The organism is Aggregatilinea sp. (assembly GCF_036822615.1).
Taxonomy (GTDB): Bacteria; Chloroflexota; Anaerolineae; order Aggregatilineales; family Aggregatilineaceae; genus Aggregatilinea.
In genome coordinates, this window is record NZ_DAISHJ010000002.1 from 1 (window position 1) to 57,671 (window position 57,671).

The 57,671-nt window shown below is 61.3% G+C and carries 45 protein-coding genes (1 of these 45 running past the window's edge); 29 read left to right on the forward strand and 16 right to left on the reverse strand.

All coding sequences use genetic code 11. The features are described 5' to 3' along the window. A partial coding sequence (nifJ, locus tag V7116_RS01110) for a pyruvate:ferredoxin (flavodoxin) oxidoreductase (RefSeq protein ID WP_324389530.1) occupies positions 1 to 1,831 on the reverse strand: 1,831 nt, incomplete at its 3' end. 124 nt (positions 1,832 to 1,955) lie between these two features. Between nifJ and V7116_RS01115 the strand changes: the two genes are divergently transcribed. The 4 genes from V7116_RS01115 (at position 1,956) to V7116_RS01130 (ending at position 9,404) form a co-directional block, all read left to right on the forward strand. Then, positions 1,956 to 5,114 carry a BTAD domain-containing putative transcriptional regulator gene (locus V7116_RS01115; RefSeq protein WP_324389532.1) on the forward strand — a complete coding sequence of 1,053 codons (3,159 nt, stop codon included), beginning with the start codon at positions 1,956 to 1,958 and terminating at the stop codon, positions 5,112 to 5,114. A 169-nt stretch (positions 5,115 to 5,283) separates the two neighbouring features. Beyond that, a complete protein-coding gene (locus V7116_RS01120; protein ID WP_324389534.1) occupies positions 5,284 to 6,396 on the forward strand; it encodes an ABC transporter substrate-binding protein in 1,113 nt (370 codons plus the stop codon). A gap of 176 nt (positions 6,397 to 6,572) precedes the next feature. Further along, entirely contained in the window at positions 6,573 to 8,309 is a 1,737-nt protein-coding gene (locus tag V7116_RS01125; RefSeq protein ID WP_324389536.1) for an ABC transporter permease, read from the forward strand. A 3-nt stretch (positions 8,310 to 8,312) separates the two neighbouring features. Continuing rightward, positions 8,313 to 9,404, forward strand: coding sequence for an ABC transporter ATP-binding protein (locus V7116_RS01130; RefSeq protein ID WP_442891732.1), 1,092 nt, complete (start codon positions 8,313 to 8,315; stop codon positions 9,402 to 9,404). A gap of 163 nt (positions 9,405 to 9,567) precedes the next feature. Here the strand turns inward: V7116_RS01130 and V7116_RS01135 are convergent, their stop codons facing one another. The 3 genes from V7116_RS01135 to V7116_RS01145 form a co-directional block, all read right to left on the reverse strand. After that, complete coding sequence (locus tag V7116_RS01135; protein WP_324389540.1) at positions 9,568 to 10,413, reverse strand: ABC transporter permease; 846 nt, start codon at positions 10,411 to 10,413, stop codon at positions 9,568 to 9,570. After that, the gene (locus tag V7116_RS01140; RefSeq protein WP_324389542.1) at positions 10,406 to 11,386 is read right to left on the reverse strand and encodes an ATP-binding cassette domain-containing protein; all 981 of its coding nucleotides are present in this window, start codon (positions 11,384 to 11,386) and stop codon (positions 10,406 to 10,408) included. The genes V7116_RS01135 and V7116_RS01140 overlap by 8 nt, the downstream gene beginning before the upstream one ends. A gap of 154 nt (positions 11,387 to 11,540) precedes the next feature. After that, the gene (locus V7116_RS01145; RefSeq protein ID WP_324389545.1) at positions 11,541 to 13,109 is read right to left on the reverse strand and encodes a M23 family metallopeptidase; all 1,569 of its coding nucleotides are present in this window, start codon (positions 13,107 to 13,109) and stop codon (positions 11,541 to 11,543) included. Between the two features lie 192 nt (positions 13,110 to 13,301). On the opposite strand from V7116_RS01145, the gene V7116_RS01150 reads away from it, so the two are divergent. The 8 genes from V7116_RS01150 (at position 13,302) to V7116_RS01185 (ending at position 23,189) form a co-directional block, all read left to right on the forward strand. Beyond that, a complete protein-coding gene (locus tag V7116_RS01150; RefSeq protein ID WP_324389547.1) occupies positions 13,302 to 15,542 on the forward strand; it encodes a WD40 repeat domain-containing protein in 2,241 nt (746 codons plus the stop codon). A gap of 129 nt (positions 15,543 to 15,671) precedes the next feature. After that, positions 15,672 to 16,502, forward strand: coding sequence for a DsbA family protein (locus V7116_RS01155; RefSeq protein ID WP_324389549.1), 831 nt, complete (start codon positions 15,672 to 15,674; stop codon positions 16,500 to 16,502). 333 nt (positions 16,503 to 16,835) lie between these two features. Further along, positions 16,836 to 17,801 carry an ArsR/SmtB family transcription factor gene (locus tag V7116_RS01160; protein ID WP_324389551.1) on the forward strand — a complete coding sequence of 322 codons (966 nt, stop codon included), beginning with the start codon at positions 16,836 to 16,838 and terminating at the stop codon, positions 17,799 to 17,801. A gap of 119 nt (positions 17,802 to 17,920) precedes the next feature. Further along, positions 17,921 to 19,171: an ABC transporter substrate-binding protein gene (locus tag V7116_RS01165; protein WP_324389553.1), complete on the forward strand. Its 1,251-nt coding sequence runs from the start codon at positions 17,921 to 17,923 to the stop codon at positions 19,169 to 19,171. 108 nt (positions 19,172 to 19,279) lie between these two features. After that, entirely contained in the window at positions 19,280 to 20,236 is a 957-nt protein-coding gene (locus tag V7116_RS01170) for a carbohydrate ABC transporter permease (RefSeq protein ID WP_324389555.1), read from the forward strand. A gap of 13 nt (positions 20,237 to 20,249) precedes the next feature. Further along, on the forward strand, positions 20,250 to 21,107 hold the full coding sequence (locus V7116_RS01175) for a carbohydrate ABC transporter permease (protein WP_324389557.1): 858 nt from the start codon (positions 20,250 to 20,252) through the stop codon (positions 21,105 to 21,107). A gap of 55 nt (positions 21,108 to 21,162) precedes the next feature. Then, complete coding sequence (locus V7116_RS01180; RefSeq protein ID WP_324389559.1) at positions 21,163 to 22,146, forward strand: glycoside hydrolase family 43 protein; 984 nt, start codon at positions 21,163 to 21,165, stop codon at positions 22,144 to 22,146. Then, positions 22,143 to 23,189: a beta-galactosidase gene (locus V7116_RS01185; RefSeq protein WP_324389561.1), complete on the forward strand. Its 1,047-nt coding sequence runs from the start codon at positions 22,143 to 22,145 to the stop codon at positions 23,187 to 23,189. Before V7116_RS01180 ends, V7116_RS01185 begins: the two co-directional genes overlap by 4 nt. Before the next feature lie 191 nt (positions 23,190 to 23,380). On the opposite strand, the gene V7116_RS01190 is transcribed toward V7116_RS01185, so the two are convergent. Together V7116_RS01190 and V7116_RS01195 are read right to left on the reverse strand one after the other, a co-directional pair. After that, entirely contained in the window at positions 23,381 to 24,439 is a 1,059-nt protein-coding gene (locus V7116_RS01190; RefSeq protein WP_324389563.1) for a LacI family DNA-binding transcriptional regulator, read from the reverse strand. A 16-nt stretch (positions 24,440 to 24,455) separates the two neighbouring features. Then, positions 24,456 to 26,636 (reverse strand): glycoside hydrolase family 2 TIM barrel-domain containing protein, encoded by a 2,181-nt coding sequence (locus V7116_RS01195; RefSeq protein ID WP_324389565.1) that lies wholly within the window; start codon positions 26,634 to 26,636, stop codon positions 24,456 to 24,458. Between the two features lie 204 nt (positions 26,637 to 26,840). Between V7116_RS01195 and V7116_RS01200 the strand changes: the two genes are divergently transcribed. From V7116_RS01200 to V7116_RS01210, 3 genes are all read left to right on the forward strand, one after another. Then, complete coding sequence (locus tag V7116_RS01200; RefSeq protein ID WP_324389567.1) at positions 26,841 to 28,139, forward strand: ABC transporter substrate-binding protein; 1,299 nt, start codon at positions 26,841 to 26,843, stop codon at positions 28,137 to 28,139. Positions 28,140 to 28,299: 160 nt separating this feature from the next. Next, positions 28,300 to 29,259, forward strand: a complete 960-nt coding sequence (locus tag V7116_RS01205; protein ID WP_324389569.1) for a carbohydrate ABC transporter permease — start codon at positions 28,300 to 28,302, stop codon at positions 29,257 to 29,259. A gap of 48 nt (positions 29,260 to 29,307) precedes the next feature. Further along, positions 29,308 to 30,141, forward strand: a complete 834-nt coding sequence (locus V7116_RS01210) for a carbohydrate ABC transporter permease (protein WP_324389571.1) — start codon at positions 29,308 to 29,310, stop codon at positions 30,139 to 30,141. Positions 30,142 to 30,256: 115 nt separating this feature from the next. On the opposite strand, the gene V7116_RS01215 is transcribed toward V7116_RS01210, so the two are convergent. Then, the gene (locus tag V7116_RS01215) at positions 30,257 to 32,503 is read right to left on the reverse strand and encodes an excinuclease ABC subunit UvrA (RefSeq protein WP_324389573.1); all 2,247 of its coding nucleotides are present in this window, start codon (positions 32,501 to 32,503) and stop codon (positions 30,257 to 30,259) included. A 115-nt stretch (positions 32,504 to 32,618) separates the two neighbouring features. On the opposite strand from V7116_RS01215, the gene V7116_RS25695 reads away from it, so the two are divergent. Continuing rightward, positions 32,619 to 33,368 (forward strand): MerR family transcriptional regulator, encoded by a 750-nt coding sequence (locus V7116_RS25695; protein ID WP_442891725.1) that lies wholly within the window; start codon positions 32,619 to 32,621, stop codon positions 33,366 to 33,368. A 198-nt stretch (positions 33,369 to 33,566) separates the two neighbouring features. On the opposite strand, the gene V7116_RS01230 is transcribed toward V7116_RS25695, so the two are convergent. The 3 genes from V7116_RS01230 to V7116_RS01240 form a co-directional block, all read right to left on the reverse strand. Then, positions 33,567 to 34,184 (reverse strand): hypothetical protein, encoded by a 618-nt coding sequence (locus V7116_RS01230; RefSeq protein ID WP_324389575.1) that lies wholly within the window; start codon positions 34,182 to 34,184, stop codon positions 33,567 to 33,569. Positions 34,185 to 34,358: 174 nt separating this feature from the next. Next, positions 34,359 to 35,525, reverse strand: coding sequence for a sensor histidine kinase (locus V7116_RS01235; protein WP_324389577.1), 1,167 nt, complete (start codon positions 35,523 to 35,525; stop codon positions 34,359 to 34,361). 15 nt (positions 35,526 to 35,540) lie between these two features. After that, the gene (locus V7116_RS01240; RefSeq protein WP_324389579.1) at positions 35,541 to 36,230 is read right to left on the reverse strand and encodes a response regulator transcription factor; all 690 of its coding nucleotides are present in this window, start codon (positions 36,228 to 36,230) and stop codon (positions 35,541 to 35,543) included. 358 nt (positions 36,231 to 36,588) lie between these two features. On the opposite strand from V7116_RS01240, the gene V7116_RS01245 reads away from it, so the two are divergent. From V7116_RS01245 to V7116_RS01280, 8 genes are all read left to right on the forward strand, one after another. Next, positions 36,589 to 37,293 (forward strand): ABC transporter ATP-binding protein, encoded by a 705-nt coding sequence (locus tag V7116_RS01245; RefSeq protein WP_324389581.1) that lies wholly within the window; start codon positions 36,589 to 36,591, stop codon positions 37,291 to 37,293. Between the two features lie 13 nt (positions 37,294 to 37,306). Beyond that, positions 37,307 to 39,769, forward strand: a complete 2,463-nt coding sequence (locus V7116_RS01250; RefSeq protein WP_324389583.1) for an ABC transporter permease — start codon at positions 37,307 to 37,309, stop codon at positions 39,767 to 39,769. A 150-nt stretch (positions 39,770 to 39,919) separates the two neighbouring features. Next, positions 39,920 to 40,948, forward strand: a complete 1,029-nt coding sequence (locus V7116_RS01255; RefSeq protein ID WP_324389585.1) for a LacI family DNA-binding transcriptional regulator — start codon at positions 39,920 to 39,922, stop codon at positions 40,946 to 40,948. 118 nt (positions 40,949 to 41,066) lie between these two features. Then, on the forward strand, positions 41,067 to 42,305 hold the full coding sequence (locus V7116_RS01260; RefSeq protein ID WP_324389587.1) for an extracellular solute-binding protein: 1,239 nt from the start codon (positions 41,067 to 41,069) through the stop codon (positions 42,303 to 42,305). Between the two features lie 76 nt (positions 42,306 to 42,381). Next, the gene (locus tag V7116_RS01265; RefSeq protein WP_324389589.1) at positions 42,382 to 43,272 is read left to right on the forward strand and encodes a carbohydrate ABC transporter permease; all 891 of its coding nucleotides are present in this window, start codon (positions 42,382 to 42,384) and stop codon (positions 43,270 to 43,272) included. Then, positions 43,269 to 44,099 (forward strand): carbohydrate ABC transporter permease, encoded by an 831-nt coding sequence (locus V7116_RS01270; RefSeq protein ID WP_324389591.1) that lies wholly within the window; start codon positions 43,269 to 43,271, stop codon positions 44,097 to 44,099. Before V7116_RS01265 ends, V7116_RS01270 begins: the two co-directional genes overlap by 4 nt. Further along, positions 44,096 to 45,577 (forward strand): glycoside hydrolase family 66 protein, encoded by a 1,482-nt coding sequence (locus V7116_RS01275; RefSeq protein WP_324389593.1) that lies wholly within the window; start codon positions 44,096 to 44,098, stop codon positions 45,575 to 45,577. The genes V7116_RS01270 and V7116_RS01275 overlap by 4 nt, the downstream gene beginning before the upstream one ends. A 3-nt stretch (positions 45,578 to 45,580) precedes the next feature. After that, positions 45,581 to 47,182, forward strand: a complete 1,602-nt coding sequence (locus tag V7116_RS01280) for an alpha-amylase family glycosyl hydrolase (protein ID WP_324389595.1) — start codon at positions 45,581 to 45,583, stop codon at positions 47,180 to 47,182. 126 nt (positions 47,183 to 47,308) lie between these two features. Here the strand turns inward: V7116_RS01280 and V7116_RS01285 are convergent, their stop codons facing one another. From V7116_RS01285 to V7116_RS01300, 4 genes are read right to left on the reverse strand one after another with little or no spacing between them, the layout of a single operon-like run. After that, positions 47,309 to 48,589 carry an MFS transporter gene (locus V7116_RS01285; RefSeq protein WP_324389597.1) on the reverse strand — a complete coding sequence of 427 codons (1,281 nt, stop codon included), beginning with the start codon at positions 48,587 to 48,589 and terminating at the stop codon, positions 47,309 to 47,311. 18 nt (positions 48,590 to 48,607) lie between these two features. After that, positions 48,608 to 50,203, reverse strand: coding sequence for a xylulokinase (locus tag V7116_RS01290; protein WP_324389599.1), 1,596 nt, complete (start codon positions 50,201 to 50,203; stop codon positions 48,608 to 48,610). Further along, a complete protein-coding gene (locus V7116_RS01295; protein WP_324389601.1) occupies positions 50,200 to 51,684 on the reverse strand; it encodes an aspartate aminotransferase family protein in 1,485 nt (494 codons plus the stop codon). Before V7116_RS01295 ends, V7116_RS01290 begins: the two co-directional genes overlap by 4 nt. A gap of 3 nt (positions 51,685 to 51,687) precedes the next feature. Beyond that, entirely contained in the window at positions 51,688 to 52,380 is a 693-nt protein-coding gene (locus V7116_RS01300) for a class II aldolase/adducin family protein (protein ID WP_324389603.1), read from the reverse strand. Positions 52,381 to 52,467: 87 nt separating this feature from the next. Here V7116_RS01300 and V7116_RS01305 point away from each other — a divergent pair, with 87 nt between their 5' ends. From V7116_RS01305 to V7116_RS01325, 5 genes are all read left to right on the forward strand, one after another. Continuing rightward, positions 52,468 to 53,073 (forward strand): TetR/AcrR family transcriptional regulator, encoded by a 606-nt coding sequence (locus tag V7116_RS01305; RefSeq protein ID WP_324389605.1) that lies wholly within the window; start codon positions 52,468 to 52,470, stop codon positions 53,071 to 53,073. A gap of 77 nt (positions 53,074 to 53,150) precedes the next feature. After that, positions 53,151 to 53,834: a Crp/Fnr family transcriptional regulator gene (locus V7116_RS01310; protein WP_324389607.1), complete on the forward strand. Its 684-nt coding sequence runs from the start codon at positions 53,151 to 53,153 to the stop codon at positions 53,832 to 53,834. Between the two features lie 105 nt (positions 53,835 to 53,939). Continuing rightward, positions 53,940 to 54,197, forward strand: coding sequence for an ATP-binding protein (locus V7116_RS01315; RefSeq protein ID WP_324389608.1), 258 nt, complete (start codon positions 53,940 to 53,942; stop codon positions 54,195 to 54,197). A gap of 13 nt (positions 54,198 to 54,210) precedes the next feature. Beyond that, positions 54,211 to 55,623, forward strand: coding sequence for a copper-containing nitrite reductase (gene nirK, locus V7116_RS01320; RefSeq protein ID WP_324389610.1), 1,413 nt, complete (start codon positions 54,211 to 54,213; stop codon positions 55,621 to 55,623). Positions 55,624 to 55,743: 120 nt separating this feature from the next. Continuing rightward, a complete protein-coding gene (locus V7116_RS01325) occupies positions 55,744 to 55,989 on the forward strand; it encodes a DUF2249 domain-containing protein (protein WP_324389612.1) in 246 nt (81 codons plus the stop codon). A 65-nt stretch (positions 55,990 to 56,054) separates the two neighbouring features. On the opposite strand, the gene V7116_RS01330 is transcribed toward V7116_RS01325, so the two are convergent. Both V7116_RS01330 and V7116_RS01335 read right to left on the reverse strand, forming a co-directional pair. Further along, positions 56,055 to 56,963 carry a hypothetical protein gene (locus tag V7116_RS01330; protein ID WP_324389614.1) on the reverse strand — a complete coding sequence of 303 codons (909 nt, stop codon included), beginning with the start codon at positions 56,961 to 56,963 and terminating at the stop codon, positions 56,055 to 56,057. A gap of 2 nt (positions 56,964 to 56,965) precedes the next feature. Next, positions 56,966 to 57,671: the 3' end of a multiheme c-type cytochrome gene (locus V7116_RS01335; protein WP_324389616.1), read on the reverse strand. The gene runs 785 nt beyond the window's last position; the window shows 706 of its 1,491 coding nt (coding positions 786–1,491); its start codon lies beyond the right edge, outside the window; its stop codon occupies positions 56,966 to 56,968.

Consider the following 57,671-nt stretch of genomic DNA (forward strand, 5'->3'; position numbering starts at 1 on the left):
GGACGTTCATCTCGACCACCTTAGAGCCCCGGAACCCGTACGTATCTTCAACCGCCGCCTCGATCATGTGCATGGCCTGATCGTCGGGCAGCACGCCGGAAATCTTGAAGAAGGCGGCCTGCATGATGATGTTGATCCGCCGCCCCAGGCCCACCTTTTGCGCGATGCTGGAGGCGTCGATTACGTACAGCGCCGCGTCCCGATCCAGGATCTGCTGCTGCGCCTCGCGCGGGAGGTGATCCCACACCTCGTCCGCGCCGTAAGGGCTGTTCAGCAACACGACGCCGCCCGGCTTCAGTGCGCCGAGCACGTCATAGCGCTCCAAAAAACTGAAGTCGTGGCAGGCGACGAAGCCCGCGTGCTGGACCGCGTACGGACTGCGGATCGGGTTCGGGCTGAAGCGCAGGTGCGAGATCGTGTACGTGCCGGAGCGCTTGGAGTCGTAGTAAAAATAGCCCTGGGCGTAGTTGTCGGTGGCCTTGCCGATGATCTTAATCGAGTTTTTGTTCGCGCCGACCGTGCCATCCGATGCGAGGCCCCAGAATAACATGCTGTGCCCGGCGGGATCTTCGGTCGAAAAGCGGTCGTCCCAGGCGAGGCTGGTAAAGGTCACGTCGTCGTGAATGCCCACAGTGAAGTGATTCTTGGGCGCGGGCGCAGCCAGATTATCGAACACGGCCTTGACCATGCCCGGCGTGAATTCCTTCGAGCTGAGGCCGTAGCGCCCGCCAACGATCACCGGCAGCGCGCCGATCTCACCCGCGCCGACCGCCTCGGCAAAGGCCATTAGCACGTCCTGGTGCAGCGGCTCGCCTGCCGCGCCCGGCTCCTTCGTCCGGTCGAGCACGGCGATCCGGCGCACGGATCGCGGCAGCGCGGCGATCAGCGCCTTGCCATCGAACGGGCGGAACAAGCGCACCTTGAGCACGCCGACCTTCTCGCCCCGCGCGGTGAGGTAATCGACCACCTCGTGCGCCGTCTCCGCGCCGGACCCCATCAGCACGATCGCGCGCTCGGCGTCCGGCGCGCCCACGTAATCGAACAGGTGGTAGCGCCGCCCGACGACCTGCGAGAAACGGTCCATGACGGCCTGCACCCCCTGCGGCGCGCGGAGGTAGTACGGGTTGGCGGCCTCGCGCCCCTGGAAGTATACGTCCGGGTTCTGGGCCGTGCCGCGCAGCACGGGGCGATCGGGCGACATGCCGCGCAGCCGGTGCGCCAGCACGGAGTCCTCATCGATGATGGCGCGCATCTCCTCGCGTGTGAGCTGCTCGATCTTCTGAATCTCGTGCGAGGTGCGGAAGCCGTCGAAGAAGTGGACGAACGGCACGCGTGATTCCAACGCCGCCGCCGTGCCGATCAGCGCGAAATCGTGCGCTTCCTGCACGCTGCCCGACGACAGGAATCCGAAGCCCGTCGTACGCGCAGCCATCACGTCCGAATGGTCGCCGTAAATGGAAAGCGCGTGCGCCGCCAACGCGCGTGCCGCGACGTGAAAACACGTCGGCAGCAGTTCCCCGGCGATCTTGTACATGTTGGGGATCATCAGCAGCAGGCCCTGCGACGCGGTGAAGGTCGTGGTCAGCGCGCCAGTCGTCAGCGCACCGTGTACCGCGCCCGCCGCGCCGCCTTCGGACTGCATCTCCGCGATGTGTGGGACCGAGCCCCACAGGTTGGTCTTGCCCGCCGTCGAAAGCTCGTCGGCCAGCTCGCCCATTGGGGAGGAAGGCGTAATCGGATAAATCGCAATGACCTCGTTGAGCGCATGCGCCACCTGGGCCGCTGCCGTGTTGCCGTCAATCGTCACCCGCTCGTGGGGTTCAGTTGTCATCGGAAACTCCTGGTTCATCTGCGACAGAACACTGTACATGCAGTCTACGAGCCGGGGCGTTGAAAAAACGTTACAAGAAGGCGCACGTCCTGTACAATGAGGGGGAAACAGGAGGTTTTGCAGTATGGCTGGCCTGGACCTACGCTGGCTCGGCTATCCAGTCGTGACGCTGGATGCCGCCCCCGTCAAGCTCGAAACGCGCAAGGCGACGGCGCTACTGGCGCTGTTGAGCGTCGAGCCGAAAGCGCATGCGCGCGAGGCAGCGGCGGCGATGTTCTGGCCGGAGCATTCCCAACAGCGCGCCCTGCGCAACCTGCGGCGGCTCCTGTTTTCGCTCAACCGCAGCCTGCCCGATTGCCTGATTATCGATCACGATGCGGTCATGCTTGCGCCGGGATTCCGGGTGGATGTGGCCGAGTTCCGCGCGGCGGTCGAGGCGGCGCAGCGCATCCCCCTTGAAGACCTGGAAGACGCGGTAAACCGGTATGGCGGCGACTTTTTGCAGAGCTTCAACCTGCCCGACTGCCCCGCCTTCGACGAATGGCAGTATTTCCAGCGCGAACAGCTCCGGCGCGACCTCGGCGCGGCGCTGGGCACGCTGGCGCAAACGTACGCCGCGCGGGGCATGATCGAACAGGCCGTTCAGACCGCCTGCCACCGGGTGAGCCTCGATCCGCTGGACGACCGCGCCCAGCACGACCTGATGGCGCTCTACGCGGGGACCGGGCAGCGCAGCGCTGCGCTGCGGCAGTTCGAGGTGTACGCGGCACTGCTCAACACCGAACTTCACCAACAGCCCGACGGCGCGATCGCCAGCCTGCACCGCCGCATCGCGGGGGAAGCCGGATCGTCCACCGCGCCGCACGAACCGCTGTTCAGCGCCAAGCTGACGATCCCCATGCTGCGCAGCGGCCACGTCACCCGCCCGCGCCTGACGCAGTGCATCGCGGAGGGGGCACAGCGCGCGCTGACGCTGGTCTCAGCGCCCCCCGGATCGGGCAAAACAACCACCGTCGCGGATTGGGCCACCCACACGGCGTTTCCGGTCGCGTGGCTGTCGCTCGATCCGCAGGACAACGACGCCTACCGGTTCCTGCGCTATTTCATCGCCGCGCTGCAAAGCGCCCTGCCCGACTGGCCCGCGATCCAGCCGCCGCCCCACCCTAGAGCGCTCACCAGCTTTCTGGCCGATCTCGCACATAAGCTGGCGGCCAAAGGCCCCGCCGCCGCGCTGGTGCTGGACGACTATCACGTCATCACCGCGCCGAAGATTCACGAGGCGGTCGCGTTTCTGCTCCAGCACCTCAGCACGCGTTTGCACTTCATCCTGATCACGCGGGCCGATCCGCCGCTGCCGCTCGGGCGGCTGCGCGCCTGCGATCAACTGCGCGAACTGCGTGCGGCGGATCTGACCTTCACTGCCGAAGAAACGCAAACCTTCCTGGCCCCGATCGCGGGGCTTTCGGACCAGGACATCACGCAGCTTGCGGCGGGTACTGAGGGCTGGATCGCCGGGCTGCAGTTGGCCGCACTGTCGCTGCGAGACCGGAACGAGCACCAGATCGCCGCCGCGATTCACTCGCTGGCAGGCACGCACCGGCACATTTTGGACTATCTGGCTGAGGAAGTCTTCAACCGCCAGACCACCGAGATGCGCGCCTTTCTGATGCGGACCTCGATCCCGGAGCAGTTGAACGCCGCCCTCAGCGATGCCCTTACGGGATGCGGCGATGGGCAAGCGATGCTCGAACAGCTCGAAAGCGCGAACCTGTTCCTGATTCCGCTGGACGACGAGCGCCAGTGGTACCGCTATCACCACCTGTTCCGGGATTTCCTGCAAAAGATGCTGGACCGCGAGCAGCCGGACCTGCGGGTAGCGCTGAACCGGTGCGCAGGCGAGTGGTATCGCGCCAACGGCTACACCAGCGAGGCGGTCAGCCATCTGCTGGCGGCGAACGATTTCGAGCAGGCCGCCGCGCTGATCGAAGGCAGCGCCCAGCGTATGCTGGCGACGCGGCACCTAACCACCCTGCTGGCCTGGATTGGGGCGCTGCCCGCCGAGGCGCGGCATCACCGCGTATGGCTCACGATCTATCAGGCGTGGGCGTACTTCTTTCTGGAAGATCTACCCGCCGCCGAAGCGTTTCTACAGGATCTTGAAGCGCAGGTGGGTGCAGCCGCCTTTGAACCGGCGGAGGTCCGCACCATCCAGGCCAACGCCGCCATCATCCGGTCGAATATGGCGTATCTGTATGGCGACCACCAGCGCACGCTCGATCTCGCCGCGCAGGCGCAGGATCTGCTCGACGACGCACCACACTGGCTGCGCAACCGGCTCTACTTCCCGGTGGGTCAGGCCTATTTCCTGCTGGGCGATCTCGACCGGGCGGAGCGCGCCTGGACGGAAGCCGTGCGGCTCAACCGGCACGCAGGCGATACGCTCGCCAATGTGGATACGTTGTGTTTCCTGGCGGCGCTCGAAAAGTTCCGGGGGCGGCTGCACGGCGCGGCGCGGCTGTACGACGAAGCGCGCGCCATCATGTGCGCGTGTGAAAATCCCGACTTTCCCGTGTTCGGGTCGCTGTACGTGGGCATGGGCGATCTGCTGTACGAATGGAACGACATGGACCACGCCGCCGAGCAGATCGTCACCGGGCTGGAACACAACCGGCATCGCGGCGATCCGCTGGCGCTGGCGCTGAGCTACGTGGCGCTGGCCCGGGTGCGCCGGGCGCAGGGGGATATGGCGGGCGCGGCGGACGCCTTCTCGAACGCGACCGGGCTGACGACGCGCCGCACGACGCCGCTGCACATCATCGACGCTCAAATCCAGGCGGCAGCGGTCCAGTTCCGGCTGGAAAACGGCGATCTATCCGGCGCACGGCACGGGCTGCACGCCATCTACTCCGCGCCCGACTGCCCGATTCGCTTTGCGACCGTGCCGCTGCATCTGGCACAGGTGCGTCTGTTCATCGCGCAGGGCGAATGGCCGCTCGCGCACGCGCTGCTGGCGCGGCTGGCAGAGGTCGCGCAGCGCAGCGGACACTTCGGCTCGTTGATCAAGATCCTGGTCTTGCAGGCGCTAGTACATGACGGGCAGCGCGACACAGAAAACGCCCTGCGCTGCTTGCAGGCCAGCTTCACGCTGGCCGAGCCGGAGGGATACACTCGCGTCTACCTGGACGAAGGCGCACCCATCGCGCGGCTGCTGCACGAGGCCGCCGGGCGCGACATCATGCCTACCTACTGCGCCCGGCTGCTCGGTCAGTTTTCTCCGGCCTGATTCCGGCGGCGCAGCAATGCGCGGAAATTATTCCTTATATTTGCCTGGCTCGTACAATATCACCAATCCGGAAATGGTTAACTTTACTTAACAAATGAATCAGGTACAATAAGGTCCTCTTGCATCCACAGCAGAACCTGTCTAGTTATGCTTACAAGAGGATGAATTCATGAAAAAGAGTTCTGTTTGGTTCACCTGTTTTGCGCTGGCTTTACTCGTACTCTCCGCGGTGGCCCCGGCCACATCCGGCATCGTCCAGGCGCAGGGCGATGACACGCTGACTGTGCTCTGCACGCCCCAGGAAGACTGGTGCGTGGCGATGACACAGGCCTTCCAGGAAGAAACCGGCATCGAAACGTCGTACGTCCGCATGTCCTCCGGCGAGTCGCTGGCACGCATCCGCGCGACGGCGGACGATCCTGAGTTCTCGGTCTGGTGGGGCGGCCCGGCGGATGCCTTCATCGCTGCGTACGACGAGGGTCTGCTGGAGCCGTACGAGCCCGAACTGGCGTCCGTCCTGCCCGAAGTCGCCGTGGGTGAAGATCACTCGTGGCACGGCGTTTACATCGGCGCGCTGGGCTTCTGCTCGAACGTCGAGCTGCTCGACGAGCTGGGCATCGAAGCGCCGACCTCGTGGGAAGACCTGCTCGATCCGGCCCTGAAGGGCAACGTCGCCATGGCGCACCCCGCGACCTCCGGCACGGCGTTCACGGCCTTCTGGACCATGGTCACGCTGAAGGCGGATGAGCTGGAAGCGGAAGAAGAAGGCACCGGCTACGATGAAGACGGCGCGCCGACCGAAGCCGCGATCGATGCCGCATTCGAGTACTTTGGCGAGCTGCACCAGAATATTTTGCAGTACACACGCTCCGGCTCTGCGCCGGGCCAGATGGCCGGGAACAGCGAAATCGCCGTGGCGATCATCTTCTCGCACGACTGCGTGAAGCTGCAGCAGGAAGGCTTCCAGGACGTGCTGGTCAACACCTTCCCCGAAGAAGGGACCGGCTACGAAGTAGGCGGCATGGCGCTGCTCAAAAACGCGCCGGAGCCGGACGCAGCCAAGCAGTGGATCGAATGGGCACTCACGCCTGAGGCTCAGGCCGTCGCCCAGACCGTGAACTCGCTCCAACTGCCGACCAACCCCGACACCCCCGTGTCGGAACTGTCGGTCAACCTGAGCGAAGTCAACCTCGTGGACTATAACTTCATCGCGGCAGGCGCAATGCGTAACGAAATCGCTGAGCGTTTCGACGCCGAAATCGCGCCGCAGCCGACCGAATAGGACCGGCGGGCACGTGAAAACCTTGCCTTCTGGCTGCAACGCCGGGAAGTGAGGAGGATCGTTCCAGTCATTTGCGCGGGCGGGGAGTGATCCTCGCCCGCCTGACCGTATCCCTCGCGCGCTCGACCGGCGCAGCCTGGGCCGTCGGGGGGCGTACCAGTACGGGAGAATACCCTGTGGTCAGATTGGCCCGCAGCCGCCATGTGGCTGAGTTTCGTCGTATCTTTCAAGATCCTGTTCTATTCATCGGCCTGCTGCTGGTGGTGATCTTTATCGCCCTGGCCATCCTTGCGCCTATCTGGGCCATGGTGAAAGAAAGCTGGACCGAAGACGGACAGGACCTCTTCAGCCGGTATCTTGGCTCCCCTGTTTACCGCACGATCATCCGCAACACGCTGGAGATGGGCCTGCTGGTCGCTACGCTGGGGACCGTGCTGGGCTTTGTGCTGGCATACATTCAGGTCAAGGTAGCGGTCCCATTCAAGCGGCTGTTTCACCTGATCGCGCTTGTGCCGGTGATCTCGCCGCCTTTCGCCGTGGCGACGGCGGTGCTGCTGCTCTTTGGACGCAACGGCATGATCTCCAAGGGCATCTTCAACGAGCGCTACGACATCTACGGCCTGGACGGGCTGACGCTGGTGCTCACGCTGTCGTATTTCACGATCGCGTACCTCAACATGCACGGCATGATGATGGCGCTCGACCCCGCGCTGGACGAAGCCGCGACTAACCTGGGCGCAAGCAAGTGGCGCATCTTCCGCACCGTCACCGTGCCGATGCTCATTCCCGGCATTGCAGGATCGTTCCTGCTGCTGTTCGTTGAAGCGATCGCGGACCTGGGCAACCCGCTGGTGATGGGCGGCAACTTCGAGGTGCTGTCCACGCGCATTTACGTCTCGATCGTGGGGCTGTACAACACCACGGCGGCGGCGGTGCTGTCCGTGATCCTGCTCGTGCCGTCGCTGCTGGTGTTCGTCGTGCAGCGCTACTGGATCAGCCGCACGTCGGTCGTATCCGTGACGGGCAAGCCGAGCGGCACGCCACGCCAGATCACGCACCCGCTGGTGCGCTGGCCGCTGTTCGCATTCGCAATGGCGATCACCGGGCTGGTGTTCCTGATCTATGGCACGATTTTTGTCGGGGCGTTCACGCAGATCATCAACGTCAACAACACCTTCACGCTGGAGCACTTCGACTTCGTGATCAACGGGTACGGTTCCGAAGCGATGAAGGACACCACGCAGCTCGCCGCCATCGCCACGCCGATCGCGGGCGTGCTGGGGATGCTGGTCGCGTTCCTGGTGGCGCGCAAGAAGTTCCTGGGGCGCAACGCGCTCGACTTCGCCACGATGCTCGGCATCGCCGTGCCCGGCACGATTTTGGGCATCGGCTACCTGCTGGTGTTCAACAGCGCGATCGAGGTGACGCTGCCCGTCGTCGGCACGTTCACGCTGATCCCCAAAATGACCGGCGGGCGAGCGGTATTCGGAGGCGCGGCGGCGATCGTGATCGTGTTCATCGTGCGCAGCGTCCCGGCGGCGCTGCGGTCGGGCGTGGCGGCGCTGTCGCAGATCGACCCGGCCATCGAGGAAGCGTCGATCAGCCTGGGGGCGGATAACTTCGGCACGTTCCGGCGGGTCACACTGCCGCTGGTGCGTCCGGCGTTCCTGTCCGGCCTCATTTACGCATTCGCTCGTTCGATGACGACCATTTCCGCGATCATCTTCCTGACGACGCCCAAGACGAAGATCATGACGCACCAGATCCTCAACGAAGTCGAAAACGGGCGCTATGGCAACGCGTTTGCGTATTGTGTGATTCTGATTTTGATCGTGCTGGCGGCTATCACCATCCTCTCGGTTGCGATTGGCACGTCCTCCGGCGCGGAGAAAACAATAGAGGGGGGCGCGTAAATGATCGCACCACAGGCGGGGACGCTGGTCCTCGAAGAAGTTTCAAAGACGTTTCCGCAGCGCGATGGCGGGGGCGAAGTCCGCGCGGTGGATCGCGTCTCGCTCAGCATCGGCGTGGGTGAGTTTGTGACACTGCTCGGCCCATCCGGCTGCGGCAAGACCACAACGCTGCGCTTGATTTCGGGCTTCGAGTTTCCGTCGTCGGGGCGCATCCTGCTCGACGGCAAAGATATCTCCAACCGCCCGCCAAACAAGCGCGACATGGCGATGGTGTTCCAGAGCTATGCGCTGTTCCCGCACATGACGGTAGCGAACAACGTGGCGTACGGCCTGCGCGTGCGGCACGTGGGGCAGCAAGAACTGAAGCAGCGCGTCGCGCACGTACTGGACCTGATGGGGTTGGCCGGGCTGGCCGAACGCCGCCCGCATGAGATGTCCGGCGGGCAGCAGCAGCGTGTGGCGCTGGCTCGCTCGCTGGTGGTGGAGCCGCGCGTGCTGTTGTTCGACGAGCCGCTCTCGAACCTGGACGCCAAGCTGCGCGTGCAGATGCGCAGCGAGATCCGCAACATCCAGCGGCGGTTGAACATCACCAGCGTGTACGTGACGCACGATCAAGTCGAGGCGATGGCGCTCTCCGACCGGATCGTGGTGATGAACGATGGGCACATTGAGCAGATGGGCACGCCGGAAGAAATCTACCGCCGCCCGGTGTCGCGCTTCGTAGCGGACTTCATCGGACGCGCAAACTTCGTCGAGGGCACGATCCACGACGTCAGCGGCGAGCGTGCGACGGTGTCGCTGCTGGGCCAGACGGTCACGGTCAGCGCGGGATTCCAGCCGCACCCCGGCGACACGGTCACGGTCGTGCTGCGCCCCGAATCGCTCGTGCTGCGCAGCGATCCCGGCCTGGAACAGGTGCGCGTCGAGCAGATGATGTACCTGGGATCGTCGGTGGAATATCTGCTGGCACGCGGCGACCAACGCCTGATCGCGGTGGACACCGATCCGCGATCCGACCGGCTTTTCCGCGAGGGAGATCTAGCAGGGCTGACGTTCGAGCCGGAGACAGTGCACATCCTGCCTGCTAGGGCGTAGGCACACGCAAGAGACCTCACCCCCTGCCCCCTCTCCAATCGGATTGGAGAGGGGAAACGAACACCAGCGACTCGGGGTGAGAATTTTTCTTCGGTGATCCAAAAACGGTCCGCAGTGGGAACACTGGCGGGCCGTTTTGCATGGTAAAGGGTGCATCAGGTTACTACTGAACCGAATGCCGCCGGAACAGCCACGCCGTGATCGGAATCGATATGGCGATGATGGCGACCGACCAGACCATCGACAGCCACGCGGAATCCCCCAGCGGTGTACCGACCAGCCACGCCCGGATCGCGTTGATGGTGTGCGTCAGCGGCTGGTTTTCCGCAAAGGTGCGAATCACGCCCGGCATCGTTTCGGTGGGCACGAACGCGCTCGACACAAACGTCAACGGGAAAATCAGCATGAAGCCGACCCACTGCGCCGCTTCGAGACTCTTGACCATCAGGCCGAGAATGGCCGACAGCCAGGAGATCGCCAGCGTGAACAAGATGGACAGTCCGATCACCAGTAGCCAATCGGTAACGCTGGCATTCGGGCGAAATCCGACCGCAAAACCGGCCAGGATGATGATGATGCCCGAAATGATGTTGCGCACGAGGTCAGCGGCGATGTGTCCGACGACCAGCGCGCTGCTGGACATCGGCAGAGAGCGGAAGCGGTCAACCACGCCTTCCTTCATATCCACCGCGAGATTGATCGTCGTGTAGTTGGCCCCGAAAGCCAGGGTCTGGATCAGGATCCCGGCAAACAGGTAGTTCGCGTAGCTCACGTCGCCGGTGTTGATCGCGCCGCCAAGCACGTAGCGGTTCAGCAGCATGAACATGATCGGGAAGAGGATCAGCGACAGCACCTGATCGAGACTGCGCACGATGTGCATGATGCTGCGCTTCGCCATGATCCACGAGTCGGAGAGCAGCCAGAAGATGGACGAGCGGCACTCGGCCAGCGGCGGCGACAGGAACGCATTTTCAACCAGTCGCGGGGACGGAAGCGTATTCTCAGCCATGGATGCCCTCTCCATCGTTGTGTGCGCCATTGCCGGTCAGGAAGAGAAACACATCATCGAGCGTCGGGCGGCGCATGGAAACACTCTCGACTTCGATCTGCGCGTCTTCCAGACGCTGTAAAATCTGCTTGAGCGAGGTCGCGCCGTTGTTGGCCGCGATGGTCAGAATCCGCTGATCGGCAATCGCCTGAAGCTGCTCGCCGTCCACGGCCTGCTGCGCCAGCGCGAAATCGCTCCGGCTGGAAATGGTCAAATCGACATGATCGGACCCGACGCGGGCCTTGAGTGAGTTCGCGTCACCTTCCGCGATCACCCTTCCTTCGTCGATGACGACAATCCAGTCCGCGAGCTGATCGGCCTCGTCCATATACTGCGTCGTCAGCAGGATCGTCGCGCCGTTGTCGGCCAGATTCTTGATCGCGGCCCACATGCTCAGGCGACTGCGCGGGTCCAGCCCGGTGGTCGGCTCGTCCAGAAAGATCACCGGGGGCGCGGCAATGAGGCTCATCGCCAGGTCGAGGCGGCGCTTCATGCCGCCGGAATACGTCTTGACCGGACGCCGCGCCGCATCCACCAAATCGAACTGCTCGAGCAGCTCCTGCGTGCGGCGCTTCGTATCGGCGCTGCTCAGGTGATACAAGCGGCCCAGCATGAGCAGGTTTTCTTCGCCGGTCAGATAGATATCAACCGCCGCGAACTGCCCCGTCAGGCCGATGCTGCTGCGCACTTCGCACGCCTGCTGCACGACATCGAAGCCGTTCACGTGAACCTGACCGCCGTCCGGCGGCAGCAGCGTGCTGAGGATGCGGATGGTGGTGGTTTTGCCCGCGCCGTTTGGACCCAGCAACGCCAGGATCGAGCCGCGCCGGACGGTGAAGTCAATGCCGTGCAGAACCTTGAGATCCTTGAACGACTTTTGGAGATTCCTCACTACAATGGCATTGTCTGCGATGTGGGGCGATCTTGGTTCCATAGAGTGGCCTCCGCAAATTTACAATATAATTATTATACATCTGTTCTATATTTGAACAAAGCATGGATCACACAAATGTTCTATTTTTTAGAGGTTTTTATCAGTTCGGGGAAAGCATAAAATTCCGGCATGTTCGATAGAATGCGAGGCACTGTTACGGGCAGATCAGCAGGCCAGACCACAGCCAGCCTTCCCCGCCATCGAACCGCACGTGATACCACTTGCCGGGTGCGTCGCCGTCCGCTACCACGGTCGTTTCAAGCACGTGATACGTCACGTCTTGCGCAGTCTTGCCCACGATCGTAGAGGTGAGTCCCGGCCCGCTGCGAATGTTGTTTCCGGCGGCGCTCGTGCAGGCCGGAAGATCCTGGGAAGCCGAGGCTGTGGCATCAGCGCTTACCAGTGCGTCGGGTTCTATGCCGCCCACCCAAAGCGCCTGCCCGCTTCGATCGTCCCAAGGATTCACCCACCGGTCAGTAGTGCGTACTTCAAAGTGGAGATGCGGGCCGCCGTCCCCGGTCGCGCCGGACAGCGCCAGAGGCACCGTCAAATCGTCGAGATAGGCGCCCTCTTCCACCAGGACAGTCTGGAGGTGCCCATAGCCGGTATACCACACCTGCGTTTCCCCCTCGACGACGAGGATGTGTTCGAGGGTCACGGTATTGCCGTAGGCGTGATTGCACGAGGGGTTATCGGTCGAGCAGTCGCTAAATGCCGCTACCACGACACCGGGCGCGCTGGGATAAACCGGCGTACCGAGCGGCAGTCCATCAGGCGCGCCGCCAATGTCGGTCCCCTGGTGCCCGGAATAGTCGCGCGGGGAGGAAAGTCCCGGGCAGGTGACGCCAAAACTGGCCTCGGTCCAATCAGAGTCGGGATAGCAAGTGATACTGCGTTGGTCATCCGCGAGCGGCCAGTGCAAAAAAGGCTGAGGCGCTGCCAGAACCTCAGGCGCGGGGTCCGTTTGAAGCTGCGTGGCGACCACGGCCAGATCGTCGGCGCTGAGCGAGCCAAACACCTGCAAGGGGTAATATTCAAAGCCGTGCGCAGGCGGCAGAATCTCACCCAACAGCGCCGAAAATGTGCGCGTCTGCCCGTTCGTCAGGTCGAGCCAATAGCCCGCTTGCTGATCGACGTTGTAGCCCAGAAAGATCGTGACGCCGTCCGGCAGCAGCGCAGTACGCCCGCTGAGCCGTTCCACCGGCACGAAGCTGTGATAGTTCAAGGTCCGCGTCGCAGGATCGAGTCGCCAGAGGTTGACCGCGCGCAGATGGTTGAGCAGCATACGATCCAGCAGCACGATCTCACCGTTCGGCATCCAGCCAACCGGGTCCAGGTATCCCCGCGCCGCGCTCAACTGATCCTCAAGCAGCAGTTGGCTGCTCCCATCATCCGACTGCACCAACACCCGGTAACGCGGCGGGGCAATCTCCACGTACGCCAGCCGGGTGCGATCGGGCGACCATACACCGTGATGAAAGCCATAGCCATCGGGCGGTGCTTCGGTCAGGTGCGCCGCCTCCAACGAATAGACATCATACCCCGGCAGCACCGCCGCAAAATCCGCAGAAACGGTACCCAATGGGGTGACTTCGCCCGTTTGAATTGAATTCGCATACAGGATGCCGTTCCGGGCAAACAGGATGAACTCGTCGACGCCGGAAAATGGGACGGGCAGCAGCGCGTTTGTGAGTGTTATGAGTGCGACCAGCAGATGGACCATGCACACCTCGACATTTTCCCCCAGTTTATAGCCCTCGTGAAAAATGCGGCGGTAGCGTCAGGCAAGCAGTGGAAGTTGGTGGGGTAAAAGCGAGAACTCGCTACCGGAGGGGAATAGGCGTGTAAGAGTTGAGGTAAACATGCGCCAAACGAGTTCAATAGAGTTGGCCTATCATTGTTCAAGGGGATAGCAATGGGAAAGACGATTCGGGTTCTCATGCTTTTAGCCTTGCTCATGGTATACGTCCTGCCTACCTCGGCGCAAGAAGCGCCCCACCGCCCAGCCATCACGCCGCAGAACGCATCCCAACTCTCACAACTGGCCGTGCTGGGGCGCGGCAAAATTACCCATCTGCTGTGGTCACCTAATGGAGATTGGCTGGTTGTCGTCAGCACCAGGGGGCTTTGGATCTATGACGCCGGGGATTTCGAGGCAGAACCGACTTTTGCAGCTGCCTACCGGGTAAACGCGACCGTTTTCAACGCAGACAGTACCGAGCTTGCCTTTGCGACCAAAGATGGGATTGTCCACCTATGGAACCTGGAGCAAAACCGGGAAACGAGCCGCGTCATCGGGTTTAACCCGTTGTTTGATCCGGCCAACACACTCCTGGTGTTTCGAAGCAGCGAAGGCCAGGTCGAGTGCCGGAACACAAATACCGGGCAAGCGCTGTTCCGCGTGGCGATGAACGAGCCGACCGACCTCATCACAGCATCCCCCGCAACCCAAACTGCCGTAGCAATAGCGGAAAAAGACAAACAATCGGCTCGAGAGACGTTCACGGTCTGGGATCTGGTAACCGGACAGATGATGTGGGCCTATGGGAATGCAGACATGTCCGTTGACGGCCTCGTCTTCAGCCCGGACGGCTCGCGGTTAGCCGTCAGTTACAGGGAAGGCTCCGCTTTCAAGAGCAGTTTATGGAACGGCAAAACCGGCTCGTTGATCGCACGCTACGATCAATGCGGCCACCGTGAGGGATGTTTGCCCGTATTCAGCCCCGACAGCGCCACGCTAAAACTAAGTTTTCAGGGCACAGTTAAGAACACAAATATCAGCCAGACAACGATTGAAATCGTCAGCGCTCAAACCGGCATCCTGCAGAGTGAACCTGTTGTATATGATTCGACCTATCCTTACAGTTACTCCGTAGACTTCCATCCCGTCTTGCTCAGCGATTCGGTGCTCGCAATACCGACAACGGATATTCTGGGGTACTTCACCATCAACCTGTGGGCGTTCTCAGCCCAGGAAGCCACCCTGAGCAAGACCCTGGGAGAGCGCGGCGCAGTGATTGCAGAGCTTGCCTATAATCCGGCCAGGCACCTGTTGGCATCGTGGACTTTCGATCAAATCGTCCACATATGGGACATCGACTCGAGCGAGGCAGAGGTCGCCAGCCTGTTCTACCACGAAGCGCCGTCAGAATCCGGCTCAAGGGCACTGACATTCAGCCCAGACGGGCAGCAACTCGGCATTGTAAGCAGCTGGAACAATGCATCCATATGGGACGTTTCGAGCGGAACCGAACTGCACCGCCAGTACTTTCCAGAGCTAAGGCTTTACGGTCTGGCCTTTACAACGCTGGGACCCCTCGCCTTTTCAGGGACATCATTTAATTACTTTGATATTTTCATAGTCTACGTGGACAGAGTCGACACAGCGTGGTTCCGGCCTATCTGTATGCATAACGGCAGCATTTTGAGTCCCAGTGAGGAACTGGTGGCTATCGGAGGAGAACACTGCGATGTAGGAATCTGGCGCTGGAAGGAAGATACGCAGGTCGCCAGCCTCGAGCTCAGTCATGAAGGCTGCGGGGCCGGAACCGGAGATGCGTGTTACTCCAGCCCGATCGCCTTCAACGCTTCCGAGAGCCGCCTCGCAACAAGCTGGACTCTCGCCAGTAAATTCTCCTACATTGCGCTGTGGGATACAGAATCAGGGCAAAATCTCGCTATAGTCGATGATGCTCAAACAGCGGCGTTCAGTCCCGATGGGGCACGGCTGGTGATTAGCGGAGTGTTGGGGCTCCTTGTTCTGGATGCAGAAACAGGCGAACAAATCACGTCAACAGAGGAACAATTCTTCAGGCTGGCATACAGCCCTGATGGTCGCCTCATCGCAGCAAGTGACCGAGGTGGACCTGTGCGCCTTCTGGATGCCGACAACCTAACGGAGGCAGGCACATTGAGCAGTTCCACTGCCGAACGCAGCCCGATAGTTTTCAGCCCCAATTCACAGCTGCTTGCCACGATATCAGCCGATACGTCCCAACTCCAATTATGGGACGTATCGACACAGAAAATGGTATTTGCGCTCGACGACCCAAACCTGCATGCCTTAAACATTGCTTTTAGTCCCGATGGCACCATATTGGCGGCGTCATTCGACGATCGAACGGTCCGCTTGTGGGGCGTGGATGCCGTGCAGTAGCGGATGATTCGCGCAAGCAAATTACAAAAATAAGCCTAACGCTTACAGATCTGTGATGTCCAGAACGCGCCAAGAGAGGGATACTTAACAGAGTGGAGCGGCACATGTAGCGAGAGGGATTTTTTGACGATGAATGGTGCAGCAGCAAAAAAACGGTGGTGGTTCGTGGCCCTGGGAGGAATCGTCATCCTGGCCGGGCTTCTCGTTTTCCTCGGCGGTCGTGACGCCGATTCAGGACTCGCAGCCGGTGCAACCGCCGAACCAACGCCGCTCACCCGCACCGCCACACCGACCGCAAACGTTCAGCGTGCAACCGCAACACCAGCGGACTCGTCGCCGGAATCGCGCACCTTCGCGTCCATCGAGGACCTCATGATATTCCTGGCGGACGACGATCCGTACCTGGGGCCGGAAGACGCCCCGGTCGTAATCGTGGAATTTTCCGACTACGCGTGCCCCTTCTGTGGCAAGTTCTACCTGGACACTCTGCCGCTCATCCTTGAGGCCTACCCCGACGACGTGAAGTACATTCACCGCGACTACCCCATCTTTGGGGACGTATCGTTCAAGTTGGCGGACTCGGTGGACTGTGCGCTGGAACAGGGTAAGTTCTGGGAGATGCACCGGGCCTATCTCGAAGTGTTCAGCGATTTCGATCCGGCGAGTATCGAGCACGACAAACCCCAGAATCCGGACGAACGCGACGAACGGTTCGACTACTATACGGACGAGCAAATCCTGGAGCTGGCCGAGTCGGCGGGGGTTGAGCCGGACGCTTTCTCCAGTTGCCTGAGCGAAGCGCGCTACCAGGACGAAGTGGCGTACGACTACCAGATCGGCAGGGAAATCGGGATTCAGGGCGTGCCGTTTTTCATCATCAACGGGCAGGTCGTGAACGGCGCGCAGTCGTTCGAGGTGTTCCAGCAGGTAATCGAGGACAGCCTCGCCGCCGCGTCGTGACCTCGTAGGATCGCACCGCGTAGTCTCCAGCATCAGCGGGCGGCTGCTCGATAACCGCCCGCGCCCGTCATCCCCGGCGCAAGAGAACCTTCAAGAACAAGCCTCCGGCGCAGCGAGCAGCCGCACAAATCTATCCCAGGAATCGAATTGGGCTGGCGAAAGCATTGACAGGGCCTCCTTATAGGAGTACCCTTATCTGCAATGCAGCATATTTTTATGTTTCACTTTGCGATTTACGTCACAAAAGCTGCAAAATAAGGCGTCACAGCGCCAATTAAAACATAATATCATACCGGACAAACTTTCCAGCAAACAGTGTGGATAAAAATAACTATGGCCGCACAGGACGATTCCCACCGCACCAAGCCAGGACGCGTGCTTGTTATCGATATGGACGACGAGTCGATGCAGGTCAGCCAGATCATCAAGGGGCTGGCCTCCGATCCGCGCATCGCGATCCTGCGCCATCTCGGCGGGCACAGTTCGAGCATCAACGAGATCGCGGAAGCGCTCGACATGCCGACCTCGACCGTGACGATGCACATCCGCGTGCTGGAAGACGCCGGGCTGGTGCGAACCGACCTGAAACCAGCCAGCCGGGGTCTGCAAAAGATCTGCGTGCGGCTTTACGACCGGGTACTGATCACCCTGCCCGTTGGCGAACTGCCCAACGACAACATCATCGACATCACCATGCCGATCGGGGCTTACGTGGACTGCGTGGCCGTGCCGACGTGCGGCCTGACCAGCGAACACGGCATCATCGGGGAGCTGGATGACCCGGCGACGTTCTACGATCCCGAGCGCATGAACGCGCAGCTTATCTGGTTCAAGCAGGGTTCCCTGGAATATCGCTTCCCCAACCGCCTGCCCCCCAAGGCGCACCTCAAAAGCCTGCAAATCAGCCTGGAACTGTGCTCCGAAGCACCGCTCCACAACGACGACTGGCCCTCGGACATCACCATGTGGATCAACGGCGTGGAGATCGGCACGTGGACCAGCCCCGGCGATTTCGGCGGGACGCGCGGCGCACTGACACCCGGCTGGTGGGAGGAATGGAATTCCCAGTACGGGCTGCTGAAGATGTGGAAAGCCACCAAAGACGGAACATTCGTCGACGGCAACAAGGTGTCCAACGTATCCCTGGCCGACCTCGCCGTTACGGAAGACAACTACATCTCCGTGCGGATCGGCATCAAAAACGATGCAGCTAACATCGGCGGGCTGAATATCTTCGGGCGCGCCTTTGGTAACTACCCCCAAGATATCGTCATGCGAATGATATTCGATCAGTTTTAGTCCCGGCATGACACGCTGACAAACACGATCGAAGGAGGTGTTTGGAGAAAACTTCGCGGCTTCAGATCAGAGTGTACGGAAACAAAACAGGTTTTTTCTCATAAGCTGGAGGCAAGCACATGAAAAACACTTTCCGGAACCTGCTCCTGGTTCTCATCATGGTGGTGACCATCGCCGTGCCGCTCTACGGGTCGCAACAGGCGAGCGCGCAGGATAAGGTGACTATCACCTTCTGGAATGGCTTCACCGGATCCGACCGCCCCGCCGTGGAAGAACTGGTCAAGCAGTTCAACGAAAGCCAGGATGCAATCGAAGTCGAAATGACCATCTCGCCGTGGGACAGCCTGATGCAGAATTTGATCGGGGCGATGCCTGCCGGTGAGGGGCCAGATGTAGCCGGAATCCATTTCCAGTACATCCCGCAGTATGCTGCCAGCGGTCTGCTGATGGATCTCACTGATACTTTCGCGGAGTATAGTGAGCTAGATCCGTCCAACTGGCCCCCTGCACTGGTGGACCTTATGCAGTACGACGGCAAATTCTACGCGGCCCCGGTCAACTACGCAACCTTGATGATGTACTACAACAAGGACCTGCTCGAAGCGGCAGGACTCGATCCTGAGACGCCTCCGGCGGACTGGGACATGTGGATTGAAGCGATCAAAGCGACCACGACCGGCAACCAGTACGGCCTCGCCCTCGGTGAGCGTGAAACCATCGCCATGTGGCCGATCCTGATCTGGGGCAACGGCGGCGACATCATCGAAGATGGCGCGTCGGCCCTGGCGAAGCCCGAAACGATCGAAGCGCTGCAACTGTGGGGCGATCTGGTGGCGAACGACGGCATCAGCCCCTTCGGTCTGACCGGCGCGGAAGCGGACCAGTTGTTCCAGAGCGGACGCGCGGCGATGGAAATCAACGGCCCGTGGATGGTCAACGGTAATATCGACGCGGGGCTGAACTTCGACGTCGCGCCGGTTCCTGAGGGTCCGGCAGGCCGCGTCACCCTGGCCGATACGGTAGTGTTCGTGGTCAGCGAGTCTTCGGAGCACAAGGACGCCGCGCTGGAATTCATCAACTTCTGGAACTCCAAGGAAGCGCAGTTGTACTTCTCCACGCAGACCGGGTTCCCGCCCGTGCGTCTGGACATGGTCGACGATCCTGACCTCACGGAAGCCAGCCCCTGGGCGGCCAAGTTCGCGGCGTCTGCCCCCTACTCCCGCTTCTACCTGGGTGGGCAGGAAAAGTTTGTCGAGATCGACAACGACATCTTCATCCCCATGATCCAGAGCATCACCCAGGGCATCAGCAGCCCCGAAGAAGCCGCGCAACAGGCTGACGAGCAGCTTTCTGCCCTTCTGAGCGACTAGCATTCGCACGGGACATCGTTTCTGCAAACAGGGGCTGGTTTTCGGGCCAGCCCTTGTTTCGAAGCACCTACCGACAGCCGCTCAAAACGACTTTTTGTGGAGACAGACGTGACACAACATCCGCTCACCGTGGAAAACCGGACCGTACCGGACCGGCTGCGGCTGGCCGCCAACGGGATCGTACATGCGGTCAAACGACGCGAAACACGTTATGGCTACCTGTTCATGCTGCCCAGCATGATCACGCTCAGCGTGTTCGTCTTCTGGCCGATCGTGCAGTCGTTCATCCTGAGCCTGCAAAAGTGGCAGCTCAATGGGAAAGAAACGGTCTGGGTCGGGTTCGACAATTACCGGCGGCTGTTCGAGGACGTGCGGGTACAGGGCGCGTTCACCAACACGCTGCAATATACGGCGGTCGTCGTCCCGGCCAGCCTGATCATCGCGCTGCTGCTGGCGCTGGCCCTGAACGAACGCGTGCCGGGCCGCACGATCTTCCGCGCCGCCTTCTTTCTGCCGGTGATCGCCTCGTTCGCCATCATCGCCATTGTGTGGCGCTTCCTGCTGAATCCCGATATCGGCCTGCTGGCGTACTGGTCCTCTCAGGCGGGCATCCCCACACGCGCATGGCTGCGCGACGTTCGTTACGCCATGCCTGCGGTGATGATTATCAGCATATGGAAAAACCTCGGCTTCAACATGGTGATCCTGCTGGCCGGATTGCAGGGCATCCCCGACGTGTATTACGAGGCCGCGAAGGTCGATGGCGCGAGCCGCTGGGCACGCTTCCGCCACGTCACGATGCCGATGCTGCGCCCCACCTGGACTTTCGTGCTCATCATCTCGATCATTTCCTCGTTCCAGGTCTTCGATCAGGTGTGGGTGCTGACGCCGCGCGGCGGCCCGCTGCACAGCACGGAAACGATCGTGACCTACATTTATTACCAGGGCATCGAGCTGCTCGACATCAGCTACGCGGCCAGCATCGGCGTGATCCTGTTCGCCATCGTGCTCGTGCTGACGCTGGTGCAGTTACGGCTGTTTCGGTTCCGCGAAGTGGATTTGTAAAGGATAACCGACAATGGAATCGACAGGCGTGCGGCACCTTTCTTTGCCGTTCAAGCTCAGCGCGCTCCAGGTGATCCTGATCCTGGTCCTCACCGTGGCGGCGATCGTGGTGGTTTTCCCTTTCGTGTGGATGGTCTTTACGTCGTTCAAGTATGAAAGCGATGTGTTCTCCTGGCCGCCGCGCCTGGTACCGACGCAGTGGACCACCGACGCCTATCGCAACATTTGGAGTCAGATCCCGTTCGAGTTGTTTTTCCGCAACAGCCTCATCTTTGCAGGCGGCGTCACGCTGATTTCGCTGTTTCTGGATTCGCTCGCGGCCTATTCCTTCAGCCGCTTCGACTATCCGGGCCGCGACGCGTTTTTCATCCTGGTGCTGATCGCGCTCATGCTGCCCTTCCAGGTCACGTTCATTCCGCTGTACATCACAGTGCAAAAACTGGGGCTGCTCAATACCTTTGGCGGCCTGATCATCCCACGCGCGACCAACGCCTTCGGCATTTTTATGCTGCGCCAGTTCTTCAGCGGTATCCCGCGCGAGCTGGATGATGCGGCCCGCATCGATGGAGCCAGCGAGTTTTACATCTACGCGCGCATCATCATGCCGCTGTCCGGCCCGGCGCTGGCGACCCTGGGCATCTTCCATTTCATGTACAACTGGAACGACTTCCTGTGGCCGATGCTCATCACTAAGACGACCGAGATGCGCACCCTTCCGGCAGGTCTCGCACTGTTCATGGGCGAGCACGTCATCGACAACGCCCTGCTGATGGCAGGCGCAACGCTGGCGCTGCTGCCGCTGTTCATCGCTTTCCTGTTCGCGCAGAAGTATTTCGTCCAGAGCATCGTGATGACCGGGCTCAAGGAATAAGACGGTGATCGCCACCCCTATGCCCAGCGCCGGGAACCCACATAAGGAGCCTGACTTGGAGTCGTACACCAATCCCGTCTACCATAAATACATGGCCGACCCCTTTGTGCTGCACCACGAAGGCTCCTATTACGCGTATGGCACCTCGCCCCATGCGCCCGCAGGCTGGAGCTTTCCCATCCTGGTTTCGACCGATCTGGTTCACTGGCGGCGGGAAGGCTACGCGCTCAGGCTGCCGGAAGGCGCGAGCGAAGGATGGGCCCCCGAAGTCGCGTTCCGCGACGGCGTGTTTTACCTCTACTACTCGGCCAACGGGTCCAACGGGCAGAATCACCAGCTTCGCGTGGCGACCAGTTCCACCCCTACCGGTCCATTCGAGGACAGCGGGCGCAGCCTGATCCCCGACGACGCATTTACCATTGACGCGCACCCGTTCAAAGACCGGGACGGCCAGTGGTACCTGTTCTATGCGCGCGACTTCTTAACTCGTGACGGCGATCTGCAGGCCGGAACGGGCATCGTCGTGGATCGGCTGCTCGATATGTTTACGGTGGCCGAGGAACCGCGTGTCGTCGTGCGGCCTTATACCGAATGGCAGCTATTCCAGATGCAGCGGCCCATTTATGGCGGCATCTACGACTGGTACACGGTGGAAGGTCCCGCGCTGCGCGTGCACGATGGCCGGTATTACTGCTTCTACAGCGGCGGCGCGTGGGAACAGGCCAATTACGGCGTGTCGTATGTCGTGGCGGATCACCCGCTCGGCCCGTACCGCCGCCCAAATCACCTGGAGGGGCCGCTGCTGAAGTCCGTGCCCGATCGGGTGATCGGGCCAGGGCACAATTCGTTCACAGATTCGCCGGACGGATCGCAGGACTACATCGTCTACCACGGCTGGGACCCGGCCATGTCGGCCCGGCTCATGCGCATCGACCGGCTGGAATGGCAGGGAGCGATCCCGGTCATTCCGGGGCCCACGTCCACGCCACAACCTGTACCTGCACCCTCGCGGATCGACCATGGGAAAACTGAGCCATGACCGAAACACCGCTGCATCTGTGGGCGTTCGTCGAAAACTCGGATTTTCAGCGCGAAACAAACGGAGCGCTCTACCGCCAGGATGAAATCGCGCTGACACAGCACGACACGCGTTTGGCCGACGATTACCGGCTGCTCACCAGCATCGGGTGCGCGGGCGTGCGCGACGCCGCGCGCTGGTACGTCACCCATCCCGGACCCGGCCAGTTCGACTGGTCCTGGCTCGACCGGGTGATCGCCGCCGCCGAGGAGGCCGGAATCACGCTGTACCTGGATCTCTGGCACTACGGTTATCCCGACTGGCTGGACTTGATGAGCGCCGACGCTCCGGCCCATTTCGCGGAGTTCGCGCGCCAGATCGCGCTGCGCTACCCCGGCCTGGACTACTACTGCATCTGCAACGAGCCAACGCTGCTGGTCGAATGCAGCGGCCAGACCGGGCGCTGGCGGCCCTTCTTAAAACAGGACGATCCCACCGCGTTCCGCCAGCAGATCTGCCGCATGATCATCGCCGCTTCGCGCGCCGTGCTCGACGTCCGCCCGGACGCACGGCTCGTGCTGCCGGAACCCTGGCACGCCACCGACCGCCGCAGCGAAGACAATCAGGCGGCGGTGCTGGATACGGTGATGGGCCTGCGCGATGCGCACCTGGGCGGCAGTTCGGAGTACGTGCAGGTCGTCGGCCTGAACCACTACCGCGACTCGACCCTGCCGCCCTTCCACCGCCTGATCCTGAACGCGCAGGCGCGCTGGCCGGGCAAAGAGCTGTGGGTGACGGAGACGTCCGGCCCGCCGATCGGCTGGCAGCAGGCGGAATGGTTCTGGTGGATGCTGGCCGAAACGCGGCTGGCGAACCTCTCGGGCGCGAACGTCCCGGTGTTCACCTGGGCACCAGTCTTCTCGATGCTGGATTGGGACGACGAGACGCTGCGGCTGGATAACGGGGTGTGGCGGCTCACGGCAGACGGCAGCCGTCTTCCGAACGACTATATGCTGGACGCCATCCGGCTGGCGCAGGACTACGGTTATCTGACGGGCGGCTGAGCGCAATTGGGCCACAGCGTTTTACACGGCACGCAGGCTCAGGGCGTGTTTTGCACCGCGACCCTAACCGCTTCCCTCTGCGTGCGTGAGGGAAGCGGAAAAACGGTCGGAGTACGCCCTACCCATTCGGATCGCGGGATGATGAACGCGTGAGAAACCCGTTCTCCCGCTCAAAACGCGTATAACTGTCTTTAGGACGAACGCTTCGCGCCACACGATCCCCGCACGATCAGCTCGATCGGCATCACCATCGAGGCGGGCATCGGCATGGAAAAATCGCGCCGGGAGATCAGGAACTGCACGGCATAAATTCCCATGTCGTACTTCGGGATATTGACCGTAGTCAGCGCCGGGCGGACCATGCTCGCCAACTCGATATTGTCGATCGAGGCCACTGCAACGTCGTCGGGAACGCGCAGCCCATTGTCTTGCAGCGCGGCCATCGCGGCGATGGCCGCTTCGTCGTTGGCGGCAAAAATGGCCGTCGGCAGATCTGGCAGACGCAGCAGGTCCACCGTCAGCTCGTAGGCGGAGATCGATGCACGAGCCGGATCGAAGGCATGCACCAGCGACGTATCGTACGGCAGGCCGTGCTCAAGCAGCGTCTGCCGGTACCCGGTGAGGCGGGCATCCTCGATCGCCAGAAATGCGATACGCCGGTGCCCCAGGCCGATCAGGTGCTCGACCGCCAGACGCGCCGCAGCAGCCCGGTCGAACAGGACGGCGGGCAGGTCATGGACCGATTCTTCCAGGCACACGATGTTATCGATGCGCTCGACGATCTGGTTCAGAATTTCCAGGTCTTCGGGATCTTTGCCGATCAGGCTGGGCAGAATCAGCACCAGCGACGAGATCTCGTCTTTGTGGATGTTCTTGTTGAAGATCACCGGGTCTTTCAGCGCATCGAAGAAGCTGAAGAAGCGCACGTGCTGGCCGAACTGGTGCGCACCATCGAACAACCCCGCCAACACCGAGTTGTAGTATGAGCGCTGGAGGATGTGGTAGCTGCGGCCTCCGGCGATGATACCCAGCGCGTTCTGCGCGATCCCACTGCCCCAGCGCAGCCGTTGGGCGTGTTTGTTGGGCCGGTAGCCCAACTCACGGATAGCAGCCAGCACCCGCTGGCGGGTCTCTTCGGACACCTGCCGGGGGCCGTTGTTCAACACATAGGACACAACGGAACGGGACACCCCCGCGCGGACCGCCACGTCTTCCTGCGTCACTCCGTCGTTGTAAGCATCTTCACCCATAGTTTTCAATCCAAACTCAGTCGTTTACCGGCGTGACCAGCTCAACCGTCGTTTCGACAGGCGGCAGTTGTTGGGAGGTCGCCGTAACGGTCACCACGCCGGGCGTCTGTCCGGCTTTGAGGTACACCGCCCCCTGCCCGCCAACCAGCACCAAGGGATTTTCGCCGATAAGCCGGGCGTCACCGTGCAGCGTGAAGTGAACGGCAAAAAACGCGTACGGAAGGACGTTATTATATCGGTCCGTTACCCGCACAACCAGCCGGGTCATATCCGCGCCGTCGGCGTCCAGCTCGGTGACGTCGGGAGCCAGAGTCACGGCACAAGGCACGTGATCGGCGGCGATAGTACGCTGCGCCACGACCCGCCCCCCGATATAGCCGATCACACGCAAATCTTCAAACCCCTGCCCCCACGGGTTATAGTCCGCGCCCCACCGGAACACAAACGGCGGGTGGGCCAGGGCCGGATAGGTTTCGGCATCAGGCCGGATGCGCCCCAGGCACGCCTCGCCCGTATATGTCTCGATTTCCTCGCAATTGCTGAAGATCACGAGCGGATTGTTGCCGCCGCGCGCCCGGTCGCCCATCGTCCAGTTCGTCGCGGGTTCCATCACGAGGGTCTGCTCGGGCGAAAGCTGGCTTTTGTAGAAATAAGCGGCCCACTTCGGCAGGCGGAACGAATCCATGACGCCGTGATAGCAGATGCCGTCCCCCGAGCCGAACTCGTGATGCGTGTGGTAATCAAACGCACACCAGCTCAGCGCCCCGGCCACATCGTCGCGGCGCTGCTGAAGATCCTGCACTTTCGCGTGCAGCAGGGCGTGATCCAACCGCCGTTCTTCGGCGTCCCACGTTTTCGTGGGAAACGCATGGCCGCCGTACTCGGTGATCAGATAAGGCTGATGCGGCGGCTCCACAACCCCGTTTGAAAAATCGTTGTAGGTGAAGACATCTTCAAGAAAATGGCTGCTCAAAAAGTCGCGGATGCCGCCTGTCTGCCGGGTGGGATCGAGCTGGTGTGCCAGCGCGTTGGTGCGCGTATACAGCGCATCGTGATCGCGCGATTCGTTGATGCGCACGCCCCACAGCACAATCGACGGGCGATTCCGGTCGCGCTCGATCATGGACTGCAAATCACGCAAGACAAGGGCCTGCCAATCCGGGCCACCGACGTGCTGCCAGCCTGGGATCTCCTCCAGCACCAGCAGGCCGATCTCGTCGCAGCGATCCATGAAGTACGGCGACTGCGGATAGTGGGCGGTGCGGACGATATTCGCGCCAAGCTCGTACTTGATGATGTCCGCGTCCTGGCGCTGCAACCGTGCGGGCGCAGCCGCGCCAATATACGGGTATGTCTGGTGGCGGTTATGCCCCACCAGCTTGAGATGCTCGCCGTTCAAGAAGAATCCCTGCCCAGCGCGAAAAACCGCCTCACGAAACCCGACGCGAACCGTCACCACGTCAAGCGGGGTGTCGCCATCAAGCAGCGCCAGCGTCAGGGCGTACAGTGTGGGGCGATCCGGGGACCAGAGCTGCACATCTAGCGGCGAGGGAAATTCGAGCGCCAGGGCACGATCCGCAGCAGGAGCCACGGCCCGCGCAATTTCTGTCCCATCCGCACCGGCCAGCACACCCGAAAGCACCAGCCCGGCCCGCGTATCGCTCAGCCGAACGTCGCAGCGAAGTTCCGGCGCGCTGAGGACGTTCGCCGTACGCGCGAACACATTCTCAATGTGACAGGCATCGACCATGCGCAGGTGGACATCACGGTAAATGCCGCCAAACGTCAGATAATCGACCCGGCCCCCGAACGGCGGGATCGCCGGGTTTTCGGTCGCGTCGAGATATACGGTAACGATGTTCTCGCCCGGCATGAGGATGCCGGTGATGTCGAACGAAAAAGGCGTGTATCCCCCCTGGTGTTCCCCGACGCATTCCTCGTTGACGTAAACACGGCTGGACGCCATCGCGCCATCAAAGTCCAAAAATACGCGCTGACCGTCGAGCGGCGCGGGCAGCCGGAAGCGCTTGCGATAGGTGGACACAAACTGGTAGTCAGCGGGATCAACGAAGCTGCGATTGAACTCGCGGTTGCTGTGGGGCAGTGTTACCGGCTCGAAGCGGTCATCAGAGGCGTCAAACGGCAGCTTTTCAGGGGCAAATAACCAATCATCGTTGAACCGCTGTACGGCGCGCATTCAGATATCCTGTCTCGTGTAATGAGCTTGACTATTTTTGCTTACGTAGTTTATACTGATTGACAGGTGTAGTCAACACGCGTTGATCGTGTTGATGAGGGGACCAAGCGGGACTATACGCTCTAGATTTTCCCTCAGATCTTGTTCAAGGAGTTTTTGATCGGCCTCGCCAGCTTGTTTGGATTTCAAAGCCAGGAGATAAAAATGCGGAAAAAATTAGCTTTAATCAGTGTCCTCGTCATCGCTCTCTTCGCAGGCAGTTTAAACGTTCAGGCCCAGGACAGCAGCGTTTCCGGCAAGATCACCGTGTGGGCGTGGGCCAACGCCACCGACGCACTGTATGCTTCGGGCATCATGGATGACTTCGCGGCGGCCTATCCCGACATCGAGATCGAGCTGGTGAATTACGGCACCGGGGATGTCTACACGAACCTGGCCCTGGCCCTCACGGCGGGCGAAGGCGCGTGCGACCTGTGCCTAGTGGAAAGCTCGCACGTGAGCGAGTTCGTCCAACTCGGCGGCCTGGCCGATCTGACCGACCGCATTGGTGACGATGTGGACAACATTCTGCCCTTCCGCTGGCAGGACGTGATGTATGACGGCGGCTACTACGCGGTACCGTGGGACGCAGGCCCCGTCGTGCTGTACTATCGCCGTGACATCTTCGAGCAGGCCGGGCTGCCCAGCGATCCCGAAGGCGTGGCCGAACTGATCCCAACCTGGGACGCCTACCTGGACGCATGCACGACTATCAAGGAAACGACCGGCCACATGTGCTTCCCGCACAGCAAGGCCAATAACAACGCCCGTATGTACGAAAAGGTCCTGTGGTCGCTGGGCCTGGGCTACTACGACGCCGAAAGCGGCGACGTCACGGTGGACAGCCCCAAGAACATCGCCGCGCTGGAAATGCTCGGCAAGTTCTGGGATGCCGACGTGGTGTCCGACACGGCGGAATGGACCGATCCGTGGTACGCCGACTTCAGCTCGCCGGACGCCGCGATCGCCTCCTATGTGGGCGCGTCGTGGATGGACGGCAACATGCGCCGCTGGATGGTCCCGGATCAGATCGGGCTGTGGGGCGTCGCACCGATGCCCGCCTTTGAAGACGGCGCACAGGCTGCGAATGACGGCGGCTCGGTCTTCGTCATCCCCGAACAGAGCACAAATAAGGACGCTGCTTGGGCACTGGCCTCGTGGATTACGCTCAACAAGGACATCACCAACAGCATCTTCGAGGAAAGCGGACTGTTCCCGTCGTATCTGCCCGCGCTCGACAGCCCCATCTTTGACGAGCCGGACGACTACTTCGCGGGTCAGGCCGTGCGCCGTATCTACGCCGACGCGCTGCAAAACATCCCCACGGCGACCGTCTATGGACCGCACTACGCGATCATGAACGAGACGGTTTCCGTCGCCATCCAGCGCTATGCCACCGGCGAACTGTCGGCAGAAGAAGCGCTGCAAGAAGCCGCTGAAGAAATCCGCTTCAACATCGAATAGAATAATCCGAATGCAAGGGAAGGCGTTCCGTAAGCGGGTAAACACGGGGGAACGCCTTCCCCGCTGTCACTCAAGCAGTCACGCAAGTTATCATATTTACAGTAAGTCCAGGCGTCCGCGCTCAAAATATCGCTTATAGACTTCTTCAAGGACTACACGCATGCAGCAAGAGGCAGCCGTCCACACAGGCATCCAGTCTACCCGGGAACCAGGAGCGCTGGCCCGCTGGTGGAAAGAAATCCGGCATAACCGGTGGGCCTATGTCTTCATTTCCCCGTTTTACATCCTGTTCGCCATCTTCGGCCTGTTTCCCGTCGGTTATTCGCTCTATCTCAGCCTGCACGACTGGAACGGCGTCCGCCCGATGGAATATGTCGGACTGGAAAACTACCGCTACGTCTTCAGCGAGCGCGGCGATCTGTTCTGGACCTCCGTCCAAAACAGCGCGATTATCTTTTTGCTCTACGTGCCGCTGATGACGTTTCTGGCACTGGTTCTGGCTGTCCTGCTGAATTCCGGCTACATCAAGGGATTCCGGTTCTTCCGCACCACCATGTTCATGCCCTACGTGACATCGATGATCGCCGCCGGGTTCGTGTTCCAGATCATGCTCGGTAGCCACGAGGGGATGGTCAACACGGTGCTGAGCGACCTCGGCCTGCCTACCGTAGGGTGGCTCGACACGATCTGGGGCACGCGCGTTTCGCTGGCGATCCTGGTGACCTGGGCATGGCTCGGCTACAACATGATCATCATGCTGGCGGGCCTGCAAACCATTTCGCAGGATCTGACGGAAGCGGCGCGCGTGGATGGCGCAAACAACGTGCAGGCGTTTTTCCACATCACAATCCCCCTGCTTCGCCCGGTGATTTTGTTTTCGCTGGTGCTTTCAACGTCGGGAACGTTCAACCTGTTCAACGAGGTTGTTTCGATCGCCGCGCCGGACGGCTTCAAAGGGGGTACGCGCTACTCCATCCTGACCCCCATGATCCTGATTTACAACACGGGCTTCCGGCACTTCGAGTTCGGGCGAGCCTCCGCCGAAGCGTATGTGTACTTCGTGCTGATCGCGGCGCTGACCTTCTTCCAGTTCCGCTACCTGGGCAACCGCGATAAATAGAACCCGGTTTGGAAACTTTTGTATGACGAGCGCTAGAGGATTGTTTTGATGGCAACCACCCTACCCCGAATCGGACTGCGCGTGCTGGTCCATCTGCTGCTGATCGTGCTTGCATTGTTCATGCTGCTGCCCTTCATCTGGATGCTGAGCACGTCATTCAAGCCTATCGCGGAGGTGTTTCACACGCCGCCGATCCTGATCTCCTCCCATGCCACGATGGACGGCTATCACAACATCTTCAATCGCGGCGCAGACACGGCGTTCACCAATACGGCGATCCTGGCGACCTCCACGACACTGACCAGCCTGTTCTTCTGCACGCTGGGCGGCTATGGGTTTGCGAAATTCCGCTTTCCGGGGCGAGGGATGTTGTTCGCCTTCCTGCTGGCTACGATGCTCATCCCGCCTGCCGTCACGATTATCCCCAAGTACCGGATCATCGTGGAACTGGGCTGGATCGACTCGTTCCTGGCGATCATCATCCCCAACGCGGCTTCGGCATTCGGGATCTTCTTCATGCGCCAGTACATCAGCAGTTTTCCCGAAGAACTGCTCGACGCGGCGCGCATCGATGGGTGCACGGAGTTCGGGGTGTTCCGGCGCATCGTGGTGCCAACCATCGCGCCGGGCATGATCAGCCTGGGGCTGATTTTCTTCATGTCCAACTGGAACAACTACCTGGAGCCGCTCATCTATTTGAAGTCGCCCGGCAAGTTCACACTGACGCAGCTTATGATGTCCTTCCAAAGCCCCAATGGCGAGAGTCCCTTCCGCGACATCATGGCCGTGGGCGTCATCAGCGTCATCCCGCTCATCATCCTGTTCTTCGTGTTCCAACGGCGGTTCGTTGAGGGGATCACGCAGGGCGCGGTGAAAGCCTAAACGTCCCCCCTCCAAAAAAACGTCTGCCGCAAGATGCCGTCCCGGGGTGGCGGCATCCTGCGGGCTGTGCCATCAGGGCTTTCGTTTTACCAACCGCGCGATCTGCGGCGCGACGTCACCGGGGCAAGCGCTCGCGCAGGTCGCGGCGCAAATACTCCGCCGTGTAGGACTGATCCGCTTGAAGCAGCTGCCGGGGCGTGCCTTCAAACACGACCTGCCCCCCGCGCGTGCCGCCTTCCGGGCCGAGGTCGATGACCCAATCCGCGTTTTTCACGATGTCCAGGTTGTGCTCGATCACGATCACCGAGTTGCCCTCCTCGACCAGCCGGTTAAAGATCGCTAGCATCTGAGTCAAATCCGCCATGTGCAGCCCGATAGTCGGCTCGTCCAGGACGTATACGCTGCCCGTTTTATGCAGCTCGTTCGCCAGCTTCAGGCGCTGGCACTCCCCACCGGACAGGCTGCTCAAGGGCTGCCCGAGCCGGAGATAGCCCAGGCCGACATCTTCAAGCGCAGCAAGCGTGCGGCGCATCGGGGAAGCCTCGAAGAAAGCCAGCGCTTCGCTCACGGTCATATCGAGCACGTCACCGATCGTGCTTCCGTGGATGGTGTAGGCCAGCACATCGTCTTTGTAGCGCCTGCCGCCACAGGCCTCACAGGTTGTCTTCACCGGGTCCATGAACGGCAGCTCGATGTAGAGGACGCCCAGGCCTTCACACACCGGGCAGGCTCCCGCCGAGTTGAAGCTGAACAGGGACTTGCTGACCCTATTCGTCCGGGCGAACAGGTCGCGGATGTCGTCCATGATGCCGGTATACGTCGCCGGGATCGACCGGGTGGACGTCCTGATGGGCAGTTGATCGACCACCACCGCTTCGGGGTGACTCTCCAGGAAGACTTCGAGCAACGTACTTTTCCCTGCGCCCGCCACGCCTGTGATGGCGGTCAGCACGCCGACCGGAATCGCCACCGTCACGTCGTGCAGGTTGTGGCGCGATACGTGATCGAGGCGCATCCAGCGAACTGGCTGGCGGACCTGGGTTTTGACCGGCATCCGGTGGCTGATGTGCCTCCCTGTCAGCGTATCCGCGTCGTACAACCCGGCAACCGTGCCCTGGTAGACGATTTCCCCGCCGTGCACGCCTGCGCCCGGCCCCATATCGACAATGTGATCGGCAATCTCGATCGTGTCGGGATCATGTTCTACGACCAGCACCGTGTTGCCCTGATCGCGCAGCTTGCGCAGGAGATCGTTCAGGCCCTGAACGTCACGCGGGTGCAGCCCGATCGTCGGCTCGTCAAAGATGTAGGCCAGATCGGTAAGGCTGCTGCCGAGGATGCGCACCATTTTGATACGCTGGGCTTCTCCGCCCGAAAGCGTCATCGTTTCCCGGTCAAGGGTCAGATAGCCAAGCCCCATTGCGATGAGGCTGCGCAGCCCTTCAACGATCGAGGACACGATCGGCGCGGCAGTGGGATGTTGAATCTGGGCCACCACCTCTGCCAGTTCAGAAGCTTCCATCGCGGCAAGCTGCGCGATGTTGTACCCGTTGATCGTACTGTTCAGCGCCGCCTGATTGATCCGCGCGCCGTGGCACAACGGGCAAACAGTCTGGGACGTCATGCGCCCAATCGCCTCGCGGGTGTCGTCGCTCAAGGTGCTGATGTCCCGCTTGATGTAGCGGCGCGTAAAGGTATCGACCAGCCCCTCGTAGCGGCGCTTGATGGTTCCGACGTTGGTCATAAGCTCGACTTCCATCTCCCCGTGCAGCAGGCGATCCAGGTCGGCGTCTGAGTACTCGTTCAGCTTCCGATCGCCATCGAAGACGCCCGACTGCACGTAGCGCTGCCATTCGAAGTGGAGCATGGAAAAGCGAATCGCGCCTTCGTTGAGCGATCTGGATGTCTCGAGCAGCTTCGCCAGATCGAGGCCGTGGATCTTCCCCAGCCCGTCACACTCGGGGCACATGCCTTCCGGCTCGTTGAACGAAAACGCGTTGGAAAAGCCCACGTATGGCTCGCCAATGCGTGAGTACAACAGCCGAAGCACCGAGTAAATATCGGTGATGGTCCCCACCGTTGACCGCGAATTACCCCTGATCTGCTTCTGGTTGATGACGACGGCGGCGGATAAGTGCTCGATGGCGTCCGCGTCCGGCTGGCCCGCGAGCGGAAGATAGTTCGTCATGGTCGCGTTGAGCTGGCGCTGCGACTCGGCGGCGATGGTGTCGAAAACAAGAGAGGACTTCCCCGCGCCCGAAACACCGGTAAAAACCGTGATCTGGTGTTTGGGGATTTCCAGCGAGACGGCTTTTAGATTGTTTTCACGAGCGCCAGTGATTTTGATCGCGTTGTGCGTCAACCTTGTCTCCCTCCGAACAAATAGACGACATTACCAGTTTATAGCCCTGGTGTTTAAATGGAGACTTTACCGGGAGGCTCGCTATAATTCTTACGGTCAGGGTGGAGGTGAGTGGATGGCGCGATACTTAAAAACGTCGGACATTGCGAAGGCCGTGGGCGTGCACGTCAACACCGTGCGCCTCTATGAAGCACAGGGCTTCCTGCCGCCGATCCTGCGCAGCCCGGCAGGCTACCGCCGGTTTACGCGGGCGCACCTGGAACAGATGCGGCTGGCCTATCTCGCGCTGAAGTACCCGTACGCAGGCGGCAAACAGGTGGTGGTGGATCTGGTCACTTATGCCGCGGAAGGCGATCTCGGCATGGCGATGGAGCTTGCCTACGAGTACCTCACCAACGTTCGCATGGAGCGCACCCACGCCGAAGCCGCCGTGGAATTTCTGGAACGCTGGGCGCAGGGCCAGTCGCTCGACATGACCAAACATACCCTGACGATCGGGCAGGTGGCAAAGCACCTCGGCGTCACCATCGATCAACTACGGAACTGGGACCGGAACGGGCTGCTGGACGTGCCGCGCGATCCCGAAACCAATTACCGCCTATACAGCGCGACCGAGATTGGCCGCCTGCGCGTGATCCGGATGCTGCGCCAATCGGGGTACAGCTTAATGGCGATTCTGCGGATGATGCGCCGGTTCGACGCCGGGGAACGAGAGCGGCTGCGCGAGGTGCTGGATACGCCAGGGGACAACGAAGACATTGAAACCGTTGCAGACCGGTGGCTTACGACGCTCGCCCAACAAGAGGAGCGCGCGCAGGCGATTATCCAACAGATCTCGGCAATGATCGATCTTGGGCAGCCGTGACGCTCGCCCAGGCCAACGGCCAGAAATCCGCGCCAGGGAGTTAAAAACCCTCCACAGGAGCGCCAGCCTGACACAATTGCGCGCGGCGCTCATAACCGCTCCCCGCCATTAGTCGCGCTGCACGAAAAAACGCGGGGCAAAGCTTTCGCCCTGCCCCGGTCTGATGCGGCTAGATCAAGCTGGCAAAACGCAGCGTGATTACTGGTACAGAAGGCAGCCGTATCCCGAATAGACCGTGCCCGTGATTGCATCGATCATGAACCCGGACACCGGCTGCCCATCGTCTTCACTCACGATCGTCGCGTGAAAATGATGGCCGAAATCGACTACGTCACCCAGCGCCAGCGTAGAATCGCCCTGCTCGACCACGTAAGCTTCGGCAATGGCAGACGCTTCATCGAGCGTAAGGGATGTTCCGGCGGGCGCGAGATCCGACGGGGGTGTCCAGCTATCCATCATACCCTGGTAGCCATAACTTCCATCCGGCTGGTTGTACCAGCCGCCCATCATGCCCTGATAGCCGTAATTCCCGTTCGGCTGATTGTACCAGCCGCCCATCATGCCGCCCTGGTGATGGCCGCCCATCATCATGCCCCGTCCACCCATCATCGACGGGTAGCCATACGTGCCATCCGCACACGCGGCATCATCGTTGTTGTAGTATCCACCCATCATGCCCCAACTGCGCATCGGGTGACCACAAGGCAGATCATCATTCGGTCCCTGTGCATAGACCTTCCACGTCCCAACGCCGACAAACGCCGCAGCGGCGAGCACAACAATTACGAGCACGATCCCCAATTTACGAGTGTTCATTGCGTTTCCCCTCTATTAGATACGGCATAATACCAACCGTGAAGCGGGGCCAGTGAGACAGCGGACCCTGAGCGCGGGGTGAGCCCCGTGCTGCGCCGTCGCCCTCACTTCACATCTACAGAATAGAGGAGGGGCTTGAAAGCACGATGTCGCTTATGTAAAGTTTTGATGAAGTTACTTAAGGGGGAGCGTGAAAATGAACATGCTGCCCTGGTCCGGGCCGTCGCTTTCCGCCCAGATGCGCCCACCGTGTGCATCAACGATATGCTTCGCAATCGTCAGGCCGATGCCGCTGCCGCCGCTCGCCCTGGAACGCGACTTATCGACGCGGTAAAACCGCTGGAAGACCTTCGCCAAATCGCCGGGAGCCAGCCCAACACCGCTGTCTTGCACGGAAACCCGGAGCGCGGCCCCGTGACTCGCGGCCCGGACGGCAACCTGCCCCCCGGCGGGCGTGTATTGCAGCGCGTTGCCGATCAGGTTCGTCAGCACCTGCTCGATGCGATCCGCATCGACCGCCATGGTTGGAAGCGCAGGTGAAACTTCGACCGCCAGCGTGATGCCCTTGTCGGCAAATTGGGGCTGCAGCCGGTCCACAACTGCCGCGATCAACTTGCCCGGATCGGCAGGATGCAGGTCCAGAGTCGATGAAACCACCTCCGAGCGCGACAACTCCTGGAGATCGTAGACCAGCCGCTGCAACCGATCGGCCTCCTGGTGCACCAACCGGAATGTTTCCGCCGTGGGCGCGATGACGCCGTCTTCCAGCCCTTCCATGTAGCCTTTGATGCTTGCCAACGGCGTTTTAAGCTCGTGGCTCACGTCCCCGATCAACTGGCGGCGCATGGTTTCGTTCTCGGCCAGCGTCTCGGCCATGCGGTTGAAATTCTCAACCAGATCGCCCAGCTCGTCACGCGAAGAAACGGGCAGCCGCTGGTCGTAATGCCCTTCGGCGATATGCTGGCTGGCTCCGGCCACGCGCCGCAGGGGGCGGAGGATATAGAGGCTCCCTATACCGCTAACGATCCCCGCCGCAAGAATCGCAGCGCCCGCGGCTTTCCACAGTGCGCTGTTCACGGCGCTGCGAAAACTCGCATCAAGCTCGTCGTTCGTGATCGACGTGCTGCCCACCAGAATCCCGCCAGCCATCATGCCACCCGGCCCGGCGTGGCCCATTTCTCCGGCGTCTTCCCCGGCGTGGGCGCGCGCGCCCATCATCATATGCTCGACGGACTGGGAAAAGCTGCTCGGCGCGACATACGCAACCGACAACGACAGGACCAGCAGCCCAATCGCCACCACAACCACATAGGAGATGAAAAATTTCCATACCAGACTCATTGCGCGCTCCAAATCTCACGCCGGTATATCGGCAAATTTATAGCCCACGCCGCGCACCGTTACCACGAACTGCGGATTCGCCGGGTCGCTTTCCAGCTTCTGCCGGATGTGCCCGATATGCACGTCCACGACACGATCCTCGCCGTAAAAGTCGTAACCCCAAACCTGTTCGAGCAGTTGTTCGCGGCTGAAGACCATGCCCGCATAATCGGCCAACGTCTTGAGCAGCTTGAACTCAAGCGCCGTCAGCTCGATCAGCTCGCCGTCGCGCCAGACTTCGTGGCGCTGCTGGTCGATGCGGATGTGGGCGAACTGGAGCATACGCTCCCCGTTCGTCGCCGCGCTGCGCCCGCGCCGGAGGATCACTTTGACACGCGCAACCAGCTCGCGCGGGCTGAACGGCTTGGTCACGTAATCGTCCGCGCCGACCGTCAAGCCAACCACACGATCGGCTTCCTCGGAGCGCGACGTCAACAAAAGCACGTACGCCTCCGACTCACGGCGAATCTGCTGAAGCACATCGAGTCCATCCATGCCGGGCAGCATGATATCCAGCACCACGAGATCGGGGTGATAGCGCCGAAAGGCCGCCAGCCCCTGCACCCCATCGGGAGCCAGATAGACGGTATACCCCTCCCTGGTGAGATACGCTTCGAGCAGATTCCGGATATTTTCCTCATCATCAACAATCAAGATCGCTGCCATCTATCTATTCCACCCAGACAAATCGCGGATTTCGAAACAGGAACATAGCACTAACCTGCGCGGGAAGCGAGTCCAATCGCGGGGAGAAATCCGCCAACTCAAGAATATTGGTGCCGGGAACATTACCCGGTCCCCCTATATTTTGGGGGTAGACAGCGGACATACTTGAGTTGACGAGCATAGTAGTTTATAATCGAACTACTAAAGACGAATGTCACGATCTGTTTGCGAGATTGCACGTGGCCTGAACTTGTACGCGGCTGGACTTCGACGCTGCGACAGCCCAAAGCCATCTCGACAGAACAGAGTCGGGAGTCCGGCGCGCTGCCGTTCAGCGAGGGTTTGTAAGGAGTGACCCATGATTCGGTTAGAGGATGTATCCAAGCGGTACCGGATGGGTGACGTGGAAGTGGTGGCACTGGACCACATTAATCTGGACATCGGCAAAGGTGAGTTCGTCGTCGTCCTGGGGCCGTCCGGCAGCGGGAAAACCACCCTGCTCAACATCATCGGCGCGCTGGACGTGCCGACTGACGGACACGTCGGCATCAACGGAAACGGTCTATCACTCTCGAAGCAGGCTAACCGGTTCAAGTTCCGGCGCGAAACGGTGAGCTTCATCTTCCAGACCTTCAACCTGTTCCCCAGCCTCACCGCCCTGGAAAATGTGCAGCTTGTGCTGGACATGGCCGCCACTCCGCACGCTCAGGATCGGGCGCTTCAGGTGCTGACCGACGTGGGACTGGGCGACCGGGTCAATCACTTCCCGCACGAGTTATCCGGCGGCGAGCAGCAGCGCGTCGCCATTGCGCGGGCGCTGGCAACCGGCAATCCCGTGCTGCTGGCCGACGAGCCAACCGGCGAGCTGGACTTCAAGACCGGCATCCAGATTCTTGGGCTGCTCCAACAGCAGGCCGACGCAGGAAAAACGGTGCTCGTGGTGACGCACAACCGTGAGATCTCGCGCGTCGCGGACCGGGTGATCGAGCTGAGCAGCGGGCGCATCATCAGCGATGGCGCGCCGCGCACCGGCAAAGCGGACCTGTCGGAACTACAGTGGTAAACGGGAGGCGACCATGAAAAACTCGCAGTTATGGCTCCGCTGGTCCTGGCGGGATCTCCGCGAACGCTGGCTGCAAGTCATTGCCATTGCGCTGATCATCGCCCTGGGCACGGGTGTTTTCGCCGGGCTGGGCGGGCAGAAACGGTGGCGCATCGATTCGTTGGACATCAGCTACGCGCGCCTGAACATGCACGACATCCATGTCAGTCTCGCGGACGGCAGCTTCATCTTGCGCGACGAGATGCAGGCCGCGTTGGCGGACGTAGAAGGCATCTCGGCGGCGGAAACGCGGCTCATCGCCCCCACCCTGGTCAATGCGTCGCAAGACGGCAAAACGGTGATGGTTTCCGGGCGCATCGTGGGCGTGGATGTAAGTAACGACGGCCCGCAGGTCGATCAGATCTTCGTGACCGAGGGCAACGGACGCGCACTCCAACCTAACGACGCTGGACAGCAAGTCGCAGTCGTCGAGGAGAATTTCGCCAACTACTACGATCTGCAACCGGGCAATTCGCTGCGTGTGAGCGGCGACATCCCGCTTGACTATATCGGCACGGGCCTGTCGCCGGAATACTTCCTGGTGGTCGATGAAAACGGCCTGTTCATGGCCGAGGCGAGTCTGGCGATCCTCTTCATGCCGCTGGACACCGCCCAGGAACTCACCGGACGTGACGGCCTCGTCAACGACGTCGCGCTACGTCTGGATGACGGCGCGGACCGCGAGACAGTGCGCGCCGCGCTGGAAGACTCCTTCGCGGTTCACTTCCCCAACGTGGGCGTAACGTTCGACTATCCAGAGGATAACCTGGGGCGCAAGCAGCTCTACCTGGATGCCGAAGGAGACCAGGAAATCTGGGACCTCATCGCAATCCTGTTCCTGATCGGCGCGGCACTGGGCGCGTTTAACCTTGCCGGGCGGATCGTGGCGGCGCAGCGGCGGCAGATCGGGATCGGTATGGCGCTCGGCATGCCGCGCCGCTGGCTGGCGTTCCGACCCCTGCTGGTCGGCCTGCAAATCGCCGTGCTCGGCACATTGTTCGGGCTGGCGATCGGGCCGCTGCTGATGGTCGTGTTCATCAACGTGCTCAAGTCCGCGGCCCCACTGCCCTACTACGACTTCTCGTTTTACATGCCCGCCTACGTGAAAGCGACCCTGTTCGGCGTGACGCTACCGCTGCTGGCCACACTGCTGCCGGTCTGGCGGGCGGTGCGCGTCCAGCCCATCGACGCAATCCGCACGGGCAATCTTATCTCGAAGGGCGGCGGTTTGAATGCCCTCATGAACATCCTGCCGCTGCCGGGCAAGAGCTTCACGCATATGCCCTTCCGCAATCTGCTGCGGTCGCCGTGGCGCAGCCTGCTGACGGTGCTGGGCATCTCGATGGCGGTCATTCTCATGACGGCGTTCGCGGGATTCCTGGATTCCTTCATCGCTACCATCGATCTCATGGAAGACGCGCTGCTGTACGAGCACAGCGACCGGATGATCGTCAATCTCGACTTCTTTTACACGCCGACCAGTGACGTGGTGACGTCGATCACGTCGCTTTCGAACGACGAGGGCCAACCGCTCGTCTCGCAGGCCGAGACGGGTCTCATGTTGAGCGGCACACTCAAGGGTGACGGCAAGGAAATCTCGACCTCGCTGGAACTGCACGATATGCAGCATGCGCTCTGGGTCCCGAAGCTGCTTGAGGGCAGAATCGCCACGGGTGAGCCGGGTATCATTCTGTCCGAAAAGGCCGCCGAGGATCTGGGCGTCGGCGTGGGCGACATGGTCACGCTGGAGCACCCGCTCCGCGAGGGGCTGCTGGCCTTCCGACTTGTGGAAACCGAGGTGCCCGTGACGGGCATCCACGACAACCCGGTGCGCGCACTGAGCTACATGGACCTGAGCAACGCCGGGATGATGGGCCTGGACGGGGTGACCAACCTGCTCGTGCTCGTGCCCGCAGAAGGCGTGGAGAGCAACGACATCAAGGCTGTGCTGTTGAGCGAGCCGGGCATGGCATCCGTACTGCAAATCGGAGAGATCACCGACGCCATCGATGAGGTGCTGCAGCTCTTCGTGCAGTTCCTGGCGATTGTAGAAGTGGTCGTGTTGATCATGGCCTTCCTGATCGCGTTCAACTCAACCAGCATCAACGTGGACGAACGCGTGCGGGAGATCGCCACCATGTTCGCCTTCGGCCTGCCGCTGCGCACCGTCACACGCATGCAAATGGTCGAAAACCTGATCATCGGCACGCTGGGCACGCTGGTGGGCGTGATCCTCGGCTGGATCGTGCTCAACATGATGTTGGTCGCGCGGGTCGAGGACCAGTTGAGCGACTTCAAGTTCGTCGTCACCCTCTCCCCGGTGACCGTGCTTGTATCGGCAGGGCTGGGCATCCTTGTGGTGGTGCTGACCCCCCTGCTGAGCATCCGCCGCATGAGCCGGATGGATATTCCGTCGGCGCTGCGGGTGATGGAGTAATCTACGGTCCGAGCAAGAAGCCCGATCCGCACGGATCGGGCTTTACCCTTCCCTCTGCATACGACAGCCCTCACGACAAACATCCGACCACTTGATTGACAAATTTCTCGTTTCATGATTTAATTGAACCGGTTCAAATTAGAGGATTATATGACAACTATTCGTGATGTCGCCAAGCTTGCCGGGGTTTCTGTCGGTACGGTTTCCAACGTACTCAACAGCAGCTCGCTCGTCCGCACCGAAACCCGCGAGCGCGTACTGTCTGCTATCGAAGCGCTGAATTACCACCCCACCGCCGCCGCACGCAGCCTCAACACCCAGCTCACCTATACCATCGGCATGGTGCGGACGGAACTGCGCCCCAGCACGCTGCAAAGCGAATCCGACCCGTTCATCCTCGACCTGATCGACGGCGTCAGCACGGCGGCGATCGGAACCGGCATCGGGCTGACGTTTTGGACGATTCCGGTCGGCTCGCAAGAAATCGACCTCTACGAGCGGCTGGTCCTGGGGCGGCAGGTGGACGGGTTAATCCTGTTTGCCGTGCGCGATACCGATCCGCGCATCGAGTTTCTAAAGACGCAAAATTTCCCTTTCGTTGTGTTTGGTCGCTACGAACAAGACGACACGACCAACTGGATTGACGTGGACGGCGCGCACGGCATCACGCTGGCCGTCAGACATCTGGCCGAACTGGGCCATACGCGCATCGGGTATCTGTCGCCCCCACGCGAGCAGCGGCTGGCGCACCTGCGCTGGGAAGGCTTCGAAGCTGCGATGGCCGAAGTCGGACTGAAGATCGATCCGGCCCTCACGCTCGAAGGTGACTTCACTGAGCATTCCGGCCAGCTTGGCATGCACTACCTGCTGGACTACAGCCAGCCGCCTACCGCCATCATCTGCAACAACGACCGTATGGCGTTCGGCGCGATGCGCGCGGCTCAGGCACGCGGGCTGAAAGTGGGGCGTGACGTGTCGGTCGTCGGGTTTGACGACATCCCGCTGGCGCGCTACTGGCACCCGCCGCTGACGACCGTCTCGCAGCCCACGCGCGAAATTGGCGCGATGTTGTTCGGGCTGCTGCAGTCCGTAATTGCAGGTGACGATACTACATCAGAAACCCGGCAGTTGATCAAGCCGGAGCTGCACGTTCGCAGCTCGACAGGGAAACCCGCCTAGTTTCTTTTTAATACGAATTGAACCGGTTCATTTATTCACGAAAGGAGCAGTTTTCCCCGGTCCAAAATCAGGCTCTAAATGCACCCCTGACCGTCTTTTTGAATGAAGGAGCATAAACATGTTACGCCGTTTTGCACTGCTGATAACCGCCCTGGCGCTGATGGTTGCGCTGGTGCCCGCGCTGCCTGCCGCCGCGCAGGACACGGTGACCGTCAAGTATTGGCACACCCTGAGCGATTCCGAAACAGAAAAGCTCGACGAGCTGATCAGCATGTTCGAAGAAGCCAATCCGGGCATTAAAATCGAAGCCTCCCGTTACGCGCAGAACGCGAATGAGTTCCGCCAGGTTATCATGACGGCGCTCGCCTCGGGCGATCCGCCGGATGTGATCCGCATGGACATCGCGTGGGTATCCGAGTTTGCCGACCTGGGCGCGCTGGTGGCGATGGACGAGGTGATCCCCGACTTCGACACGTACAAAGAACAGTTCTTCCCTGCCCCGCTCCAGACCAACTACTTCGCCGGTCACTACTATGGCCTGCCGGTCAGCACGAACACGCAGGTGCTGCTGTACAACCGTGCGCAGTTCGAAGAAGCCGGGCTGGAAGTGCCCACCACGATCAATGAATTCGTAGACGCCGCGTGCGCGCTCAGCAACGGCGAAGAGCGCTACGGTTACGCGATGGGCGGAACGTACTTCTGGGCGCCCGCGCCGCTGTTCTTCGCCCAGGGCGGCAGCATCACCGACCCCGAAGTAACCACGGCGGACGGCTACCTGAACAGCGAAGCCAGCGTCGCCGCGTTCGAAACGCTCGTCAACCTGTATAATGACGGCTGCATGTCCCCCAACCTGTTGGGCGGCGGCATTGCGACCGACGCCGGACACGCGACCGACCTGTACAGCATGATCATCGACGGTCCGTGGATGGTGTCGATCTACGAAGCCAACTACCCTGACTTCGAGGTCAACTTCGCGCTGGTTCCTGCTGGCGAAACCGGTACGAGCAGCGTGGTCGGCGGTGAAGACGCCGTGCTGATGGACGGCTCCAAGCACCAGGAAGAAGCGCTGAAGTGGATGCAGTTCCTCGCCAGCGACGAAGCTCAGATCGTCATGGCCGACGCGGGCGTGATCCCGACCCTGAGCGGTCTGACCGGCAACGAAGCCCTGCCCGAGTACTTCCAGATCTTCATGGAGCAGCTTGAGACGGCCAATCTCCGCACCCCCAGCCCGCACTGGAACGAGATGGACAACGCGATCAACAACGCCTACCAGTACATGCTGCGCGGCGAGAAGACCCCCCAGGAAGCCCTTGACGACGCGGCAGCCGAAATCGACGCGATGTTGAGCGGCGACTAGCAGCAAGCGTCAGGCATTGAGGTGGCGGGGAGGCTCGTCAGGGTCTCCCTACCACCGCCACGCTCGGGAGCATACCATGCAACAGGCCGCTTTACGCAAGCTCATGCCCTACCTGTTTCTCCTGCCCGGATTCGCGCTATTTACGCTGTTCGTCCTATATCCGATGGCGTATTCACTGCGCGTGAGCTTCTACGACTGGAACATTATCAACCCCACGCGGAGCGAGTTTCTGGGCCTGCAAAATTACCGGGATATCGTCCAGGATCCCATTTTCCAGCGCGCCGTGCGAAACACCTTGCTGTACGCGCTGGTGACCGTGCCGGGCCAGATGATCCTGGGGCTGGGTGTGGCGATCTTGCTCAACCAGAAGATGCCAGGCCAAACCTTTTTCCGCACGGTTTACTATCTGCCCGTGATTACCTCGTGGGTCGTCGTGACCCTGCTGTTCGAGTACCTGTTCAACAGCCAGGCGGGGCTGATCAATTACGGCTTGCAGCAAGTTGGTCTGATCGACAAACCGATCCGCTGGATGGCGGACGAAAATCTGGTGATGGTGCCGATCAATTTACTGGGCATCTGGAAAGGCGTCGGTTGGACGGCGGTCGTGATGCTGGCGGGGCTGCAAGGCATCCCGACGGAGCTGTACGAAGCCGCCGCCGTGGACGGCGCGAACGCCCTGCGGCGCTTCAGAAACGTGACGCTGCCCCTGCTGCGCCCGACACTGGTCTTTCTGGTCGTCGTCCTGACCATTGGCGCGCTGAACGTGTACATCTCGGGGCTGTTGATCACCAACGGCGGCGATCCGCTCGACCGCACCCATTTTGTGCTGACCCTGATGTACCAGGAGACGTTTGACAACCTGGAATTCGGACGCGGCGCGGCGATCAGCTACCTGCTGACCTCGCTGATCTTCGTCATCAGTCTGGTGCAGATCCGGTTCCTGCAACGTGAGGTGGATTACGCATGACACGCGCACACAGACTTTACACGACGATCAGCTATACGTTGCTGATTCTCGGCATGGGAATCGTGCTCGTGCCGTTCATTTACATGGCCTCCGTGTCGTTCAAGCCGCAGACGCTGGTCTTCGAACTGCCGCCGAGATTCATCCCCGATCCGGCGACGCTGGACAACTACCGCACGGCGCTGCAATCCGAGAGCTTCGACCGCTACTTCTTCAACAGCCTGTTCGTCGCCGTGTCCACAACGATGATTACCGTGCTGCTGGCGTCCATGATGGCCTATGCGTTCGGGCGCATGGAGTTCTTCGGCAAGCGCATCCTGTTTGCGGTGCTGCTGCTGGGCATGATGATCCCGTCGGTGATGCTCATCATCCCCCAGTATCTCGTCGCGCGGGACTTCAAGCTGTTGAACCTGCAGGGACTCATCCCCGTGTACGCGGCCATGAGCCTGTCGATGCAAACCTACCTGCTGACCGGGTTCTTCAAGTCGATCCCCAAAGAACTGACCGAGGCGGCGCTGATCGACGGGGCGAACCAGTGGACGATCTTCTGGCGCATCATCCTGCCGCTCAGCCGACCCGGGCTGGCCGTCACCGTGATCTTCACGTTCCTCTACAGTTGGGACGAATTCCCCTGGGCGCACGTCGCCATCAAGGAAAGCAGCCAGCGCACCCTGCCGATCGGAATCGCCCTGTTCCAGACGCAGCACCTGACGCAGTGGGGACAGGTTTTCGCGGCATCGATCGTTGCGCTGATCCCGGTCGTCGTCGTGTACATCATCTTCCAGCGTTACTTTGTCGCCGGGATTGCCACCACAGGAATCAAATCATGATCGCACCCACACGCGCATTTTTCCGTCCCGGCAAGCCTGTCGTCATCCCAGTTGGGGGGGCATTTCAGGCACAAATCTGGCAGCTGGGGGACTGCATCGCGTCCCTGGAAGGTAGCGGCGATCTGCAGTGGCAGCCGCCTGCTGAGGCCAAGCGCGGTTACCTTGCGCACATCGACACGGCAGACGGCACCCACTGGACCGCGTTCGATGTGCTGGAACGCTGGACCGACGCGCCGCGCTACGGCTACCTGTTCGATTTCAAGCCGGATCGCGCCAGCTTCGACCTGGACTGGCTGCTGGCGCATCATGTCAACGGGCTGCAATTTTACGACTGGCAGTACCGCCACGACGATCTGCTGCCGCCCGCGGACGAGTACGTCGATCCGCTGGATCGCCCGATGTCGCTGGCGACGGTACGCAAGCTGATCGACGCGGCTCATACACGGGGTATCGTGGCGATGCCGTACACGGCGATCTACGGCGCGTCGCCCGCCTTTGCCGCAGCGCATCTCGATTGGGGCCTGTACGACGAAAACGGCGTGCTGTATGACTTTGCGGACGGTTTCCTCAAGCTGGTCAATCCCGCGTCACCGTGGCGCGAGCACTTCGCACGTGACTGTGCCGCCGTACTCAACGCGCTGCCCTTCGACGGCATCCACGTGGACCAGTACGGCGAACCGTTCACGGGCTTCGATGCGCACGGCAACCCCGTCGATCTGCCTGCGGCGTTTGTCGACACACTGCAAGCTGTCCGCGAGGCGATCCCGCCGGAAAAGCATCTGCTGTTCAATATGGTCCACAACTGGCCGCTGGACGCGATCAGCACCGCCCCGCTCGACTTCCTGTACTGCGAGCTGTGGCCGCCCATGACCACCCTGGGCCATCTGGCCGACGTCGCTGCGCTGAACCGCCAGAAAACGGGTGGGCGCACCCCGATCATCGCAGCGTATATCGACCCCGCGCACGAGGTCACGGTGAGGCTGGCCGCCAGCGTCATTCTGGCGAGCGGCGGCTATCACCTCATTCATGGCGAGGACGGCCTGTACCTGTCCGACCCATACTTCCCGCTCGCCAAGCGTCCCTCGGCGGCGCTCGATGCCGAGCTTCAAAGGCTGGCCGATTTCGGCGTGGCGTACGAGGAACTGCTCTCGCTCGCAGATCCGGCAGCGCTGGACGTCACAACTGCAGGGGATCTGTGGGTGATCGCGCGCCGCGCGCCGGGGCGGATCGTGCTCAACGTGCTGAACGCGCAGCCCGCGCAGCCGTGGAACGACGCGAATCCGGCCCCCGTGCCACAATCGAGTGTCAACGTGGAGCTTGCGCTCGCTGACGAGGTGAGCCGCATCTGGTGGGCTTCGCCGGATGCGGAGGGCGCGCCCCAACCGCTCGACTTCACGCAGTCGGACGGGCGGCTGCACTGCACCATCCCCACCGTGGACTTCTGGACCCTACTCTGCATCGAACTGAAAGAAGCCTAGCCCATGACTTCATCCCTCTTCGCCTGGTGGCAAACCGGCGTCATCTACCAGATTTATCCGCGCAGCTTCTACGACGCAAACGGTGATGGCATCGGTGACCTTCAAGGCATCATCGAAAAGCTAGATTATCTCGTGGCACTAGGCATCGACGCGATCTGGATCAGCCCGATTTACCCGTCTCCGATGGCGGACTTTGGGTACGATGTCGCGGATTACTGCGACATCCATCCTATCTTCGGTGATATGGCGACCTTCGACCGCCTGCTGGACGAGGCGCACCGCCGGGGCATCAAAGTCATCCTCGACTTCGTCCCCAACCACACCTCGGATCAGCATCCCTGGTTTCAGGAATCGCGCGCCTCGCGGAACAGCGCCAAGCGCGATTGGTACATCTGGCGCGACGCGAAGCCGGACGGCAGCCCGCCCAATAACTGGGTCAGTATGTTCGGCGGCCCGGCGTGGACCTGGGACGAAACGACGCAGCAGTACTACCTGCACCTGTTCCTCAAGGAACAGCCCGACCTCAACTGGCGCAACCCCGCCGTACAGAAGACCATGCTCGACGTGCTGCGCTTCTGGCTGGATCGCGGCGTAGACGGGTTCCGCATGGATGTCGTGGGCTTCATCATGAAGGACGACCAGTTACGGGATAATCCGGTGCTGCCCACCGCCGATCCCCAAAGCCGCGATCTGTGGGTGCAGCAGGAGCACCTGCACGACATCGACCAGCCGGAAGCGCACGACGTCATTCGCATGTTCCGGCAGTTGATCGACTCGTATCCTGACCGGGTGGTGATCGGGGAAATCTGGGCGGAACCGCGTGCACGCTGGGCCGAATATTACGGGCAGGATCTGGGCGAGCTGCACCTGCCGTTCAACTTCGCGCTGATGTCGCAGCCCTGGCAGGCCGCGGCGATTCGCGCGTCGGTCGCGGAACTCGAAGCGGCGCTGCCGCCCGACGCGTGGCCGAACTATGTCCTGGGCAGCCACGACAAGCCGCGCCTCACCTCCCGGTTTGGCCCGCAGGCGGTACGGCTGGCCGCGATGCTGCTGCTGACGCTGCGCGGCACACCTACCCTCTACAACGGGGAAGAACTGGGCATGGCGAACGGCGAGATTCCGCCCAACCGGATGCAAGATCCGCAAGGGCTGAATATCGGCCCGGACAAAAGCCGCGATCCCTACCGCACCCCGTTCCAGTGGTCCGCTGCGCCCTACGCCGGGTTCTCGACGGTCGAGCCGTGGCTGCCCATTGCCGAGGGGTACATCGAGCAAAACGCCGAGGCGGAGGAACACGATCCCCAGTCCGTCCTGGCCCTGTACCGGCGGCTCATCGCGCTGCGCCGGGAGTCGCCCGCTCTCAATGGGGGTCGCTATACGCCGATCCTGACCGAGTTGGAGCACAGCTTCGTCTATCTCCGCGAAGCAGCGGGGCAGCGCTACCTGATCGCGCTCAATTTCTCCAGCGAGCCCCAGGTCATCGACGCCAGCGAGGTAGGCGACACAGGCCACGCGATCGTAACGACGGAACTGAAGCCGCCGCATGACGTTTCTCTCGCGGCCATCCACCTGGGTCCGAACGAGGGTGTGATCATCGAGTTGTAAAACGCTCAGCAGACTGCTGAAATGTCAAGTTCCTTGCCAGAATCACGAGCGCGGCGTCGGGTTTACATGTGTTCCCGACGCCGCGCTTACGTTTCTATCGTTACGGAGTGCGACCCATGCCGCGGCCTAGCGATCGAGTTCAGATCCCACAGCGTGCGCCCCGTGGCCCAGATCCGGCAGATCGCTCGGGCTCAGCCCAACACGCTCGACCGGAACATCCTTTAGCTGAGTGATCACCAGCGCGCTGCCCAGCAGCAGGATCGCCGCCAGCACCAGCGACGGCGTCAAGGAGTCGTCAGCCGTTTTCATGAGATCCATCACCAGCACAAACACCACCGACGCCTGCCCGAAAAGCTGGATCAGGCCGTTCGACGTGCCTTCCGGGGTCGGATACGTGACCTCGGCAGCGTACTGCATGCCGATGGGCAGCGTGCTGACCAGGAAGAAGCCGAGCATAAAGGCGGAAAGCGCTAGCAGCCAGAACGTGGTTGCGAAGGTCAACCCGAGCAGCCACGGGATCGCCAGCGAAATGCCGAGCAGCAGATAGCGCTGGCGTTTGCGCTGTCGGTCCGAAAACGGCGGGATGATGACCGCGCCCAGCACGCCGCCGACCAGCATCAGCGCGCCCAACGTGCCCGCGTCGGTCGAGGTGAAGCCGCGCGGCTGCACGATCCCCTCGATCCAGGTGTTGATGCCGTTGAACACGCCCAGGCCGATGAAGGATACCAGCAGATACAGCCAGAAGGCTTTGATGTGCAGCGCGTGCTTCAGCCCGTCGAGCATCAGCGCGCGCGCTTCCATTTCGGGCGGACAGGGCGGCGTCGGTGGTTTTTCACGCGCGAAGATCAGGAACAACACCGCCGACAGCGCCGCTATGCCGCCATAGGCAAGCTGAATCGTCGGGATAGACGCGTGATCGGTCAGGAGGGGCGTCAGCGCCATTCCGATCGCCGTCCCAACCAGATTCGCCAGCGTCACCAGCCCCACCGCCGTCGCACGCTCCTCGACCGAAAACCAGTTGGCAGGCACTTTCGTCCAGGCGTTGAGCAAAAAAGGCTGCGCCACCGCCAACGTGATGGTCCCCAGCAGCACGAGGGTGTAGTCCGATCCGGCCAGCCCACGTACGACGCCGCCGATGCCCATCAGTACGACGCCGACCCCAACGCCGATGCGGAAACCGTACGTATCGATCACCCACGACGCCGGAATCGAGAACGGGATGAAGGCGATCATGAAGGACATCGCCAGGAGGCCGATCTCCAGATCGCCCACGCCATAAAACAGGGCGGCGTCATCGGTGACGGGCGCATAACTGATCCACAGGATCTGGATCGTCAGGTTGACGAACATAAACACGGCCAACACGATCCAACGATAGCCGTAAACGGGATAATCAGTCCTGGACATGGCGCACGGTCCTTGCGGCTAGGCGTTCAACAGCTTGAACAGCTTTCTATTTTGTTTGTGAAGCTGGCGGTAAACGCGATACTGTTTGTCGTAGAGCGCTTTGTACTGCGCGCGCGGCGTAAATGTCTTGGCGACGTGGATGATGCGCCGGACGTCCTCGAAGCGGATCACACCCAGCCCCACCCCGCAGACCAGCGCCGCACCTGCCGCGCCCGCGTTTTCGGGATGCTTGGTCACTTCGATGGTGCGCCCGGTAACATCCGCCAGAATCTGCCCCCACGTATCCGAGCGCGCGCCGCCGCCCACCAAGCGTATCACCTCGTTACGCGGCACCTGCTTCTCGACGGTTTCCAGCATCCAGCGCTTGTGATAGGCGTCGCCTTCCAGCACGGCGCGGATCAAATCACGCTTGCCCGTTTGCAGGCTCAAATTAAAAAAGATCCCGCGCGCATAGGGATCTTCAAAGGGGGACCGGTTGCCGTGCATCCAGGGCGTGAAGATGACGCCGTTCGCGCCCGGCTCCGCCTGCTCGACGGCTTCGCCCAGGTAGTCGTAGAGCGACTTAACTTCTTCTTCTTTGTCAGCGACCGTCTTTTGTTCCAGGTACACGCCGATTTCGTCCAGCGCCAGATGATCGCGGATCCACTGCAAACACCGCCCGGACGTTTCCTGCTCGGAAATATAGTTATACTGGCCGGGAACCGCCGCGAGGATCGAGGCGACCATTCCGTTGATGTCGGTTCGCCGCCGGTCCACAGTCGCGCAGACCCAGCCCGACGTGCCGATATAGATGTGCGTGGCGTTGGTATCCAGGCTGCCCGATCCAAGCGAAATCAGGGTCAGGTCGCCGCCGCCGCCAAACACAGGAACGCCCTCCGGCAGTCCCAACGCTTCCGCGGCCTGCGCCGTCAGCCCGCCGACCTGATCGGTCGCCCACACAACGGGGGGCAAATGGTCGGGGTTTACGTCGTAAGTCCGGCACAAGCCTTCGTGCCACGTCAGCTTACCGGGGCGAGTATCGAACAGAAACGTCGCATGGGCCGAATCGTAGCCGAACGTAAACCGGCCCGTACAGCGCGCGACGAGGTAATCTTTGACGTCCATCCAGTAGCGCATCGCGCGGAAGATCTCGGGGCGCTCGTCGCGCAGCCACAGGTATTTCCACACCGGATCTTTCACCGACGCCGACGCGCCGCCCGTGATGCGCAGCGACGCGAGCAGCTTGACGGCATTCATCCGCTCGATCTTGACCGGCCCGTCCTGCATGTAGCGCCGGTACTGCGCGGTCCCGCGCGAGTCCATGTAACTCATGGCGCGATGCAGCGCGGTTCCGTTTTCGTCCACCGGGATGAAGCCCTGCATCTGCGCGCAGAACGCCACCCCCTGGATCGCAGCAGGCGCAACCTGCGCCTGCTCCAGTACTGCTCGCGTTCCCCGGCAGATCGCCGCCCACCAGTGATCCGGGTCCTGCTCGACTCCGCCGTTATCCAGCACGTAGAGCGGGTATTCCTCCAGTGCCATGCCAACAAGTTCGAGCCGTTCGCCAAGGCGATACAGACACGACTTGCTGCCGGTCGTCCCGACATCGTGCACGAGAACAAGCGGGTTTGTCATCCGGCCCCTTCCACGCAGGAAAGCACGTACTCGATCCGGTCCAGCGCATCGTCGATCACGTCATTCGTGTCGGCCATGCTGGTATAGAGGCGGCTGCCCGCCAGCGTAATGACGCCCTGCGCCATATAAGCCGCACCCATTTCTTCCATCATGTGCTTGCGCGGCTTGAGTTCGCGCAGCAGCTTGAGCGGATTCTTGAGATCGAGCAGCATCACGCCCGACGTTTCGAGATGAACGATCGAGCCTTGATTGTATGCCGCATAGGGCAGATGCAGCCGATCGATGATCGACTTCAGCCCTGCCGTCAGGCGGTCACCAGCCTGCCCCGCCAGCACCGCCGCGTTGGTACGCTCCATTTCTTCGAGCGCGAAATAACCCGCCGCGCAGCTCAGCGGGTTGGCCGACAGCGTGCCACCGACATATGCGCGCTCGCCGGTTCCGCCGATCCCCGCCGCGAAATGCAGCATGATCTCTTTTTTGCCGCCGACCCCGCCCGCCATCGGGTAGCCGCCGGTGATGCACTTGCCAAAAACGGTCAGGTCCGGCTTGACGCCAAAGTAACCCTGCGCGCCGCCCAGCCCCAGCCGGAACCCCGTGACGACCTCATCGAAGATCAGCAGCGCGCCGAACTCGTCACACAGTGCGCGCACCTGCTGGTTAAAGTCGAACGGGACCGGGCGCGTACCGCTCTCCGGGCCGACCGGTTCGAGGATGACGGCAGCCGTTCCGCCCTGCGCGCGGTTCAACATAAGCATACGGCGTAACTGGCTCAGATTATTCGGGAAAAATTCCTGAGTGTGCTTGGTCACTGCGCGCGGGATGCCCGTGGATTCCTTGCGCCGGGTGCCGGGAATGTGCAGCCCGTAGACCATCTGGTCGCTCCAGCCGTGATAGGCCCCGCCGACCTTGATGATCTTTTTGTGCCCGGTATGCACGCGCGCGGCACGAATCGCCGCCATCACCGCTTCCGTGCCAGAACCCAGCATCCGGAACATCTCCACGCCGGGCATGTGCTGGTTGATCTTCTTCGCCAGCTTCAGCTCGTATTCATGGAAGAGGCCCGTCACCGGGCTGCATTCGCGGACCAGATCGATCAGCTTTTCGCGGATCGGCGCGTAATTGCTGCCCAGAATGGTCGGCCCACCCGCCTGCAAGAAGTCGGCATAGCGGTTGCCGTCTTCGTCCCAAAGGTATGCGCCTTCGGCACGGTGAATGGCGATCGGGAACGGGTAATTAAACGCGAGGTTGTGCTGGACGCCGCCGGGGATATAGAGCTTGGCCTCATCCGTCAGGGCCTTCGAACGCTGGCATTTCGCGTCAAAATAGGCCAGAAATTCCTGCATCTTGTCGCGCCGGATGGGACGCAGTGGCTGGCGAATAAGCTGCTGAAGGCGAGCATAGATCTCGTCCGTATCGTGCCACTCGGAAATGGCGTATTGTTGCGCCGTGGCCGCAGCAGGTGGAGACACCGTTTGATCCATGGTTTAACCTCTTTCAGCCAACTGCTGATCGATCTTCTTCTGTTCGCTGCGCAGTTTTGCGAAGGCGATCTCCCGCACGGGGAGCGGAATCTTGTTCGGCTTTTCGCCCGAACATAACGTCAGGATGTACGTCAGGGCCGTCTTTTCCAACAGCAGCACGTTGTGATAGGTGCGTTCCGGGCTGGGGCCCAGGCATAGCGTGCCGTGGTTCTTCATGATGTAGGCATTGTGATGGTTTTTGACCGTCTTGCGCACCTGTTTGACCAGCAGCCCGGTGCCGGACGGCGCATAGGGGATGATGTCCACGGAGCGGCCCAGGAACCGCACCTGTTCGTCGAACAGGGCCGGAATGGGCTTGTTGATCAGGGCGACCGTGCTGGCGAAGTCCTGGTGCGTGTGCATTACGCATCCCACGTCGGGTCGGGCCTGGTAGACCGCGATGTGGAAACTCATTTCGATCGAGGGCTTCAGCGTGCCCTGGATCGGTTCACGGTCGAAGCTGTACACACAAATATCGTCGGCGGTCAGGTCCAGGTAGTCACGGTTAGACGGCGTGATCGCCAGGATATTTTCGCCGGGCACGCGAATCGACACGTTGCCGCCGGTCCCCTTCAGATAGCCGTCGCGCACCAACTGGCACGCATAGTCTAGAACCTGCTGCCTGATGCTGTTATAGTCGGTGTTAGGGTCTGTCATAATCACCACGCTTAATGGAACTTTACACTGTAAAGATTGTATGGCGAAATCTTTACACCGTCAAGATACTAGGCTAAGATCGATCCTATGAATAACAGCTATCATCACGGCGATCTCAAAAACGCGCTTATCCGGGCGGGCATTGAGATTCTGTCCAAGGACGGGGTGCAGGCGCTCACGCTGCGGCAGGTGGCGAAAAAGGCGGGGGTGAGTCACGCCGCGCCCTATGCCCACTTCGCGGACAAACAAGCCCTGATCGCAGCCATTGCCGCGGAGGGGTACCGGCAGCTTTACGAGAAGCTAGCCGCCGCTCAGGAGAGCCGTGTCGATGCGCTGGCCCGGCTGATGGCGGTCGCTCAAGCCTATGCCCAGTTTGCGATAGACGAGCCGGATCACTTCAAGATCACGTTTTCGGGCGTCGTGGAAGCCGAAAAGGATTACCCCGACTACGTGGAACAGTCGAAGCGGTGCTTCGCGCTCGTGATGGTGGTCGTCACGGACTGCCAGTCCGGCGGCATTCTGGAACCGGGCGATCCCGAACTGGCGACGGTCAGTGTATGGGCGAGCATCCACGGCTTCGTCCAGCTCATGCTGGCCAACCAGATTCCCGGCGCGCTTCTCGCACAGTATTCGATGCCGGAACTGCTCAGCTTTCACTTGAACCCGTTTTTGCGCACAAACACGCAGCCCTGAGCAAACCCTGTTTCCTGCGAGTGCGTCTTATGGTACGCTAGGGGCCGACGATCGACGGAGCCAACTGAATTCTTACAATGACCGTGCCTGACTCTGCCTCAACCTTGACCGAACATCTCGCAAAAACACCATACCTGAGCGTGCTGTCTCCGGCTGAGCTGGATACGCTGGTGCGCGACAGCGTACACTTCATATTTTCCCCGGATGAAGTGATCTTTCTGGAAGGCGATCCGTCTCGCGGCCTGTGGATCATCGAAGATGGCAGCGTGAAGATCACCAAGCTGGGCACTGAGGGCAACGAGTACATTCTGCACCTGCTGGGCCCTGGCGACACCTTCAACGACATCGCGACTCTATCGGGAGGGCCAACCCCGGCGAACGCGATCAGCATGAGCCTGGTGTCGGCGTGGCTGCTGCCGAGCGACGCCATGGATCGGGCGCTGGACCGGTACCCGGCAATAGGCCGCGCGGCCCTGAAGATGATGGGCGCACGGATCCGCGCGCTGGGGCACCAGATCGAAGACCTGACCCTGTACCCGGTCATGGTACGGCTAGCGCGCTTCTTGCTCACGCAGGCCGAAAATCCGTCGCTGAGCGGCCCAGGCGTGACGCGCGCGGCGATCGCGGCTCACCTCGCCACAACCCCTGAATCGCTCAGCCGTGCGCTAGCCAAGCTGCAAGACACCGGCACGATCCGGTTCGACCGCCACAACATCATCATCGTCAACGTCGATCTGCTTAGATCCGTGGCGGTTCTTTAGCTCCGGGCATTTCGAAACCTTCCTATTTCCCGTTTGACTTGATCCAGATCAATTCGCTTGACGCCCGTCAATGCAGCGGCGACAGGCGTGCTCTATGCTTGCATCATGAGCATGATAGAGACGCACGCCATGAACAAGCAATCACAATGGATTCCTCAAATCGACCGCAGCCGCTGCACCAGATGCGGCGACTGCGCCACCGCCTGCCCAACCGGAGCGCTGGCTGAGGTCAACGGCATGCCCGCCGTCGTGCGGCCCTCCGCCTGCACCTACTGCGCTGCCTGCGAAAGCATCTGCCCGATGGAAGCCATCGGCCTGCCCTACCGGATCAGCTTCATCACTGGACCTTCCCAATCAAATTAATGAAAGGTGTTTCATGACTCGCAAAACACTCCTCACACTCGTCACGGCTCTCGCGCTCACTGCCGCGACGCTGCCCACACTGACGACCGGGCTGACGCTAGCAGAGACGCCCGATCACACCACCGGAATGCAAGCGGAACCCGTCTCCGCGACGGTCGAATATACGCTGCTCACCGGCGGCGACACCGGGCAGCTCGTTTTCGTCGGCGTCGGCGGCGATATTGACGGCGTCGTGAATCCCACGCTCACTGCCAACCCCGGCGATGTGGTCAAGATCACCTTAATCAACGGGGACGGCATGCTGCACGATGTCGCCATCGATGAATTCGATGTGAAGACGAAGCAAATAGCGACCATGGACGAACAGGATTCCATCACCTTCACCGCCAGCCAGCCGGGCGAGTACGTCTATTACTGCTCCGTGCCAGGGCACCGTCAGGCGGGCATGTGGGGCAAGCTGATCGTCGGCGCACCCGCTGCCGCAGGCGCAACCGGCGCGGATATCGTCCTCAACCCGTCGGATCTTCCCGCCCCAGTAGGCGACCGTGATCCCCAGGCGGTCCAGGTCGATCTGGTCGCGGAAGAAGTCGTCGGCCAGCTTGCCGACGGCACGACCATGACGTACTTCACCTTCAACGGGCAGATTCCCGGCCCGATGCTGCGTGTGCGCGTGGGCGACACGGTGGAAGTGCACCTGAGCAACGCGACGAACAGCCAGTTCCCGCACTCGATCGACTTTCACGCCGCAACCGGACCCGGCGGCGGCGCGGTGTACAGCAACATCAATCCAGGCGAAACCGCCGTATTCAGCTTCAAAACGCTCTCGCCGGGACTGTTCGTCTATCACTGCGCCACGCCAAGCGTCGCACACCATATCGCCAGCGGCATGTACGGCATGATTCTGGTGGAACCGGAAGGCGGCCTGGAACCGGTCGACCGGGAGTTTTACGTGATGCAGGGCGAAATCTATACCGAAGAAGCGTACGGCACGCAGGGATACGTCCACTTCGATCACGACAAGATGCTGGCCGAGGCGCCCGAATACTTCGTCTTCAACGGGGCCGCAGCAGGACTGACCGCCGACGATAAGGCCATGCACGCCAACGTGGGCGAGACGGTGCGCATCTTCTTCGGCGTCGGCGGGCCGAACTTCACCTCATCGTTCCACGTCATCGGTGAGATCATGGACCGGGTATACGATCAGGGATCGCTCACCAGCGCCCCGCTGACGAACGTACAGACCACCCTCGTGCCGCCGGGCGGCGCAACGATGGTCGAGTTCTCGCTGAACGTGCCAGGGCGCTACATCATGGTAGATCACGCCTTGAGCCGCCTGGAACGCGGGCTGGTCGCCTACCTGATGGTAGACGGCGATCCTGACCCGACGATCTTCGACGGCGAACTCACCACCGGATCCGGGCACTAACCAAGAAAACGCAGCGGTGGCGAGGGAATCAAGCCTCGCCACCCGTTCAGAGCGCAAACGCGCGCATGTAATGTCAGGTGAAGTCAAATCACAGTACAGGAAAATAAGGAGCCAGTAACCATGTCCCAGGCCGTCACCGAAACCCTCGATGTCCGCGAACTTATCCCGATGATCCGGCACCGGACGATCTTCCAGGTCTTTGATCAACTCAAGCCGGGCGAGGCGTTCGTGCTCATCAACGATCACGATCCCAAGCCGCTGTACTACCAGTTCCTGCACGAGCGAACCGATCAATTTTCGTGGGAGTACCTGGAAGAAGGGCCCGAAGATTGGCGCGTCCGCATCGGGCGGGTCGAAGCGAGTTAGGGCTTTCCGTGGAGAAGCAAAACAGGGGCGCGTGGTTACTGCTGCGCCCCTGTTGATTGCGATTATTAGCGCCCCAGCACCTCAGAGCGCGGGTCGAGCAGCACCAGCAGCCCCAACATGCCCATATTGGCGAACAGCAGCGGCGCGAGGAACGGCGCGCCTCGGATGAAACGCTCCGCCATGAACGCCCCGCGCGAGGTCAGGTTGTCGTCGATGTGCAGGGCCGCGCCGACCAGCCCCGTCACGATCATCAGCAGCATCGCCACCACGTAGATCGTTAGGTCGCCCCGGTTGGGCCGGTCAACCCAGCCCAGTCCGAACGCCGTCACCGTGGCGAAGGTCCCAACGACGGTTGGAATCCACAGCGCCTGGGTATCGAAACCGGTACGAGCGTGGTCCAGCACGCTGCTGAGCAGCGTCGCCAGCGTGCCAAGCGAAACGATCAGGAAGTAGGCGCGCGTCTTGCTCAGCGGAAGCTGCAAACGCGCCCCGCCCAACAGCCGCAGCCGCCCACTATCCGGCGGATCTTCCACCCAGGCCGCGCTGATACCCAACAGCCCGACCATCGCAAACATCAGCGGGCCGAGGATCGGCGGGCCCCATACCAGCAGGCGCACGGTGATTTGCTCGCCTTCGGGACCGGTCGGCAGCGTTGCGCGGACGAGGTGAAAATACGCACCCAACACGCCCACCGCGATGCTGCCAACCAACACCAGCGTCGCCAGGACGGTCGCCGCCGGGCGGTTCCGAAGCGCGATCGCCCCGGCCACCAGCAGCAGCGCCCCGGCAACCGGGCCAAAGATGATCGGGATCCACTCACGTGGCACGATCGTGCCGCTGATCTGGTGTGCCAGATAGATGTCCACGCCGAGAAAAACTTCGTTGATCGCTGCCATCAGCAGCATGAGCTGATCGCGCGAAAACGGCAGCCGGACGCGCTGAACCGGTGGCGCGAGCGTCGCCAAGTGGTACATGGCTAGTCTCCCGCCTCAGTTGCTTCGGCAGTCGCCGCACCGGACGGTTCGGCGGGCATGCCTTGAGGCGCGCCGTTCGTATCCTGCGGCGCTTCGCCCGTCGCTTCCACACTGGGGGCGCTTTCCGGTGCTCCGCCCGGCAGCCCGGCATCGGCGGTTCCGTCATTGACGACGCGCGACTCCGGCCCGATCTCGTCATCGGTGATGACGCCGCCCGCGATGAGCTTCTCATTGACCATCGCCTGAAGCTCCTCCAGATCGGAGAGCATCTCATAGGCGCCGTGCCACTGGGTATAGTCCGGGCCCTGCATCCACGCGCCGAACTTCGCTGTCCGGCCCCAGTGGTGCCACAGCTCGAAGTACACGAAGTCGATCTCCTCATCAAACGGCGTTGAGGTCAGCAGATCGTTGTCTTTGAGCGGCTGCAGCATCGCTGTGCTCTCGTTGACCCACTGGTTGATCGATTCCACCAGCGCGTCGCCATCGGTATAGAAGTCATCGATGTAGTTCTGGTTATGGCACTCCGAGCACACATTCTGCATGCGGACCTTGTTGTCTTCCCAACTGGGCCGCCGCTCGCTGACCGGCGAGAACAGATACCACGTCAGGCGATCACCGACGTCATGTGTGGTCCCCGCCGCGCCAAAGCCGCTCATGTGGCATACGGCGCACGTCGCTGCCGGGAAGTCCTCGACCGTCAGCGTACCC

Bases quoted from the DNA above. Each gene is read 5' to 3' on its own strand.
- V7116_RS01115 (WP_324389532.1), top strand. From the start codon at position 1,956: ATGGCTGGCCTGGACCTACGCTGGCTCGGCTATCCAGTCGTGACGCTG.
- V7116_RS01120 (WP_324389534.1), top strand. From the start codon at position 5,284: ATGAAAAAGAGTTCTGTTTGGTTCACCTGTTTTGCGCTGGCTTTACTC.
- V7116_RS01135 (WP_324389540.1), bottom strand. From the start codon at position 10,413: ATGGCTGAGAATACGCTTCCGTCCCCGCGACTGGTTGAAAATGCGTTC.
- V7116_RS01140 (WP_324389542.1), bottom strand. From the start codon at position 11,386: ATGGAACCAAGATCGCCCCACATCGCAGACAATGCCATTGTAGTGAGG.
- V7116_RS01145 (WP_324389545.1), bottom strand. From the start codon at position 13,109: ATGGTCCATCTGCTGGTCGCACTCATAACACTCACAAACGCGCTGCTG.
- V7116_RS01150 (WP_324389547.1), top strand. From the start codon at position 13,302: ATGGGAAAGACGATTCGGGTTCTCATGCTTTTAGCCTTGCTCATGGTA.
- V7116_RS01155 (WP_324389549.1), top strand. From the start codon at position 15,672: ATGAATGGTGCAGCAGCAAAAAAACGGTGGTGGTTCGTGGCCCTGGGA.
- V7116_RS01160 (WP_324389551.1), top strand. From the start codon at position 16,836: ATGGCCGCACAGGACGATTCCCACCGCACCAAGCCAGGACGCGTGCTT.
- V7116_RS01165 (WP_324389553.1), top strand. From the start codon at position 17,921: ATGAAAAACACTTTCCGGAACCTGCTCCTGGTTCTCATCATGGTGGTG.
- V7116_RS01175 (WP_324389557.1), top strand. From the start codon at position 20,250: ATGGAATCGACAGGCGTGCGGCACCTTTCTTTGCCGTTCAAGCTCAGC.
- V7116_RS01185 (WP_324389561.1), top strand. From the start codon at position 22,143: ATGACCGAAACACCGCTGCATCTGTGGGCGTTCGTCGAAAACTCGGAT.
- V7116_RS01190 (WP_324389563.1), bottom strand. From the start codon at position 24,439: ATGGGTGAAGATGCTTACAACGACGGAGTGACGCAGGAAGACGTGGCG.
- V7116_RS01195 (WP_324389565.1), bottom strand. From the start codon at position 26,636: ATGCGCGCCGTACAGCGGTTCAACGATGATTGGTTATTTGCCCCTGAA.
- V7116_RS01200 (WP_324389567.1), top strand. From the start codon at position 26,841: ATGCGGAAAAAATTAGCTTTAATCAGTGTCCTCGTCATCGCTCTCTTC.
- V7116_RS01205 (WP_324389569.1), top strand. From the start codon at position 28,300: ATGCAGCAAGAGGCAGCCGTCCACACAGGCATCCAGTCTACCCGGGAA.
- V7116_RS01210 (WP_324389571.1), top strand. From the start codon at position 29,308: ATGGCAACCACCCTACCCCGAATCGGACTGCGCGTGCTGGTCCATCTG.
- V7116_RS25695 (WP_442891725.1), top strand. From the start codon at position 32,619: ATGGCGCGATACTTAAAAACGTCGGACATTGCGAAGGCCGTGGGCGTG.
- V7116_RS01230 (WP_324389575.1), bottom strand. From the start codon at position 34,184: ATGAACACTCGTAAATTGGGGATCGTGCTCGTAATTGTTGTGCTCGCC.
- V7116_RS01235 (WP_324389577.1), bottom strand. From the start codon at position 35,525: ATGAGTCTGGTATGGAAATTTTTCATCTCCTATGTGGTTGTGGTGGCG.
- V7116_RS01240 (WP_324389579.1), bottom strand. From the start codon at position 36,230: ATGGCAGCGATCTTGATTGTTGATGATGAGGAAAATATCCGGAATCTG.
- V7116_RS01245 (WP_324389581.1), top strand. From the start codon at position 36,589: ATGATTCGGTTAGAGGATGTATCCAAGCGGTACCGGATGGGTGACGTG.
- V7116_RS01250 (WP_324389583.1), top strand. From the start codon at position 37,307: ATGAAAAACTCGCAGTTATGGCTCCGCTGGTCCTGGCGGGATCTCCGC.
- V7116_RS01255 (WP_324389585.1), top strand. From the start codon at position 39,920: ATGACAACTATTCGTGATGTCGCCAAGCTTGCCGGGGTTTCTGTCGGT.
- V7116_RS01260 (WP_324389587.1), top strand. From the start codon at position 41,067: ATGTTACGCCGTTTTGCACTGCTGATAACCGCCCTGGCGCTGATGGTT.
- V7116_RS01265 (WP_324389589.1), top strand. From the start codon at position 42,382: ATGCAACAGGCCGCTTTACGCAAGCTCATGCCCTACCTGTTTCTCCTG.
- V7116_RS01270 (WP_324389591.1), top strand. From the start codon at position 43,269: ATGACACGCGCACACAGACTTTACACGACGATCAGCTATACGTTGCTG.
- V7116_RS01275 (WP_324389593.1), top strand. From the start codon at position 44,096: ATGATCGCACCCACACGCGCATTTTTCCGTCCCGGCAAGCCTGTCGTC.
- V7116_RS01280 (WP_324389595.1), top strand. From the start codon at position 45,581: ATGACTTCATCCCTCTTCGCCTGGTGGCAAACCGGCGTCATCTACCAG.
- V7116_RS01285 (WP_324389597.1), bottom strand. From the start codon at position 48,589: ATGTCCAGGACTGATTATCCCGTTTACGGCTATCGTTGGATCGTGTTG.
- V7116_RS01290 (WP_324389599.1), bottom strand. From the start codon at position 50,203: ATGACAAACCCGCTTGTTCTCGTGCACGATGTCGGGACGACCGGCAGC.
- V7116_RS01295 (WP_324389601.1), bottom strand. From the start codon at position 51,684: ATGGATCAAACGGTGTCTCCACCTGCTGCGGCCACGGCGCAACAATAC.
- V7116_RS01300 (WP_324389603.1), bottom strand. From the start codon at position 52,380: ATGACAGACCCTAACACCGACTATAACAGCATCAGGCAGCAGGTTCTA.
- V7116_RS01305 (WP_324389605.1), top strand. From the start codon at position 52,468: ATGAATAACAGCTATCATCACGGCGATCTCAAAAACGCGCTTATCCGG.
- V7116_RS01310 (WP_324389607.1), top strand. From the start codon at position 53,151: ATGACCGTGCCTGACTCTGCCTCAACCTTGACCGAACATCTCGCAAAA.
- V7116_RS01315 (WP_324389608.1), top strand. From the start codon at position 53,940: ATGAGCATGATAGAGACGCACGCCATGAACAAGCAATCACAATGGATT.
- nirK (WP_324389610.1), top strand. From the start codon at position 54,211: ATGACTCGCAAAACACTCCTCACACTCGTCACGGCTCTCGCGCTCACT.
- V7116_RS01325 (WP_324389612.1), top strand. From the start codon at position 55,744: ATGTCCCAGGCCGTCACCGAAACCCTCGATGTCCGCGAACTTATCCCG.
- V7116_RS01330 (WP_324389614.1), bottom strand. From the start codon at position 56,963: ATGTACCACTTGGCGACGCTCGCGCCACCGGTTCAGCGCGTCCGGCTG.